52 protein-coding genes, 2 tRNA genes and 1 riboswitch (1 of these 55 running past the window's edge) are annotated in these 57671 nt (G+C 54.6%); of the genes, 15 read left to right on the plus strand and 39 right to left on the minus strand.

Annotated elements, in window-relative coordinates; all coding sequences use genetic code 11:
* From ABJT94_RS01430 to tssJ, 15 genes are all read right to left on the minus strand, one after another.
* On the minus strand, window positions 1-588 hold a 588-nt coding region (locus ABJT94_RS01430), incomplete at its 3' end, for a contractile injection system protein, VgrG/Pvc8 family (RefSeq protein ID WP_348475898.1).
* 61 nt (window positions 589-649) lie between these two features.
* Window positions 650-2701: a type VI secretion system tip protein VgrG gene (gene vgrG, locus ABJT94_RS01435; RefSeq protein WP_348475899.1), complete on the minus strand. Its 2052-nt coding sequence runs from the start codon at window positions 2699-2701 to the stop codon at window positions 650-652.
* Between the two features lie 40 nt (window positions 2702-2741).
* Window positions 2742-5528 carry a type VI secretion system ATPase TssH gene (gene tssH, locus ABJT94_RS01440; protein WP_348475900.1) on the minus strand — a complete coding sequence of 929 codons (2787 nt, stop codon included), beginning with the start codon at window positions 5526-5528 and terminating at the stop codon, window positions 2742-2744.
* A gap of 58 nt (window positions 5529-5586) precedes the next feature.
* Complete coding sequence (gene tssG / locus ABJT94_RS01445) at window positions 5587-6579, minus strand: type VI secretion system baseplate subunit TssG (protein WP_348475901.1); 993 nt, start codon at window positions 6577-6579, stop codon at window positions 5587-5589.
* Complete coding sequence (gene tssF, locus ABJT94_RS01450; protein ID WP_348475902.1) at window positions 6543-8255, minus strand: type VI secretion system baseplate subunit TssF; 1713 nt, start codon at window positions 8253-8255, stop codon at window positions 6543-6545. Before tssF ends, tssG begins: the two co-directional genes overlap by 37 nt.
* 63 nt (window positions 8256-8318) lie before the next feature.
* On the minus strand, window positions 8319-8729 hold the full coding sequence (tssE, locus tag ABJT94_RS01455; protein WP_348475903.1) for a type VI secretion system baseplate subunit TssE: 411 nt from the start codon (window positions 8727-8729) through the stop codon (window positions 8319-8321).
* Window positions 8730-8845: 116 nt separating this feature from the next.
* Window positions 8846-9331: an Hcp family type VI secretion system effector gene (locus ABJT94_RS01460; RefSeq protein WP_127555885.1), complete on the minus strand. Its 486-nt coding sequence runs from the start codon at window positions 9329-9331 to the stop codon at window positions 8846-8848.
* Between the two features lie 320 nt (window positions 9332-9651).
* Entirely contained in the window at window positions 9652-11172 is a 1521-nt protein-coding gene (tssC, locus tag ABJT94_RS01465) for a type VI secretion system contractile sheath large subunit (protein ID WP_127555886.1), read from the minus strand.
* A 10-nt stretch (window positions 11173-11182) separates the two neighbouring features.
* The gene (gene tssB, locus ABJT94_RS01470; RefSeq protein ID WP_348475904.1) at window positions 11183-11713 is read right to left on the minus strand and encodes a type VI secretion system contractile sheath small subunit; all 531 of its coding nucleotides are present in this window, start codon (window positions 11711-11713) and stop codon (window positions 11183-11185) included.
* 69 nt (window positions 11714-11782) lie between these two features.
* A complete protein-coding gene (locus ABJT94_RS01475; protein WP_348475905.1) occupies window positions 11783-13306 on the minus strand; it encodes a TssA family type VI secretion system protein in 1524 nt (507 codons plus the stop codon).
* A complete protein-coding gene (gene tagF, locus ABJT94_RS01480; RefSeq protein WP_348475906.1) occupies window positions 13303-14274 on the minus strand; it encodes a type VI secretion system-associated protein TagF in 972 nt (323 codons plus the stop codon). Before tagF ends, ABJT94_RS01475 begins: the two co-directional genes overlap by 4 nt.
* Window positions 14274-17879, minus strand: coding sequence for a type VI secretion system membrane subunit TssM (gene tssM / locus ABJT94_RS01485; RefSeq protein WP_348475907.1), 3606 nt, complete (start codon window positions 17877-17879; stop codon window positions 14274-14276). Before tssM ends, tagF begins: the two co-directional genes overlap by 1 nt.
* A complete protein-coding gene (gene icmH / locus ABJT94_RS01490) occupies window positions 17872-18600 on the minus strand; it encodes a type IVB secretion system protein IcmH/DotU (RefSeq protein WP_348475908.1) in 729 nt (242 codons plus the stop codon). Before icmH ends, tssM begins: the two co-directional genes overlap by 8 nt.
* Before the next feature lie 3 nt (window positions 18601-18603).
* Window positions 18604-19938, minus strand: a complete 1335-nt coding sequence (tssK, locus tag ABJT94_RS01495) for a type VI secretion system baseplate subunit TssK (protein WP_348475909.1) — start codon at window positions 19936-19938, stop codon at window positions 18604-18606.
* Window positions 19939-20098: 160 nt separating this feature from the next.
* Window positions 20099-20557: a type VI secretion system lipoprotein TssJ gene (gene tssJ, locus ABJT94_RS01500; RefSeq protein ID WP_348475910.1), complete on the minus strand. Its 459-nt coding sequence runs from the start codon at window positions 20555-20557 to the stop codon at window positions 20099-20101.
* 313 nt (window positions 20558-20870) lie between these two features.
* Between tssJ and ABJT94_RS01505 the strand changes: the two genes are divergently transcribed.
* Complete coding sequence (locus ABJT94_RS01505) at window positions 20871-21452, plus strand: hypothetical protein (protein ID WP_348475911.1); 582 nt, start codon at window positions 20871-20873, stop codon at window positions 21450-21452.
* 75 nt (window positions 21453-21527) lie between these two features.
* Window positions 21528-23420: a hypothetical protein gene (locus ABJT94_RS01510; RefSeq protein ID WP_348475912.1), complete on the plus strand. Its 1893-nt coding sequence runs from the start codon at window positions 21528-21530 to the stop codon at window positions 23418-23420.
* Window positions 23421-23479: 59 nt separating this feature from the next.
* On the opposite strand, the gene ABJT94_RS01515 is transcribed toward ABJT94_RS01510, so the two are convergent.
* Both ABJT94_RS01515 and ABJT94_RS01520 read right to left on the minus strand, forming a co-directional pair.
* The gene (locus tag ABJT94_RS01515) at window positions 23480-23710 is read right to left on the minus strand and encodes a hypothetical protein (RefSeq protein WP_348475913.1); all 231 of its coding nucleotides are present in this window, start codon (window positions 23708-23710) and stop codon (window positions 23480-23482) included.
* Window positions 23707-24294 carry a phosphoribosyltransferase family protein gene (locus ABJT94_RS01520; RefSeq protein ID WP_348475914.1) on the minus strand — a complete coding sequence of 196 codons (588 nt, stop codon included), beginning with the start codon at window positions 24292-24294 and terminating at the stop codon, window positions 23707-23709. The genes ABJT94_RS01515 and ABJT94_RS01520 overlap by 4 nt, the downstream gene beginning before the upstream one ends.
* A gap of 62 nt (window positions 24295-24356) precedes the next feature.
* On the opposite strand from ABJT94_RS01520, the gene ABJT94_RS01525 reads away from it, so the two are divergent.
* Entirely contained in the window at window positions 24357-24962 is a 606-nt protein-coding gene (locus tag ABJT94_RS01525) for a phosphoribosyltransferase family protein (RefSeq protein WP_348475915.1), read from the plus strand.
* A gap of 174 nt (window positions 24963-25136) precedes the next feature.
* Here the strand turns inward: ABJT94_RS01525 and ABJT94_RS01530 are convergent, their stop codons facing one another.
* The 4 genes from ABJT94_RS01530 to thiB all read right to left on the minus strand — a co-directional run bounded on the left by ABJT94_RS01530 (window position 25137) and on the right by thiB (window position 28977).
* On the minus strand, window positions 25137-25667 hold the full coding sequence (locus ABJT94_RS01530; protein WP_348475916.1) for a thioesterase family protein: 531 nt from the start codon (window positions 25665-25667) through the stop codon (window positions 25137-25139).
* Between the two features lie 95 nt (window positions 25668-25762).
* The gene (locus ABJT94_RS01535) at window positions 25763-26473 is read right to left on the minus strand and encodes an ATP-binding cassette domain-containing protein (protein WP_348475917.1); all 711 of its coding nucleotides are present in this window, start codon (window positions 26471-26473) and stop codon (window positions 25763-25765) included.
* Window positions 26466-27974, minus strand: a complete 1509-nt coding sequence (locus ABJT94_RS01540; RefSeq protein ID WP_348475918.1) for an ABC transporter permease subunit — start codon at window positions 27972-27974, stop codon at window positions 26466-26468. Before ABJT94_RS01540 ends, ABJT94_RS01535 begins: the two co-directional genes overlap by 8 nt.
* 13 nt (window positions 27975-27987) lie before the next feature.
* Window positions 27988-28977 (minus strand): thiamine ABC transporter substrate binding subunit, encoded by a 990-nt coding sequence (gene thiB / locus ABJT94_RS01545; RefSeq protein WP_348475919.1) that lies wholly within the window; start codon window positions 28975-28977, stop codon window positions 27988-27990.
* Window positions 28978-29097: 120 nt separating this feature from the next.
* Window positions 29098-29217, minus strand: a riboswitch (TPP riboswitch).
* Between the two features lie 143 nt (window positions 29218-29360).
* On the opposite strand from thiB, the gene ABJT94_RS01550 reads away from it, so the two are divergent.
* On the plus strand, window positions 29361-30158 hold the full coding sequence (locus ABJT94_RS01550; RefSeq protein ID WP_348475920.1) for a phosphotransferase: 798 nt from the start codon (window positions 29361-29363) through the stop codon (window positions 30156-30158).
* Here ABJT94_RS01550 and ltaE read toward each other — a convergent pair.
* On the minus strand, window positions 30155-31159 hold the full coding sequence (gene ltaE, locus ABJT94_RS01555; protein ID WP_348476037.1) for a low-specificity L-threonine aldolase: 1005 nt from the start codon (window positions 31157-31159) through the stop codon (window positions 30155-30157). The two genes, ABJT94_RS01550 and ltaE, sit on opposite strands and share 4 nt — an antisense overlap.
* Before the next feature lie 211 nt (window positions 31160-31370).
* On the opposite strand from ltaE, the gene tpx reads away from it, so the two are divergent.
* Window positions 31371-31868, plus strand: a complete 498-nt coding sequence (tpx, locus tag ABJT94_RS01560) for a thiol peroxidase (RefSeq protein WP_348475921.1) — start codon at window positions 31371-31373, stop codon at window positions 31866-31868.
* Between the two features lie 74 nt (window positions 31869-31942).
* Here tpx and ABJT94_RS01565 read toward each other — a convergent pair whose 3' ends face one another.
* Complete coding sequence (locus ABJT94_RS01565; protein WP_348475922.1) at window positions 31943-32425, minus strand: peptidylprolyl isomerase; 483 nt, start codon at window positions 32423-32425, stop codon at window positions 31943-31945.
* 164 nt (window positions 32426-32589) lie between these two features.
* Here ABJT94_RS01565 and zigA point away from each other — a divergent pair, with 164 nt between their 5' ends.
* On the plus strand, window positions 32590-33792 hold the full coding sequence (zigA, locus tag ABJT94_RS01570; RefSeq protein ID WP_348475923.1) for a zinc metallochaperone GTPase ZigA: 1203 nt from the start codon (window positions 32590-32592) through the stop codon (window positions 33790-33792).
* A gap of 70 nt (window positions 33793-33862) precedes the next feature.
* Here zigA and ABJT94_RS01575 read toward each other — a convergent pair whose 3' ends face one another.
* The 6 genes from ABJT94_RS01575 to ABJT94_RS01600 form a co-directional block, all read right to left on the minus strand.
* Window positions 33863-34753, minus strand: coding sequence for a DMT family transporter (locus tag ABJT94_RS01575; protein WP_348475924.1), 891 nt, complete (start codon window positions 34751-34753; stop codon window positions 33863-33865).
* Window positions 34754-34990: 237 nt separating this feature from the next.
* Window positions 34991-36598, minus strand: coding sequence for an ABC transporter ATP-binding protein (locus ABJT94_RS01580; protein ID WP_348475925.1), 1608 nt, complete (start codon window positions 36596-36598; stop codon window positions 34991-34993).
* Between the two features lie 3 nt (window positions 36599-36601).
* On the minus strand, window positions 36602-37642 hold the full coding sequence (locus tag ABJT94_RS01585) for an ABC transporter permease (RefSeq protein WP_348475926.1): 1041 nt from the start codon (window positions 37640-37642) through the stop codon (window positions 36602-36604).
* A complete protein-coding gene (locus ABJT94_RS01590) occupies window positions 37642-38760 on the minus strand; it encodes a microcin C ABC transporter permease YejB (protein ID WP_348475927.1) in 1119 nt (372 codons plus the stop codon). Before ABJT94_RS01590 ends, ABJT94_RS01585 begins: the two co-directional genes overlap by 1 nt.
* A 9-nt stretch (window positions 38761-38769) precedes the next feature.
* Complete coding sequence (locus ABJT94_RS01595) at window positions 38770-40581, minus strand: extracellular solute-binding protein (RefSeq protein ID WP_348475928.1); 1812 nt, start codon at window positions 40579-40581, stop codon at window positions 38770-38772.
* Window positions 40582-40811: 230 nt separating this feature from the next.
* Entirely contained in the window at window positions 40812-41222 is a 411-nt protein-coding gene (locus ABJT94_RS01600; RefSeq protein WP_348475929.1) for a YbaN family protein, read from the minus strand.
* Between the two features lie 299 nt (window positions 41223-41521).
* On the opposite strand from ABJT94_RS01600, the gene ABJT94_RS01605 reads away from it, so the two are divergent.
* The 3 genes from ABJT94_RS01605 (at window position 41522) to ABJT94_RS01615 (ending at window position 43128) form a co-directional block, all read left to right on the plus strand.
* Window positions 41522-41597 (plus strand) — tRNA-Glu (locus ABJT94_RS01605).
* 146 nt (window positions 41598-41743) lie between these two features.
* A tRNA-Gly gene (locus ABJT94_RS01610) sits at window positions 41744-41818 on the plus strand.
* 620 nt (window positions 41819-42438) lie between these two features.
* Entirely contained in the window at window positions 42439-43128 is a 690-nt protein-coding gene (locus ABJT94_RS01615) for a GntR family transcriptional regulator (protein ID WP_348475930.1), read from the plus strand.
* A 67-nt stretch (window positions 43129-43195) separates the two neighbouring features.
* Here ABJT94_RS01615 and ABJT94_RS01620 read toward each other — a convergent pair whose 3' ends face one another.
* The 3 genes from ABJT94_RS01620 to ABJT94_RS01630 all read right to left on the minus strand — a co-directional run bounded on the left by ABJT94_RS01620 (window position 43196) and on the right by ABJT94_RS01630 (window position 45115).
* Window positions 43196-43501, minus strand: a complete 306-nt coding sequence (locus ABJT94_RS01620) for a hypothetical protein (RefSeq protein WP_348475931.1) — start codon at window positions 43499-43501, stop codon at window positions 43196-43198.
* Window positions 43502-43516: 15 nt separating this feature from the next.
* The gene (locus tag ABJT94_RS01625) at window positions 43517-44269 is read right to left on the minus strand and encodes a creatininase family protein (RefSeq protein WP_348475932.1); all 753 of its coding nucleotides are present in this window, start codon (window positions 44267-44269) and stop codon (window positions 43517-43519) included.
* Window positions 44270-44452: 183 nt separating this feature from the next.
* Entirely contained in the window at window positions 44453-45115 is a 663-nt protein-coding gene (locus tag ABJT94_RS01630) for a GntR family transcriptional regulator (RefSeq protein WP_348475933.1), read from the minus strand.
* 181 nt (window positions 45116-45296) lie between these two features.
* Between ABJT94_RS01630 and ABJT94_RS01635 the strand changes: the two genes are divergently transcribed.
* The 5 genes from ABJT94_RS01635 to ABJT94_RS01655 all read left to right on the plus strand — a co-directional run bounded on the left by ABJT94_RS01635 (window position 45297) and on the right by ABJT94_RS01655 (window position 49166).
* Window positions 45297-45872: a chromate transporter gene (locus ABJT94_RS01635; RefSeq protein ID WP_348475934.1), complete on the plus strand. Its 576-nt coding sequence runs from the start codon at window positions 45297-45299 to the stop codon at window positions 45870-45872.
* Window positions 45869-46399 (plus strand): chromate transporter, encoded by a 531-nt coding sequence (locus tag ABJT94_RS01640; RefSeq protein ID WP_348475935.1) that lies wholly within the window; start codon window positions 45869-45871, stop codon window positions 46397-46399. Before ABJT94_RS01635 ends, ABJT94_RS01640 begins: the two co-directional genes overlap by 4 nt.
* A gap of 68 nt (window positions 46400-46467) precedes the next feature.
* Window positions 46468-46758: a 2Fe-2S iron-sulfur cluster-binding protein gene (locus tag ABJT94_RS01645; protein WP_348475936.1), complete on the plus strand. Its 291-nt coding sequence runs from the start codon at window positions 46468-46470 to the stop codon at window positions 46756-46758.
* 366 nt (window positions 46759-47124) lie between these two features.
* On the plus strand, window positions 47125-47598 hold the full coding sequence (locus ABJT94_RS01650) for a RidA family protein (protein ID WP_348475937.1): 474 nt from the start codon (window positions 47125-47127) through the stop codon (window positions 47596-47598).
* 26 nt (window positions 47599-47624) lie between these two features.
* Window positions 47625-49166 (plus strand): hypothetical protein, encoded by a 1542-nt coding sequence (locus tag ABJT94_RS01655; protein WP_348475938.1) that lies wholly within the window; start codon window positions 47625-47627, stop codon window positions 49164-49166.
* Window positions 49167-49987: 821 nt separating this feature from the next.
* On the opposite strand, the gene nadX is transcribed toward ABJT94_RS01655, so the two are convergent.
* From nadX to ABJT94_RS01685, 6 genes are all read right to left on the minus strand, one after another.
* On the minus strand, window positions 49988-50794 hold the full coding sequence (gene nadX / locus ABJT94_RS01660; protein WP_348475939.1) for an aspartate dehydrogenase: 807 nt from the start codon (window positions 50792-50794) through the stop codon (window positions 49988-49990).
* 13 nt (window positions 50795-50807) lie between these two features.
* Window positions 50808-51098 carry a 2Fe-2S iron-sulfur cluster-binding protein gene (locus tag ABJT94_RS01665; protein ID WP_348475940.1) on the minus strand — a complete coding sequence of 97 codons (291 nt, stop codon included), beginning with the start codon at window positions 51096-51098 and terminating at the stop codon, window positions 50808-50810.
* Between the two features lie 25 nt (window positions 51099-51123).
* Window positions 51124-52134 carry a 2Fe-2S iron-sulfur cluster-binding protein gene (locus ABJT94_RS01670; RefSeq protein WP_348475941.1) on the minus strand — a complete coding sequence of 337 codons (1011 nt, stop codon included), beginning with the start codon at window positions 52132-52134 and terminating at the stop codon, window positions 51124-51126.
* Between the two features lie 72 nt (window positions 52135-52206).
* Window positions 52207-52686 (minus strand): heme-binding protein, encoded by a 480-nt coding sequence (locus ABJT94_RS01675; protein ID WP_348475942.1) that lies wholly within the window; start codon window positions 52684-52686, stop codon window positions 52207-52209.
* A 21-nt stretch (window positions 52687-52707) separates the two neighbouring features.
* On the minus strand, window positions 52708-54153 hold the full coding sequence (locus ABJT94_RS01680; RefSeq protein WP_348475943.1) for an aldehyde dehydrogenase family protein: 1446 nt from the start codon (window positions 54151-54153) through the stop codon (window positions 52708-52710).
* A 124-nt stretch (window positions 54154-54277) separates the two neighbouring features.
* Entirely contained in the window at window positions 54278-55015 is a 738-nt protein-coding gene (locus tag ABJT94_RS01685; protein ID WP_348475944.1) for an iron-containing redox enzyme family protein, read from the minus strand.
* A gap of 365 nt (window positions 55016-55380) precedes the next feature.
* Between ABJT94_RS01685 and ABJT94_RS01690 the strand changes: the two genes are divergently transcribed.
* Complete coding sequence (locus ABJT94_RS01690) at window positions 55381-56877, plus strand: MFS transporter (protein ID WP_348475945.1); 1497 nt, start codon at window positions 55381-55383, stop codon at window positions 56875-56877.
* Between the two features lie 47 nt (window positions 56878-56924).
* Here the strand turns inward: ABJT94_RS01690 and ABJT94_RS01695 are convergent, their stop codons facing one another.
* A protein-coding gene (locus ABJT94_RS01695) for a calcium/sodium antiporter (RefSeq protein WP_348475946.1) crosses the window boundary here: on the minus strand, window positions 56925-57671 show its 3' portion. The gene runs 225 nt beyond the window's last position; 747 of the gene's 972 nt are visible here — the last part of the coding sequence; its start codon lies off the right edge, out of view — the gene reads right to left on this strand; its stop codon occupies window positions 56925-56927.

Here is a 57671-nt window from a genome sequence, read left to right on the forward strand (position 1 = left end):
GCTGGCCCATTCGATGTGGGGCAGATAGGGGGTGATGTCCGGGTTGTTGCGGATCACCAGGGTCTCGTGGTCTTGCCCCGGTGGGTGCTCAAACCAGTAGTTAGCACCGATCTCGGCCAGCAGCCGTTGCAGACACTGTAGGTTGGTCTCCTGGGCTTGCAGGAAGGGGCCATCGGGGGCCGGACCGGGCTCAAGGATTAGGTCGAGCTCCTGGGGCTGATAGCCCATGCTGGCGAGCAGGTGTTTCAGCACCTGTTCCCGGGTCTGGTCCATCATCAGGCGGGTGCGCGGTTGCAGGGTGCCCTGGTGCAGTTTGCTGGCCAGGCGGAGTTCGGCGCGGTCGTTGCCATCTGAAATCAGTTCCAGTTGCTGCACTTGCAGATGAAACCAGCGGCTGCGCCCGTCGATCAATTGCAGTTCGACCGAAGCGGGCAGATTCAACAGCTCGGTCCCCGGCAGTGGCAGCGGTGTTGGGCAGGTGACTGTGAGGTAACAGGGCCGGTTGAGCGCTTCGCGCCCGGTCAGGGCCAGGATGGGCAAGCGGTACCCGGCCAGGTGCAAATGGCCTGTCGTCTGTTGTGTTGCCATGTTCAGTATCCTTCTAAATTCAGCGTTTTGTACGAGTCACCCGCCACCTCCTTTGGTCACGTTAATTGTTGCTGACCGTACCGCCTTTAATCGCAATGGCGTCTGCTGTTATTTCTACCGCTGGTCCCGCCAGTGTCAGGTTACCGCTGCTGTCTATTTGCAGCGTGCCGTCGCTTTGCTTCAGGGTAATCGCCCCGGAACCCACGCCGTTCAGGGTAATATCCCGGGCGGCTTCTACAGTCAAACTGCCGTCCTGGACCTGAATCTGGTAATTACCGGCATCGACTTGCTCCGACAGGCCATCCCCTACTTGCCAGTGCATGCCAGCACCACTGGTGAGATTGATGTCGCCCTCACTGGACTGCCAGCGAATCGAGCCCGTTGCGCTGTACTCAATGTCTTTAGCCGATTCAACCCGGATACTGCCTTCCTGGGTTTGTAAGGACTGGTCGCCTTTCACATGAACATTGTGGTTGGCGCCAACGGTTGTGATTTGATCGGTACCGGACTCCAGCGTCATCGATTTGCCCGCGAACAGATAGGCATCACCTTCAAGGGTTTCAAATGTAACCTTGTGGTTATCTTTCTCGGCGTTCAATGTCAGGTGGTTTTTGGCTTCCGGCGTAGCCAGTTCGATGCGTTCCTGTTGCGGCGTGTCATCCAGCAGAAAACGATGCCCGGAGCGCGTTTGAATCAGGTTCTGTCGGGCGTTGGCATCGGTAACCGGATTGACCGCATTTCGGTTATAGAGCGCACCGACAATGAGGGGCCGATCCAAATCTCCGTTTTCAAAGTTGATATTAACTTCGGTACCCCTGGCTAACGGAAAATGCATACCGTGATCTTCGCCGCCCAAGGTTTGCATTAACCGGGTAGGAGGGCTGGCTGGACCGTCAGCTTCGCCGCGCTGGTCGAACGGTAAACGCACCCGGTACATGCCACGGTCATCCACTTCTTCTTCGATGCAACCGGTGAAGCTGGTAAATACCGGTGCGCGACGCTGATAGTCAGGTACGTAGGGAATGGCCACCGGAATGACCGTCAGCTTGCAGAGGTAGCCGTTGTCTTTACCGCCCAGTCCATTACCGGCGGCCGCACGCTGTGACCCGCTCTGATCAACACCCAGTATGCGGTAGCGCCCACTGTCGGTGGCGTGGTCTACCAGCTCCAGCAACATGCCTGGCTGCACCGCTCTCACCGTGGTATGCAGGCACAGTGTTTCCGCCTGCCAGGTATGCACGGCGGCCATGCGTTCGGCCAGCGCCTGTAACCGTTCAGCGTCCATTTCATTGGGTGCCCAGTGGTGGGCCTCTCCCTGCGCTGTGGCGACCGGCACTGTTACCGCTGCACTCAGGTCTGTGGTGCCCCAGGGGTCGGTGTCCGACAGTACGACATTGGCGGGTGACTGACGGAAGATCCGGCTCACCGCGCTGACGTGCTCGTCATCCTTGGCGGCACCGGCATTGGCGGCGAAACGCAGGGTGATGTCGGTCTCGGCATGCGGCAAGCGGGTAATGTCATCCGCCAGCTGAATGGTGGTTTCATTGTCGCCAGGCGACAGATGAATAAAGATCCCTTCCCGGGCCAGAATGCGAGTAACGAAGTCGAAATCGGATTCTTCGTACTGAATCATCATCGCCCGGGGCTCATCACGCTCACTCAAAACATCAACGGTAGACCAGGCACCCAGGCGCTCTTCCAGAATGTCACGCGCTACGCTGAGCGCACTGCGATCAACAAAAACCCGGTTATGCTGAGACCGTTTCAGTGGGGAAAGTACTGACGCCAGAGTGATGTTCAACCCGCTGTAGTCGCCGTTGCCATCGGCATTGGCGGTATCGATGATCAGGCCGTGCAAGGGAATCAGGCCGCTGGCCGACATGATCGACAGCGTTGCATGCTCACCCACCAGCTCATCGCTTGCGATGCGGTGTCGCAACAGCACCTTAACCTGAATGCGGTAGTCCTGGTGCAGGCTCCAATGCTCTATCTGCATCGACTCTACCAGACAGGTATCGTCGGGCAGGTCGGCCAGCTTGAAGAAGAACTGGCTTTCATCGGCCAGCCCAACTGATCGCATGGCCCGATTGATTCCGGCAATGGACAATGTCATGTGTCTCTCCTTGGTAATATCCAGGCGCTGACAAATAAGCTCAGGCGCTCTTCAATTCAGCATCGGGTTGGCGATCGAGAAAGATGAAGCTAAGCTGTTGCTGCTCATCCAAATCCAGTTGCAGGATGTCGGGCAAATCACCCTCAGCAAGGTAGTGCAGCAACTGGTTGGCAATGCCCGGCATCAGTTGCTGGTCTATAACGCGGTTGACCAGCCGTGCGCCGGAGTCACTGACGCGACACATGGAAACCAGCCGGTCCATGGCTTGCCGGTCACATCTGAGTTCAATGCGGTATTCAGTTTGCAAGCGCTCGGCCAGTTGGTCGAGCCGTTGCTGAATAATGCCCGCCAGTGCGGCTTCATCGAGCGCGGCAAAGGGCACAATTTGCATTCGGGCCACCAAGGCTGGGGCAAAGTGTGCGGTGATGGCTGGTTGCACCAGTGTGGCCAGCTCCTGAACGGTTGGGGGTGGCATCACCACCGGCTCTGCTGATTCTGGTTGAACAGAAGCTGCATCTGGCTCCTGCTCTTCTGCCATTTCCCCGGCAGAGCGTTCCTCGCTGTTAGCGGGCGGTTCTTCCGGGCTTTCCAGTGCGGCCGTACAACGCCATTGAATGTCGTCGGCCCCAAGGTTGGAGGTCATCAGTACAATGGTATTTTTAAAGTCGATTTCCCGGCCTTCGCCATCGCGCATGAAACCGCGGTCAAACACCTGGTAAAACAGGTTCATTACATCGACGTGAGCTTTTTCGACTTCATCCAGCAGCACAACGGAATACGGCTTCTGTCGGACGGCTTCGCTCAACACACCGCCCTTGCCATAGCCAACATAACCCGGAGGTGAGCCCTTCAACTGGGATACGGTGTGGGCTTCCTGGTATTCGCTCATGTTGATGGTGATCAGTGAGCGGTCACTACCGAACAAGTGGGCCGCGATTTGCCGGGCAGTTTCGGTTTTACCGACACCACTGGGGCCCGCCAGCAGGAATACACCCTGAGGCCCCTGCCCTGAACTCAGGCCTGCCTTGCTGGATCGCAGGGCCTGACCGATGACGGCCAGTGCACCGTCCTGTCCGACAAGGTGCTGGCCCAGTGCTCTTTCAAAGTTCAACAACGCATGCAGCTCATCGTTCACCATGCTGCCCACCGGTATGCCGGTCCAGTCAGCGATGACATCGGCAATGGCGGTGCCATTCACTTCGGGTTGAACCAGCGGCCGGCCCTGTTGCAGTTGGGCCAGGGTTTCGCGATGCACCCGGCTCTGTTCAAGCAAGACACCGACATCATCTTCTTTTTCAGCACCGCGCAAGGCATGACCGGCCGACTGAATATGCCGGACCAGCTCGGACTGAACGGCCCAGTCCTGTTCTGCCTCGCTTGCCTGTTCCAGGGAATTGGCAAGCTCGGATTTCAATTGCTCCAGCACGTCTGAGTTCACGACTAGCCCCTGGCGTTGCTCTGCATCCAGTGCGCGAAGCCGATCTTCAAGATACCCGATGCGCGACTGCAACCCTTCCAGCTGCTGGGGTTTCAGGCTTTGGCTCATGGTGACGCGAGCGCTCGCCGTGTCGATCAGGTCGATGGCTTTATCGGGCAGGAACCGCCCTGTGATATAGCGGTCTGAAAGAGTAACGGCAGCAGCAATGGCTTCGTCGGTAATCTGAACGCCATGATGGTCCTGATAGCGCTGCTTCAAGCCAGACAGCATGTGCATGGCAGCTTCCAGTGTCGGCTCTTCTACTTTTACCATCTGAAAGCGACGCTCCAGTGCCGGGTCGCGCTCGAAGTACTGTTTGTACTCACTCCAGGTCGTTGCCGCTATGGTGCGCAGTTCACCTCTGGCCAGCGCCGGTTTCAACAGGTTGGCTGCGTCGCTCATGCCGGCTTCGCCACCCGCGCCAATCAGCGTATGGGCTTCATCAATAAACAGCATGACCGGTGATTCGGCATCTCTTACTTCTTCAATAACGGCTTTCAGTCTTCGTTCAAACTCGCCTTTTACACCCGCCCCGGCTTGAAGCAAGCCCAGGTCGAGCACACAAATACGAATACCGATCAGGTGCTCGGGCACCTCACCGGCGACAACGCGTTGCGCCAGCCCTTCAACGATGGCGGTTTTACCAACGCCCGGCTCACCCACCAGGATAGGGTTGTTCTTACGGCGACGGCACAGAATATCGATCGCCATGCGAATTTCTTCGTGGCGGCCGCTGATCGGGTCCATCCCCCCTGCCCGTGCTTTCTCGGTCAGGTCTTCGGTGAATTGATCGAGCGCTGAAGGTCCGCCTGCACTGCCCGGTGCTGTGGCTCGGCTGGCCCCGGTTGCGCCAGCACCAAACCCCGTTGACGATTCACTGGACTCACGCGCCAGCTCAGCAAAATTCTGATGCACGGCATCAAACGAAATGGACTCCAGCGGCGCATAGCACTGATCGTGCTCCCACAGCCCGGACAGTTGGGCAAAGGCTTCCAATATGCCAGCCGAGTCGATGGATTCCGGCGTGTAATGTAAACTGCTCAGTACGAAGGCTTTCTCGAGCACTTCAAACAAGGCCAACGACAAGGCTGGCTTGCCTTCGTGATGCGTGCGCAGGCTATTGAGATGTTCAATGACGTTATGCCAGAGCGTATCCTGATCAACATTGAAAACCGACAGGATAACATCGAGGTGTCCCCGCTGACCTTCCTCAAGTAACTTGAGCAAAAAATGCTCGGGGCGAATTTCCCGGTGACCCCGACTGGCGGCAAAGCCTGCGGCGGCTTCCAGCGCCAGGCCACAATGAGGGGTTAGCTTGTCGACCAGTACTCGTAGTGTTCGATTGTCCATGCGATGTTCTCCCTACCTGCATTCGATCTCGAAGATTCAATTAATGACTAACGGGCCATTAGGCCACTTTTGATAATGGGTTGGATGGTTCCACACTGGCTTGCTTGTATTGCTGGCTGGTGAATACCAGCGTGCAATCGGTACTGACGGCCTCTCCCATTACCAGGGCTTGACCAAGCCGCACGGTAGAAGTCCCCAGCTGCATGGGTAACCGCTCACTGGCAGGAAGCCGAATGTGCACATCGTAACCAACGCCTGAGGGCAAATATTGATCGAGCAGATCATTCAGGCGTTGGCCGAGCTCACCGCCCGGGTTTAGGGCAGCGCCTTGCTCGGCATTGACTTCACCGGTCTGTACCCGAACATGCCGGCCCATAACACTCATGGTTTGCCCAAGCAGAGTGTCCCGACCCAGAGCCTGACTGCCATCGAGCGACATCACCTGGTCAACGCGTACTTGCGTCAGTACCTGGGTATCGATATCGAGTTCCGGCAGCGACAAAGCCGCTTGCAATACCGACTCAACCCCGGCGGCACTGCGGCACTTGGCCGCTAGCGCACCCGGCAGCCCGGAAGACAGTTGATGCCGGCGATGATAACCACCCAACAGAGCACTACTGGTGCGCTGCAAGAGATTCTGATCGCCGACTTGCTGTAGCAATTCAAACTTGCGCCACCCCTGATGCAGCAGCCAGTAAGCCTGGTTATTGAACACATCCAGAAACGCCTGAATTCTCTGCCCTGCATCATCCTGATGGGTCACATCTTCCAGGAAGTACTGGGGCAACGGCGCATCGACGCCGTAAAAACCAAAAAAGGTTGTTTCAATCTCTACACCATTGCCGGGCAGACGGCTGACGCGGCGCACATCCGAAGCGGGGAAGGAAAGCCAGTCTGACGGACGCAACCGCAACCAATCCGGACGGGCAACTGCGGCCGACTCGCCCCGGGCCGCCAATACTGCCTCCACCAACTGATGGAAGTGGAAGCGGGTAGCCTGCTCTACGAGCGTATTTACAGCGTTGCCCGTTGGCCCATGGTTGGGTTCCATGCCCACTCCTTATAGGTTGGCAAAGACACCAGTCGCGTCTCTACGTACTCGGTCATATTGGCAAAATTCGCAAAGAACTGGTGCAGCACGGTTCCAAACATGTACAGATCCGAACGCGAGCTGAATCCGGACTCATGCACCTCCAGCTGAATCGTCAGCCCCTGAAACAGAATACCCTGACGAATACGGTGCTCGACCCGGGTTGATACGCCTTCTATCGCGAGAATGCGGTTCTGGTTTTCTACCTGGTCGCTCCAGTCAAAGAGGCTCAATAAGGTTTTCAGATGCTCGGCATCACTGAGCTTCGACAGGTTCAGCGACATCATCGAAATCAGCTGCCACTGGAAATCGTGCATAGACGGTGGCGTAAGCATTGTTGAAGGCCGGCTGATGTTGGTTACCTTCAAGTCTTTCGAGGCCTCATGATGAAGACCATTGAGTTTGTGCAGGTCAAGGTACTGGCGCGGGTAGTTTTCATTGCTGGCGAGCACATCCACTGACAGCACCTCTTCAGCACCCGGCTTCACTCCAGTAACAGATACAAACGTACGCCGTCTTCCAGCGCCCGACTTTCGCGTGTGAGTGGCGTAAGTAGGTTCATCCCGATGTCGGTACCGCAACTCCTGAAGGGGCCGGAAATTACGAACCTGACCGGTTCTCGGGTTACGACCGGATACCGATTGAATGCAGTAAATATTTGCGCAATCGCGAAAACTGTGGTCAACCTTGAGTGGGTAGTCGGGCACGAGACCCGTCAACCGCACCGGTTCTGCTTCGCTGGCAAACAAGCTAATAGCCGGAACCGAGTTCAGTGCAAAGGTTTCGCGCTGTACATGGTGACCTGCCGGTAAGGTGACAGGCGAGTCTATCAACACAGTCAGCAGGCGCCCTTCTGCTGGCCAGTCAGCACTGTTGAAACCACCCAGATTGAGAAAGAGGTATTTTTCCCGGGCATTGAAATAGTCGTGCAGAATACTGAAGGCCACATGGCCTTTACCAAACGAGGGCAACAGACAGTCTTCAGGGTCCATCATGCCCGGGGTCATGACACTGTTGGACGCTACTGGCTGCGTATCCAGAGACAGCTGAACCCGGGTATCGGCATGCAGGCATACTTCATACAGTGCGTAGGCCAATGCGCGATCGCAATGCAGGTGCAACGGCAGGTTGGTAAAATTCAGATCAGCCCAGTCGAACACGCTTTGCTTGCGCAGGGTTAGTCGTAATTGGGTGCCCCCACCTACCCGGTCTAGAACCGAGACGCTCTCTATTTCTATTGGCTGCACAGTCACCGGCGCGGTGGTGGTGTATTCGCAGGTTACCGACTCCGGGCCAATGTTTCGGGCAAACACCCGAGTACCCCGGCCCAGTGTATGGGTTTGCTTGCATTGTGGTTCGGGCGTGACTTGCACCAGAGTATGAGAGGGAAAAGGGCGGCACAGCGACGGGTTCAACTGGTCGAGCAGGTTCTCGCTCAGTTCCGGTACGCCATCGTCAATGCGCTCACGGATCTGTGCGGTCAGAAACGCCATACCCTCCAGCAACCGCTCAACATAGGGGTCGCGGTCTTTTACGGCTTTCAGATTGAGCATGGCCGCTTGCTCCGGGTATGCTTCCGCAAACTCCTGGGCTGCGTCCTGAAGCAATCGCATTTCTGCTTCGAAGTACTCTTTCATGACATCCTACTCATATGCTGGCTTCCCTTGCGTTCTTCACAACCGAAACGTTCTGGCTTATGTTCAGCCGATGGCTTGCAGCACCTCGGCTTCTCCGGTGCTCTTGAAATAGGTTTTGAACCGTACCCGGTTACCACCCACGACCCAGCCGCTGATCTCCATTCTGACGACTGCAAACTGAATATCCCGAGGTAAGGGAGAAACCTGAACCTGACGCAAACGAGGCTCGTATTTTTCAATGATGCTTTTTACTGAAACAGCCATGTCGGCTTCTGAATAGGGAAGATCCTGATAGAACAAATTCAGATCTGGCAACCCATAGTCGGGTAGATGACTGAGAACACCCTGGCGCGCATTCAATAAACGCACAAGATGGTCGTGAATGCTCGCCAGCCGCTCGTCTTTACCCGGGTACTCAGCCAAAGGCTGACCGTTCAGGTGTTTGCCGTGCAGTGTTTCGTAGAGGGTGAACATTCAATACCACCTGCTTATTTCTTAAAACGGACAAAATCAGGGCATGCCTGGCATGCCCTGTTGCTAATTCGTCGCCTGGCATCTAGTTGCCAGGCAAGCGCATTGAGAGGTCGGTATTACCGGCCTTCAACCCACGAATCAGAGAATTCGATGTTACCATCGAGGTACGTCCAGGTGATTTTCTGGTAGCGAATCGCAACCTGTTCCAGGTGCGGGTAACGCTCTTTGTCCAGATCCTTGACGTTAGCCATGGTAGGACTGACGGACGTCATTTTTACACCTTCCAGCGTATGACGGAAATACTCAACTTCAGTACCGGTCTCGTCAATCTTGTACCAGCTCAGCGTCAGGCTTTGCAGGGTCTGACCGTTGCTGCACGCTTTGTACAGGTAGGGAGTGGCCGCATCATAAGCCTTAGTAATGACAAAAGGCTCGTGCTTGCGCGTTCCTGTCAGTTCACCGGTGTCGTCATCCGTTGGGATGCGCAACTGGTGATCGAAGGCCAGTACTTCAATGGACCCTTCACGGCCAGAAACATTAACCGAACCCTGAATGTCGTTACCCTGATCGTCTTTCAGCCACATGTAGGCAGGAATTGCCATGCATAATCTCCTTTTAACTAAAAATCCTATCAATATAGGGATGTACGGACATTGCGCGACGCGCAACGATTCTCCCACACCGACCAAAGCCGGTGCCCGCTGCTGGAGAATTCAGGGGGACGGTGCCTAAACACCTTGCAGGCAAAAGCCTCCATCCCTGTGCTCTTTGAAAACCATTCTTCAGAGCGGCCCCGGGGAATCGATAAGCCGCTAGCTGAAGAATGACAGCCTGGCAAGACAACCTTGTCTTGACCGACTGTTTTTACTGATTGACACGCTTCGAATTGTACCGGGTTCACAGTTTCAACCCGTTAGGTTCATCACAATTCAGGCATCTGCGAAACCAGTGATAATCGAACATCGACACCTTCAACCTGAAAGTGGGGTTGAACATACATGTTGACGGTGTAGTAACCGGGATTATCGGCCGCTTCTTTAACCGTCACCATGCCGTCTTTCAGTGGGTGAGTGGCCGCAAGTTCCGGTTCTGGGTTGTTCATCTTGGTCACCATCTTCTGCAACCAGGCGTTCAGTTCGTTCTCAAGGTCCTGGCGGGACTTGAGTGAGCCAATGCTTTCCCGCTGCAGCACCTTGAGGTACTGGGCAATACGCGACACCAGGAAGATGTAAGGCAACCGGGAGTTAATCCGCGAGTTCGCCGTCGCCTCCGGTGTATCGTACTCAACCGGTTTTTGGGTCGAGTTTGCCGAGAAGAAACAGGCGTAATCGCTGTTTTTGTAGTAGCTGAGTGGAATGAAACCATGGTCGGCGAATTCCAGCTCTTTGGTTTCAGAAATCAGCACTTCGGTCGGAATCTTCGATTCGGTACCGCGACCGGACTCATAGAAGTGGATGGGCAGCCCTTCCAGCTTGCCACCCGCTTCGGGGCCACGGATGTTGACAGTCCAGCCGTGCTTCTTAAAGCTGCGCACCATGTTGGAAGCGAACGCAAAAGCCGAGTTGCCCCAGCAGTACCGGTCATGCTGTTCACCCGAAACACCTTCGTTGTAATTAAAGGTACGGACCGGGTTTTCCTCGCCATAAGGCAGGCGCAGCAGGAAGCGGGGGAAAACCATACCGACATAACGCGAGTCTTCAGTTTCCCGGAACCCTTTCCAGCGAATGTATTCTGCCCTGTCCATGTAGCTGGAAACATCCTGGATTTTAGGTATTTCCTCGACGCTGTCTTTGCCGAAAAACTGCGGACCAATGGCGCTGATAAACGGGCAATGTGCCGCACTGGCCACTTTGGAAACTTCGGTCAGAAGCTCGACATCCGGTGCTGAACGGTCAAACTCGAAGTTGGCCACGACGGCTGAAATGGGCTCACCCCCGGGCGTATCGTACTCCTGGGTGTAGATATGATTGAAGAAGCCGGACTGGGTTGTATCCGGTGCCTCTTCGAAATCTTCGCGCAGGGTTTCCTTGTCGCAATCGAGCAGCTCGATGCGGGTGTTGCTTTTGAAATCGGTTCTATCTGTCAGGAACTTGAGGCCGCGCCAGGTTGACTCTACCTTTTGGAAGGTGGCGTGGTGCAGCACTTCATCGAGCTGACTGGAGATGGTTTCATCGATCTTTGCGATGTACTGATCAAGCAGGTTCTTGTCAATGCGCTCAATCTGTTCGCCCGCTTCCAGCGCTATTTCAAAAAACACTTTGAGTGCGGCGGTAATGCGCTGATTCGAGGCAACGTCGGCCATGCCTTTCGAATCCTGAAACAGATTGATATCAATCGGCTGGTCGACGGGTTTCATGTCAACCAGACTGCAAAGCCGGCTGTAGATGCTGCCGTCTTCCTGAACCGTTTCTGCGGTTTGAGTGGTGCTGTCCTGTACAGTCATGTGCTGCTCCTTATTCCTTGGCGTCGTCCGCGTCAGCGGTCTCTGCCTGTTGCTCGGCAATCAGGGACTTCAATTCATCTTTCAGGGAGGTCAAATCCGGCTGTGAGTTCAGAATGCGCTCAACTTCCTTGCGGAAAGAACTGTTGTCGAGCAAGTTGGACTTGAGGTCCTTCAACAAATTGCGCATCGACATCAACTGGCTCAGCTCGGGAATCTCAGCGGCAACCGTTTCCGGGTGGAACGACTTGAACGATTTTGCGGTGAGGGATACGTTGATTTCACTGCCGTCGTCCTTAATGCGGTTCGGCACCGAGTACTTCATCTCCGGCGCCAGATCAGACATCACTTGCTCCAGGTTAGACGAAGTAATGTTGACGCGTTCGCGCTCGCTCACATCACCTTCACCCTTGCCATTGCTGAAGTCGCCCATTACCAGCAGCTTCATTGGCAATTCTTTTTTGACACTGGCGCCTCCGGTCTCGAGGTCCAGCGCTATATTGACCCGCGCACGGGGTACTTCATTTTGAAAACTATCAGCCATGCTGTGTACTCCTTAGTCGTGAGGCGGGTCTGTCCCTTACCTCCTTGTTGAACATCCAATGGGTCTTCATTAGAACCACTCTGCCGCCTGAGCCAGATCAGTGGCGCACATTCTGGCGTGCAGCCTGTCGAGGGTCTCGTTCAGTTCTGTCTGCCGCTCACCCCCGGCACTGGCAAGCAGGTCTTTGGTAACCAGCCAGGCCTGACGCCAGATGGCCATGGCCAAATCTGGCATCAGCTTTGCCAAATGAAAGTCGTCGACGGCTTCAACCAGGGTGTCGAGTTGCGAACTGGCCAGAGCTGGTTCGGCGGATTCATGGCAAAGTTGTGCCTGGGCAAGGCGAATGCGCAAGCTAACAAGGTTCTCCCCCGTCAGTTGAGATCTGAGCCAGGCAAGGGCTGTCGCCAGCGAGCCTTCATCACGCTGTTTTCGCGCCTCGCCAAGAAAGTCCACGTCTGACGACCCACCCTGGCTATTCGAACTTGCTGCTGTGATCTGCTCAATCCAGGCCAGCGCTGCGCCCCCGGCAAAGGGCTCGCCATTTTCGTAGCTCAATTGTCTGAGCTTGGGCAAGCGTTCCATTAATTCGCGAACCTGAAACTCAATAACCGAGCGAGCGCTGCGAAACCCGGCTTTTTGCGCAGCCAGCGCAGACAAGCGCTGCAGCTCCATGCAAAAAAGGCCGCCGGGTTCCAGAAAGGCATCTTCTGCAGCTTCAAATGCCATGGCCCAATTTTCGCTGTCAATGGCGTGGGTAACTTTGTTTAAGCTGGCCTCACGCGGTGGCGGAATGCGAGTTTTGCCATTCTCGTTTGGGGGCAACGACAAGTCGGCCCATTTCACACTGCGCGCAAAAGCGGCCCGGCTGCCGTGTTTGGATTTTTCCCTGAAATAGCCCAACATCTGCTTTTGGAGTTGCAACAACTGAGCTTCCGATTGAACCGACCCGGCAGTATCGGGCGATTGCATTTCAGTGAAGGTTTGACTGGCCTCAGCCGACCCGGAACTTGTGCCTGCCGCAGGCACGGTTGCGGCCGTTGTCGTTGCCGCAGGTTTAGGCTGATTCTTACGCAACCAGTCGAACAGGTCGGGCCACCCGAACCCCTCGATGCCAGCCTCACCGGCCGCCGTGGCAAAAGATTCCCAGCTCTCTTTAGCCTCGACAAACAACGTTTCAGATGCCTTGCTGTCGTGCTTTTGCACAAAATGCAGAATACGGGGCTGCTGTAACCAGCCTATGGCAGACAGTCGTGCTTTCGGCTTTTGCGGGTAGCACTGCTCAGCATCCATCGCCAGCAACCCGGTTAACAGACGCACCCCCCATACCAGCCCTTCCAGGCCATACACTCGTCCGGCTCCCAAGATGAAGTATGAGGCAACGCGCAGGTCCTTGGCTTCACGGCTGAGGATGTCGGTAGACAGCGTCAGGATGCGCTCGTAATCAACATCCTGTTTCTTTTCAACTTCGGCCTTGAGCGAACTGAAACGTTCGCCATAGCGCGGGTCTGAACCCTCGGCTTCAGCTGGCAACGGAGCCAGACATTGGGTGAGCCAGGCATCCCAACTGTTCAGTCCTGAAATTACTATTGTCATTCCATCTGACTCCACCGTATTGCCACATCCAACAAACGTACATCGGCTTGGCCAACCAATTGCTCGGCCCAGTGCCTATGCAGTTGCCCGGTCGTCGACCAATCCGAGCCCGGCGCTGGTTTTATGGCCTGTTGCCAGTGTGAGCCTGCCAGCGGGCGGGCCAGTATCCACACTTTCCCGCCAGCGGGGTTCAGAGACCACAACACATCAGGCCGCCATAAACTGTCGCTACCCACTGGCGTGAGCACGTGCAACCAGAACACCAGGCTGACCGGGGCCATATCTTTCGGGCCCAACGGCAACTCCAGGTCCGTCATCGGCCGGTGCCGCCGGCTTCGATAGTTGTCTATCAGGTCTCGGCATCCAGCCAGCAGGCGTATTTGCAACACCGGGTCACCACCGACCAGGTGACTGAGCCAGCGTTGCAGGCTGATCTCCGACAAGTACGCCAGCGATGCCTTCATCAACTGTTTTCCGGCCGACATGTCGGCGCTGGCTGAAGCGTTCCTGAACCGGTCGAAGACACTCAGGTCTGGCAGTTGATCCGGCCAGGCGAGGTCCGCGTTGATCTTGCCAAACTGCATCCAGCTGCCAAAAAATAACGGCGCCGGCTTAAAGTACAATTCAGTATCCGACCACCGGCTAAAATACAAAAACGGATAACGCCGGCCATGGCTGTCCTCGCTGGGAAACACATAACCACTCATGCCCTGGCGGTCGTGCCCTCCTACCTGTAAAAAGCCAACCCCGGAACTGCTCTCCGTTTGAACAGTGGTGGCGTCTGCAGCCTGCTGTGCGGCCTGCAAAGACAACCAATCCTTCAAACTGGCATCGAGCGTTTGAACTTCTCTTGAGCCCGATGCCGAATGAACGTAGTCCGCCCGGTCTGGCAACTTACCCAGAAAACCCAGCGTCACCGGATCCGGGCGGACGGTTTCCGCTGGTTTTTCTGGCTTGAACCCAAACATCAGCCGGCCCGAAACAGCGAACGGGGCAGTGCCATCTGCCGGAACAGACTCGGGTTCAGCACACTGCCTTCGCGGTCGGCCCGCATCCGAAACCGAACCGATGTCGACCGGCTACCCTGGCCAAATTCCCAGTGCAATTCGAACTCGGTACCACGCAGGTGAGTCACCTCCGCTTCCTGAATTAACCGAACAAAGGCCCACTGACCATTAGCTTCAAAGCTGACCGGTGCAGAGCCATTGCCTGCCCGGGCAAGCACCCGGGCCTGGCTGTTGTTCTGCGACAGCGTCCAGTTGAACTCGCGCCATTCCTGCGGTTCATTCCGATACCGGTAGCCCGCCCCATTCACTTCTATCAAGGCTTCGGTAACCCCGGGTACCGGCATCGGATACAAGGCATAGCCCATACCCATTTCCGGCGACCCGGGCTTGAACAGGCCGCGCGACAAACGGTCGGCACCTACCAGTGCGTCAAAAAACTGTGGGTTAAACGTCAGGCCGCGATCCAGCCAGGTACGGCTGCGCCATTGGCCGTTGCTGCGTTGCAAATAGGACTCGAGTTCCTCGCTGACAAACAACCACAATTCACCCTGGCCCGGCTGAAGCAACAGCTGGACATCGTGCGGGGTGGCTTCTACTTCAGCCGAGGAAAACGGGAATCGCCCCTGCAGGTTATTGGCATACACCGAGTACACCCGGCTATCCCATTGCTGCTGAAGTGAGCGTGTTGCACTGGCTAACAGTGCCGACCAGGTCTGTTCGATGGGTGCGGTAAAGGAAGACTCGACCCAGGAGCGACTGCTGTCGGGCATCGCATCCAACAAGGCGTTAATTTCAATCCAGGCGGCGTAAAGCTGCTTGCCACTGGCGTTGCCAGACAGTAAATCGCTCGAATAAAGTTTGGCCTCACGGTCGATGTCGGCCGCTGCCAGCATGAACTCCATTTCCTCAGCCAGTGCCAGCATCTGTTCCCGGTAGGCGGGCCAGGCCGGGTTTGTCGACTTGCCGTTCTCGGCCATTACTACCGCCAGCAAGGGTTCTGCAGCCGACTTGAACGCAGGCAATAGAGGCACTGGTACCGGTTCTGCTGCTTCGCCATCACCGGTCAAGTCAGACACCAGTGCACTGGCAGCCTGGCCATTGCTGACCGCCGGGTCGGTAATTTGTAACTCCAGGGCAACCCGGTCGAACAACGCTGTCCAGGGTGCTTCATCACTGCCGAGCGCCTTGATCGCTTGCACCGCATCGGCCATAGACGCAGGCCTGGGCACCGTAACCGACTGAACAAACTGGGACCATTGCTCGGTATAGTCGGCAAAATAATGCGCACGGACGTCCGCACGCAGTTGACGCCACTGGCTGCTATCGGCGGTTTCCTCGTCGGTACCACTGTCCAGCCCCAGTACCCAGTCGCCCCGGGTAGCTGTCTCTGCCAGAGCGTCGATTTCATCGGCAATATAGGTTTCCCAGGCCGTACGGGAAAAGGCGCCCGGCACGCGATACTCTCCTTTTAAAACCCCCTGTACCGAAGGGTCCAGAACATCATTCAGGCCGGTAGACGCAAACCGGCTGTTGCCGGAAGCAACCAGACGGTCGTATATCACCTGGGCGTCGGCGTCGGTCACCAGGCGATCCTGTGCCTGGGCCACCCAGTCTTGAGAGCCAGACCAGGGATTAACGTGGCTCTCATCCATCTGGCTGAAGACGTCGACGAGGTATAGCTCGATCAGACTCTGCATGCTGCTTTGGCGTTGCTGGTAGCTCAACAGCAGCTCATGGTCGGCATAGCTTTCGTACCACAGCTTGCTCAGGTACGTTTTCAGAATGTCGAGGTCCTGACGATCGGTATGGCTGGTTAGCATCAGGTAACTGCGCAATGCTTCATAGTAACTTGGCTGCTCGGCAATTCGCGTTACCTGATCCAACTCTGGCCATGATGCTGAATAGGTTTCCAGTTGAGTGTGCAGCTCCGGGACGATACGGTCTTCAACGGTCTCAGTCAGTGTTGTCAGCAACAACTGCTGCATGGGTTCAGCGTGAGATTCCACCAGCGAGTAACGGCGCACGACCTGCAACGGGGAATAGGTCTGCATCTTTTCCAGTTGCTGATAATGCTCGTGCAAACCCACGAGTGCATCGAGCCGTTCATGGTCTGATGTGCTGGCATCGTGATAGCGTTCCAGTAACCGCTCTGCTTTGGATGCGTAGCCGGAAATCAGCATTTGGTTGCTGGTGTAGGTCCCAAACAGGCCAATACCCGTTAACGCAACAACGCCACTAATGACCATAAAGCAAACCGCCTTGACCGCCCGACTCCACCGTTGCCGCTTGCGATTCCCGCGCACCGCGTTCTGTAACGGGAAAATAACTTCGGTAAACAAATGGTCTATGAAGTAGCTTCGAGTCAGCTCTGACTGGCGTTTGACGGCAAAAGCCACCTTGGCAAACACGCTTTTGAAGGCGTTGGAGCGGCGCTCCAGCGCAACGCCTTCCTGGGTGCTGGAGGTAAAGTAGACGCCTGCGAACCAGGGAGATTCGTGATAGGGGTTGTCTTTAAACAGCAGAGACAACAGCTCCATCAGTTTTTCAGTCGCGCCAGAAAACTGATTCGGAAACTGATAAATGGCAACCTTGTCTTCGGGCTTTTGAGCCAGGTTAACTTTTTGCGTTCGTTGCTCCAGCAACCGGTGATACAACTGCGTTAGCCGGTCATGCAGTACCGCCAGGCCATTGGATGATTTGTCCTCGGTTTCATCCAGCAGGTAAACACCCCAGGGCTGTTTAATTTCCTGTTCACTGAGATCACTGAAAAAGGCCTCGAAGCCCTTTAACAAGTCGGACTTGGTGATGACGATGTAAATTGGAAAGGTGACACCCAGTTCGGAAATCAGTTCATGCAGGCGATTCTTAAGGTGTTTGACGTGCAGTTCGAGATCGGCTTTTTCAGACGTCAATATCTGATCCAGGGGCAGCGCCAGCATCAAGCCGTTAATGGGCATCTTGGAACGGTTTGCTTTAAGCACCCGCAGGAAAGACAGCCAATCGTCGTTGTCTTCATCGCTGGTGTAGCGGCCTGCGGTATCGATCAGAATCGCCTGGTCAGAGAACCACCAGTCACAATCGCGGGTGCCGCCAATACCCTGAACATGAAACCGCTGGTCGTCCTTCAACGGGAATTCCAGCCCGGACTGCGAAAACAGAGTGCTCTTGCCCGCCGCAGAAGGCCCAATCACCATATACCAAGGCAGCGCATAAAGTGCGCTGTTACCGCGGTATTTGGTCCCCAGATGAGAGCCTTTTAGCGCATCCAGAACATCGGAAATTTTACTTTGAATGGCGTCTGATGAACCACCGCTCATGGCGTCTAGCTGCTTTCTCAGCTTCCTGCCGCGCCGCCATTTGTACAAGGCTGTTACCAGCCAGATCAGCAGAAAAACCACCACCACAACGCCCATGGCGATGAATTTCAGGCGAGAGGAAGTCAGCCCAACGTGGTGCCCGGCGAACCAGATGATGACCAGTACCGCAACAAGACCCACAACCGCGCCGGAAGCCCGCGACAACAATACATCCTTGAATCGGAACAGAAGTCCCATTGCGCTAGCCATCGACCTGACCTCCATTCACAACCTGGGTGCTTGTCTGATACTGCAAGAGTCGGTCGGCGCTGCCTGACAATGCTGACTTCATCAATCCGCCATAGGTAAGAAAGAGAGCCACCAGCAATGCACCGCCTACCGCTGCCATGACCCAGTAAGGCTGATTCCCACCAATTCGGTAAACCAACTGACGCTCCGGTACCGCCTGATCGGCCAGTTCACGGTTTACCGGGCCGCGCAAATCATCCAGCTGAGCGCGAAATGTGGATATGTAGGCCTGCAACTGGTCGAACCCCTTAAGCGTGTAGCTGCCCTGATACCCAAACTGAAGGCAACTGAAATACAGCTCGGCGACGGCACGGTGTTCAGGTAACCCCCGACGCAGCTCATCAAGCCGGGCAAAAAAGCCTTCACCGGCATTGCTGTCGCCGAAATATTCCACGCAGAGGGGTTTGACCATCCAGTCGAACTTATGTGGCCAGCGGGAAGACATGACCCGTTCATCAACATAGGCGGCCATGCAATAACGCACATCACGGGTAACCGCACTTGGCCACTGATGTTCAAACGCTCGACGCTCCAGCTCGACAAACGCCTGCTCCAGATCTGCGCGCAAAGAGCTTTCGACCAGGTCGGCTTGTTCCGGCTGACGCAAGGGTTCAACAAGATTGAAAATGGGGGAACAGCTTTCTACCAGAACCGCTTCCATGTCGTGAGACCGGGTATCCATGATTTATTCCTCAATGACCAGCAGTTCGACGTCCGCCGACACAAAGTCACCCAGGCCAAAGGCAGCAAATTGCCCGGCCCGGCGAATGTCGGCCCATACGGGACTGGATTTATCGAGCAGGAAATACTCGCATTCAGACTTGATGCGAATTTTTTGTGGCAACCGCTGAGTGTGCTGCAATGGCAAGCCAGGCAGGGCATTGGACACCATTGTCTCGATCTGATCGGGTGCTCCGAGCTTGAAATACTGCGGAAACCGGGTGAACCAGGTGGGGTCTGAACCGGAGTGGCGAACTGAAAGATAGAAAGTACAACGATCGGCCGTCGCTTCCGACAAGGCCGATGATTCGTAACGACCCGGAGCAATACTGGTAAAAACCAGGCCATCGGCTGAGCGTTGACGATCCACACCCAGCACTTGCCGCATGGCCGTATTCAGCGATGCAAAGGTATCGGTTAGTTGATCGTGCTGATACCTGACACTCAAAGGCAGTTCATCCGGCATCAGTTGCAGCGCAAGCCGGTCGTGACTGCGCACCAGTAGCTTGTATAACTCAAAGGGGGTTTGCTGGGGATGCTGTTCAAAGGTTCTCAGTTCAGCCAATGCCGATACCAGCTCGGCCTGGAGCAAATAGTCAGCCATTTCAGTGGCGGTCATGCTGCTCAGGTCGCCAAGCTTCAGTCGACGCTCCTGCAGGCTACGAAACTGGGATTGCAGCAGATCGACCAGGTTGGTGACCAGCTGCTTCAGTCGGGCCGCCGAACCCACTTGCAGTAACGGCGGCAGAAAGGATTCGTCGAGTTGGTACTCGGCATCATAGCGCCGGGTTACCCGGGCTAATGGCATCGAGACCATATTGTCCTGGGCCTGGAAGTCGGGCTGAAGTTTCAAGTTGGGGCGGGCCAGCAGCACTTCCCGGCGACGCCCCGCATCGTACTCATCTTCCAGATCGGTATAGTCGGACTTCCAGCCTGTCAGCCGACCATTTACTTCATAGCCGGTAATGGTATCGGCCAGTTCATTGCGTGGCAGCATCAGGCACAAGGTTAGCGTTTCGTGGTCAAACTGTGTCAGGTCCAGAAATACCGGGCCGTCAGTTTCGCGACGATAATCGACGACCCGCCCGTCTGGCAGGAGGGCCTGGCAACGGACCAGGTCGAGACGACCATTCAGCAGTGCGGCCTCATCCCAGATCAATTCACCCACACCCCAACTGTAGGGTTGCTGCCAGCGTGAACGTAAATGCTGAGTGCGGAACTGATACTGATCCCAGGCTTGAAAATGCTGCTGACCCAAGAAGACGCCTTCAGCCCACACTACTTTCCTTAACCCTTTCATACTTCTCCCTTATCACACAACACAGCGCATCTCGATTTCCGGTACACCGAAATCAGCACAGTGGGAAGCAAGCCTTCCCGGCTCGTTTTAAATTCGTTAACGCAACGGACCAGGTTGGCCGCTCGCTCAAGTAGATCTGGCCCAACCTGCCCGGTTGTGTTTAGCGGTACTCCAACTCAACACGGTTGCCATCGAGTTTGAGAGTCATATTCGTCGACGCGCGGATAAAGCCATGATTCACCTTCTTATGGGCGCGCCAATGCCCCTCGTCGTTTCGGAAATAGGCAACGACACCGGCGTAGCGGGCACGCTCCGCTTTTTCAATGGATACAGTTCGGGACAGGGATGGTTCGACCGTTATTTCATGCAGAGAAACCAGTGTATCAGCCAGAATCTGCTCATCGGCTTTCCACATGTCGTCGAATTCAGAGCGCTCGAACAAGACGGGATCGGTCAGTTGATAAACACGCACGACGACGGCATAGGCATCGCCGGTTTCATCGAGATTAATAGCGCGCGAAGCATCGACCGAAAAGTTCAGTTGAGGTGTAGCGCAACCGCTGAGTACGGCACATGACAATACCGCAATCAACCATGCACCGAGTGACTTGTTGAGCATCCTGGCTCTCCCTTAAGTCGTCAGTTGCTGTCCTTCAATGGGATGCACCCAGACTGGTGCATCACCTACTACATAGGCGGATTCAGAACAGAACGACCGCCTGACAGATGCGCACCCTATTATTCTGAACGCAACCTTGCACTCATTTTTTTACTCAATTCTTTTTTTTGTGATCGAGGTCTACTTTGAAATTTGCGCTGGCAATGGGTTCAGTGGCATTCTCGCTCGCCATGAGAAAGGGCAGACAGTAAGCCTGCAAGTGCTCTGGGCCCTATGGATGCCCGAGAAGGAACCGCTACAACAAGGATGCATCATGCTGAACCGAATTCAGGCGCTGTTGTGCCTAGTGTTTTTCTCCGTCCCCGCCTGGTCTGTTGAATGGGACCACGCTTTTTTTTCCGCTGGCGGTTCTGCTCTGCTAGCAGCCCAGCCCGACGAAAACGACTACCCTCTGGCTGCAGGGCTGGCCATACATGCCGATTATCAGGTGCCGGTGTTTGTTGAAGGGCATACCCGGGCTTACCTTATGGCGGCGCTCGACTGGGCTCGTTTCCGCCCCGATGTCGACGACGCCGTGCACGGTTCTTCTTCCTATGGCATTACCGCTACTGCCGGCCTGCTGCAAGACATTCAGGCGGGCGACCGATTGCTCTGGCTTGGCGGCGGCCTGGGGTTACAAAGCCTGCACCGTTTCAACCATTATTCCTGGGAGAAGAACGGGACGATCTGGAGTCAGGCTCGCTATGGTGATGAACAGGATTTTGCGCTGATGCTTCAAGGGCAACTGCAAATTCCGGTCACTCCCAATCTTCGTATTGATACCCACGTCAACTGGCCTGTCAGCCAGCCTGGTCTGGCAACGTTCCGGCTGGGTGCCAGCCTGGAATTCAAGTAACACACCCATGCATTGCCTGGACGGTACCTTGCAAGTGACTGTTCAGAACCCTTGTTTCATGTTTAAGGAAGAGCCATGAAATCCTCACCTTTACTTATATCGCTGCTCACTGCACTTCCAATGCTGGCAGCTTGCGTTGGTGACTATCCGGACCTGCCGGAGAAATACCAGAACAAAGCACCCTCTATTAAAGGCCTAGACACCGTGAGCCTGACCGAGGGGACCATCAACCGGGTCGCGCTGACCATAACTGACGATCGCAACGCCGTCTCGGAACTCGACATTGAATGGTCGATAACCACCGAACCCGAGATCGACGTTACGCTGTCGCCAGACAGCAGCTCTGCCAGTGTGGACATTCCCTGGCTGGCGGACGACACGCTCAAAGCCACACTTACGGTCACGGCGACTGATGTGGAAGGTGAGTCGTCTCAGGCCAGTGTCGAACTCGATGTTCTCAAGCAACGGTTGCTGGTCGTGCAAGCGGAAAAGGAGCGGCAAGGCGATGGTGATCTATACCGGGTCGGTTATCCGGAAGCCAATCCACAACGGCTGACCGATCCGATTGCCGTTAATGAATCAATTGAGCAGGTAAAACTTTCGCCTAATGGTCAGCGCCTGGCCTTTGTTCGTCGGCATACCAGCGAAGCCGATACACTCATGCTTGCTGAAACCAACAGCGGCAGCAAAGCGAGCATCGACATCGCTTTGGACGCAACCGAATCCATACGCCAGCTTCGCTGGAGCACCAGTGGCCAGTGGCTGGCGATGGTTACGGCAACCAGTGGTACCAGTCCGGTCTTTCGCCTGCACTTGCTCGATACGAACGAAGGCCAGACACCGCGCGAGACGGTGCTACCTCTGTTGAACGAAAACGCCTATGACTGGAGCAAGGATGAAAGCCAACTGGCCTATCACGACCGCCAGAGCCGACTGGTCTGGCTGAATCTGGCCGATGACACCAGCCATACCGTATACGACCCCGCGGATACCGGTGTTGCCGGTGCCCCGCCCTTTGTCTGGCACCCGGATGACTCGGTCATTGCCTACCTGGGCGCCGCCGCGGCCAACGGCAGCAAAGCGGTTTTCATTGCGCAGCCGGGTGAAGCCACGATAACAGAGGTCCCGGTTTCCACCCGCTATGGCACCCATGTCGCCTCACTGTCTAAGCTGACCTGGTCGCCTGAGGGAAACTTCTTAACTTACCTGGGTGACTTGCAAACCAGTGGCGTTGTAGAACTGTTCAATTTCTACTGGACCGATTACCAAAATGGCACTGAAGCGGTAAATGCACAGGTTAAAGTTAGCGGGAATCTGGTCAGCGCCGGTGACGTGAACGATTATATCTGGAACCCGAATGAAAGCCGACTGGCCTACAAGGCTGACCAACTGGAAGACGGTAACATTCAACTGTTCGCGTCAGACGTTGACGGTGGCAGCAATCGACAACTGACTGACCTCTCAGGCACCCTGACGGATCTGTTCTGGGGATGGACGGAAACGGGGCAACTGCTCTACGGCTACAGCCGGTTTGAAGGCGCTCTGCCCTATCGCATCACCTTGCTGGCTATCGATGCACAGGCCCAACTGAGCAACCGGGTTATCACCGATGCCCTAAGTAGCGACAGCGCTACACAGGCCCTGGGCAACATTTTGCTGTCACCGGATCGGCAATGGCTGGCCATTCCCTCCTTTACGGCAGCAACACAACAAACCGATGTCTACGTTTTGAACATCGCCGCAGAACGCCTTAGCCAACTGTCTGCATTGAACAACCACGAGACGGATACCACCTTCGCCTGGTCACCCAACAGTGACGGCATGTTGTACCTGACACTCGATGACGAGGATATTGGCCAACGACTGGTTTTCCAGCCATTGGCAACACTGCCGGAACAACAAGACAATTCCCTGATGGGTGAGCTGGCGCCAAACGGAACCATTCAACAGTTTCAAATCGCGAGGTAGGCAGGGGGTATCAGGCAGGCGGGTGAAGCCGACTGCCTGTCGACTGGTTGAAACAAGGCTTAGCTCATACTGAAGAACGGCATAGCAAACAATATAAACACAAGCGGTACAATTAACAGAGCCGTTGCCACAGGTTGCTGTCGGGTTCGCCAAACGGCATAAACAACAGCCAGCGGTGGGATCAGTGTCGCCAGGCCCCAGGCGGCTGAATATCGCATAGCCTCAACAACTGTCAGGGTATAGCCAATCAGCATCAGGCTAACGGCCAATAAAAAAACCGTGACCATCATGACAGGTCACCCTTCTTGGTAGTTTCCAGATGCGGGCTCAGAATGCGATACAACTCGGGCCGATGCTCTGCGATCTCTTCATTACTCAGACCTTCAAGTGAATGCGGGTACTTGAGCCAGGCATCGGTGGCGTGCAAAAAATACTCCGGTTCACGCCCCACTTCGTTACGGCTGGGTTTGTAGTAAGGCACGGCGACTCGAATGTCGGCCGGGGTATTTAACCGGGCGCGCTGTTGCAACTGATCAATAATGGCTTCAATGGAGCGGCCGGTATCAAACACATCGTCGACGATCAGCAGTGAGTCTTCCCGGGTGACGTGTTTAACCAGGTAATCGAGACCGTGCACCCGCACCGAGCGGCTTTGCTGGTCGATACCGCTGTAGGATGACGTGCGAATGGCGATGTTGTCGGTCGACACGCCGTGATACTCCAGAAACTCCTGCACGGCTATGCCCATGGGCACCCCACCCCGCCAAACGGCGATCATAAAGGTCGGCCGAAAACCGGAATTCAGAATCTGCGCCCCCAATCGAAAGGCGTCTTCTAGCAGGCCCTGGGCACTGAGGTATTGTTTTTTGGCCATAAAATCATTAGCTTCACTGGGTGAGCCCCTATAATCCCATCGACCCGAGCCCCCGGCAAGCCATGACCGATACGGACACCCATCGCAACAAACGTTTTCTGAATGAAGCCCAACTGATCGAGGATGCCTTTCGACTGGGCGTTCAGGTGTATGAAAGCGGCTTCCGCCCCAACTTTATCGTCGGTCTGTGGCGCGGTGGCAGCACCATCGGCATTTACGTTCAAGAATGCCTGCAAACGCTTGGTAACAAGACCGACCACATTGCGCTGCGCACGTCCTACCGGGGCATGGACCACTATTCCGACATGATTGCCTCGCCAGAAACACACATCCGCGTGCATGGCACCCAATACCTGCTCGATAACCTCAATGCTGATGACCGCCTGTTGATCGTCGACGATGTCTTCGGTACCGGACACAGCGTGCAAGCCGTGCTGGACCGCCTGAACAAACACCTGAAACGGAACATGCCCGCCGACACCCGCATCGCCACCCTCTACCAGCGCCCGGCGACGCATCAAACCGAACGCAGACCCGACTTCTGCCTGTACGATACCGACGACTGGCTGGTGTTCCCTTATGAAATGACGGGTCTGACACGCGCCGACATTGACCAGCACAAGGGTTACCTGTCGGATATTCTGGATTCAGTGGACAAGACCCGTTAACTCAAGTTTCGGAGGGAGGCATTGGTCCGCATCGGTTACCGGGGATGCCCCTGTGGGGTCGGCGTAGATCTATCCATGGAGCCTAGGCCGCAGCATCCATGCTGCGGACTACCCCACAGGAGCATCCCCGGCAACCGATGCTCGCATTCTCAGCAAACTACGAAACTTGAATGGTTAACCGAACTGAGCCCGTTTCGCCGCCAGGGTTTCCTTCCAGTCGATTATGGCTTCGGTTTCCGGTGGTGATTCAACGCTGAGGCCTTCTCGCGCCAGTACCTCGCCCATGCTCATCACCTTGCCTTTATGCAGCATGGCCATGCGGGCATGACCGACCGAATGCAGTGTTTTTCCGTGGTAAAAACGCTGCTCGAAGTAGGCGTATTTCTCATCCCAGCAGCGCAATTGAACTTCCAGAGTAACCTGACTGAGCGGCGCAAACTCTCGGATATAAGTCAGCTCCTGGGCATTAAGCACGGCCCGGTAACGACCCTTTAGAAAGGCGCGCCCCAGCCCGGTATCGATCAGCCATTGAATGCGGCACAGGTCACCAAAAGAGAAGTAACGAGCCGCCGTCAGGTGAAAATTGAGATCCATATCGTGCAACCAGACCCGATACCGGTGCTGAACCGGTGCCAGGGGGTCGCCGCTGGGACGACGCATCAGCGCCCGCAGGAGTAACAGGAGAAAACGACCCACGAGATTCATTGGCAATCCTTCAACAGTGCGTTATTCAAACGATCGTTTGAAACCAACCCACATGCTGCCTGCCAGAGGCGAAAAGATCAATCGGGCTGGCAGTATTATCGCCCTTCAATGCTGCCCAGCAGGGATTCAAAACGACCTTCCTGCCGTTTTTTCCTGAATTCCGACACCGACAGGTCGAGCCACTGCTGACCGGTCAGTCCCAACAGTATTCGATCGGTCACTGGCAACATCTCTTCGAGGTGGTGCGTGACTAGCAATACCGTGCAACCCAACTCCGACTGCATGTCCCGAACCCAGTCGAGCCCTTCCTGACGCAAGGCCGGGTCCAGTGACGAAAAGGGTTCGTCCAGCAACAGTACCGGCTTGCGTTGCAGAAACACCCGCGCCAGCGCCGCCCGCTGTTGCTGGCCGCCACTGAGCTGGCCCGGCGTGCGGTCTAGCATAGACTGCAATTCGAAGCGGCGTGCAGCTACTTCGACCTGGTGCTGCTGCTCATCGGTCAGCCGCCCGGAGCGTGAGAGCCCCAGTGCCAGATTCAACCTAACGCTCAAATGATCAAACAGGTTGTGGCTCTGGAACAGTATGCCGAACGGCCGTTCATGCACGGGCACCTGCATAACCGAGCGCCCTTGCCAGTTCAATTCGCCCTGCACCGGGGCTTGCAGCCCCATCAGGACGTTCAGCAATGTCGACTTGCCCAGGCCACTGGCCCCGACAATGGACATGAGCTCACCGGCATTCAGTTGAAACTGCCAGTGAAACGTCTGATCGCCCAGGCGAGCCGACAGGTTAGTCACGTCAAGCATGGCCTCGCCCTCTTGCCCATTCCGCCAGCCCCAGCAGCAGGGCACACAATGCCAGCAACCCGACCATAAGCTGGGCCGCCAGAGTCATTTGATAACTGCCCATGGCCCTGAAAATCATCAGCGGCAGGGTTACAAAATCCAATTGGCCAACCAGCGCCGCCACGCCCATGTCACCCAGGCTAAGCACCGCACTGAGCGCCAGCGCCCAAGTCAGCACCGGCCACAGCACCGGCCAATAAACAAAGCGCACAGCCCCCCAGCGAGAGAGCCCCAGAACCCGGGTCAGTCGCTGATACTGGTTACGCGCCGCTGCGGTACGTGCCTTGATCGGCTGTAAAATCAGCGGCATGGCCATCAGGGCATTGATCCAGATGATCAGCGGCCAGGTCGACTGGCGTGCCCAGCCCAGCCGCAAGCACAATAAAAACAGGCCGGTGGTCAGCACCATGGCCGGCATCACCAATACCCCAAAATCGAGCCAGAGACTGCGCCGGCGTGCCGACTGAACCGAAACACAGCGACTGAGCGCCAGCAGCACAGCCACCAGCGCACTGAAGCTGGCAATGCCCAGACTGGTTAACAGCGCTTCATTCAACTGGCCCGGCCACTGCCAGTCTGCTCGCAGCGCTCGCTGGATCAGCGCCAGGTAAGGCGCCAGCAAGGTCAGCAGCAAGGTGATGATGGCCACCCGTTGCAGTGCACTGGCGCGCTTCATGCCGGACCGGGCCGGCTGGGCTACAGTCTCCATTGACCAGACTTTGTTGTGCCCCAGCAAGGCCATCAACCCCAGTGCCAGGGCACCGTGAAAAGCCGCATAAAGCGCCGCACCCCGGGCGTCGAAATCGTATTTCAGTGCCTGATAGACCGCCACTTCCAAATTGGTGTTGGCCGGGCCACCGCCCAAAGTAAGCACCACCGTGAAGCTGCTGAAACACAGCAGCGCAATCAAAACAAACACGGGCCCGGTGGCGGTCTTGAGAATCGGCCATTCGATCCGGTGTAACCGTTGCAGGGTCGATAACCCGAGCACAGTCGCCAACCGGCGATGATGCAGCGGCACCTGGCTCAGCCGGTCCCACAGCAACCGAACGGCAAAAGGCCAGTTCAACGCCACATGCGCCAGCAGAATACCGGGCAAGCCATACACTGTCGTTTCCAGTGGCCACCAACCCTGGCGACCGAACAGCGCGACGATGCCCAGCACCACTGCCAGCACCGGCAACACAAACGCCAGATTCAGAAACCCGGCCAGCAACCACTGACCGCGAAAGGGCCGTTGAGCCAAGGCCCAGGCAAAGGGCAACGCCAGCACCACCGACAACAGCGCCGACAGCGCTGCCTGGAGTACCGAAAAACGGATAATCTGCCACAGCCAGGCGTCGAAGTAGCTCGACCACCCATACCCCTGACCCGGGTGCAACGCCATACCGGCAAGGGCCAGCAGCAGCGTCAACAACAGGGCGCCGGTACCGAGCCGGGCCAGAACAAGTGACAGATTCACAGCCTGGCTATCCTTACTGGCTGGCCGCTGTGCGCCATTCGCGAATCCAGTTACGGCGGTTTTCGGCGACGGTTTCACTGTCGAAGTAAAGGGTTTCAGGTCTGGCCATGCTGTCGTAAGCTTCAGGCGTCTCGGCGCCATCCAGCACTGGCCACATCCAGTTGGTACCGGCCATCACATCCTGAGCGGTTTTGCTGATCAGAAAGGCCAGAAACTCACGCGCCCGTTCGGGCTGATCAGACGATGCCAGAGCCGCCGCCACTTCAATCTGCGCATAATGGCCTTCGCTGAATTCGGCCGCCTGATACTGATCGGTGTCTTCAAAGGTCATGTGGTAGGCCGGAGACGTTGTATAGCTGAGTACGACATCGCTCTCGCCTTCCTGAAACAGGGCATAGGCCTCGCTCCAGCCCGGAGTAACAGTGACCACGCGCTCCTGCAGGGTTGTCCAGGCATCATCGGCATCGTCGCCAAATACCGATTTCATCCACAACATCAGCCCCTGACCGGGGGTGCTTACGCGTGGGTCCTGATAAATCACACTGAGGTCGGAGTCGTAGACCAGCTCTTCGAGCGAGGTAGGCATGTTATCGACGCGTGTCTGGTCGTAAACAAAGGCAAAATGACCGTAGTCGTAGGGGACAAATTCGGCGTCCTGCCAGTCGTAGGGCAAGCTCAGGTGGCTGGTGTCCAGTCCGTGGGGAAGCGTCAGGTTCAAGGCGCGAGCTTCAGCTATCAAGGCATCGTCGATGCCGAGCAGAATATCTGCCTGGCTGGATGACCCTTCAAGGCGCAGGCGGTTAAGCAGGGCCACACCGTCCTCAAGGCCGATAAACTCAACATCACAGCCGCATTCCGCTTCGAAGCCCGCTTCAATCTGGGGCCCCGGGCCCCACTCGGAGACAAAGGATTCGTAGGTATAGACTGTCAGGGGCTCGGCATGGGCCGCCAGTGCCAGTGTCATCAGGGAGGCCGTCGCTGCGGCAGGTTTTACAATCATCATAAGCATTCCGGTTCAATGTTTAACATCACAATGACCGGCGCACGAGTCGTGGGCTAAATTGCCAACGTACTCATAGGGGAAAGGTTGATCGGTGCGGACCCAGCCCGGGAGCGCCCGGGTCCCACCTGTCGTCTCAACTCCCTACGCCAGCATTAACTGGTTCAGGTTCGGCGGGTGAGTCTCAGCCCTGTGGCTTGCCTGGTTCGGCAAGCACCGCAGTAGGCACCCCGGCGAGAACGCTGCGAGCCGTCAAAGAGTCAATTAGCCTCTCTGACGTGCTCTGGCCGGGCACCAACAGCGCCCGACTGGCGTGCATTCTACTGAAGTCGCCAGGGAAACCCAACTTCTGACACAATGGGAACAGGTATTTTCGGTATCCGCTTATGACTATTGCGCTGTTTGCAGCCCTGAATGAGATCAAAGACACGCTGCCCGGGCCATTGACGATAACGGCCTGGCCCGGTGGTGAGTGCAACCGTCTGTTTCAGGTCAAAAGTCCGTCACAGCAAGTGGCATTGCGGCTGAATCACCCCGAGGTACCATCTCTCGGGGTCGACAGGCGCCGTGAAATCAACATTTTGCTAAACCTCAGCAACGAACTCTGGTCACCCAAGCTCATTGCCGCGTGTCCGCGCTGGCAGCTGTGTCACTGGGCCCAGGGCGATGCTGCGCTCAGCGGTGATGCCGCCGACCTGGCGTTTCTGACACTGGCGTTAAAGCAAGTGCACCATCACCGGCCCCAGGGCGAGCCCTTGAACGTGGCCATTCAGATCCAGCATTTGCTCACCCATGCCAAACCCCTGCCGGCTCATATTCATACGTTCCTTCTCGATCAGTGCCGGGACTACCGTTTTGTTAAGCAGCCAGTTTTGTGTCACCACGACTGGCACCCGGGGAATTTACGGGTAAAGGGGCCGGAATGGACACTGCTGGACTGGGAATTTGCCGCTGCAGGCGACCCCGCGATGGATCTGGCAGGCCTGTGCCTGGGGTTCGAGCTCTGCGAACCTCAGGCACAGACACTGGCCGAGAACCTGGGCATCAGTGCGCCCAGGCTGCGCGAGGCACAATGTCTGATGAGTGCGCTGGCCATGGTCTGGTACCGGGCCAACCCCAGGCTTGCCAGTGCCACCTCGACCAGTGCCGAACAGTGGTACGAGAGCTGGAGCCGGGTTAGCTAGCTCAGGACCTCAGCCACCGTTGCGACAAAACGGTCGATCATGCTGGCGGTTATATCCAGGTGGGTCACCAGTCGTATCTTCTGACCGCCCGCTGTTAAAATACCGCGCTCTTTCAGTGCGGCCTGCAACGCCAGCCCCTTTTCGTGCGATTCGAGCTCGATGTACACCATGTTGGTGTTGACCGTGGCACTGATGATGCCCGGCAATACACTCAGTTCAGCGTGCAACCGTTCCGCATTGGCATGATCGTCGGCCAAACGGTCGACGTGATGGTCCAGCGCGTATTCGATAGCGGCAGCGACAATGCCTGCCTGACGCATACCGCCGCCGACCATCTTGCGCCAGCGCCGAGCCTGTTTGATCAACTCAGTCGATCCAACCAGAACTGACCCCATGGGCGCGCCCAGCCCTTTCGAACAGCAGATACTGACCGAATCGGCCGCTTGCGAGAGTTCGGCAACCGATTGGCCGCTGGCGACCGCTGCATTAAACAACCGGGCACCGTCCAAATGGACGTTAAGCCCGTGCTGGTCAGCCAGCTGCCGCACACGCCCGATAAAGTCGCGAGGCATTACTCGCCCACCATGGGTGTTTTCCAGGGCAATCAGCCGGCTACGCGCAAAATGACTGTCATCGGGTTTGATCATCTGCGCCAGGGTGTCCAGCGACAGCGTTCCGTCGGCCTGTACAGGCATTGGCTGAGGCTGAATACTGCCCAGCACAGCGGCGCCTCCGGCCTCGTAGTAATAGGTGTGGTAATTCTGACCAACCAGATATTCGTCACCGCGGTGGCAATGGCTAAGCAGCGCCACCAGGTTGCTCTGCGTGCCGGTCGGCAGCAGCAACGCGGCTTCTTTGCCAGTCAGGTCGGCCATGCGGGCCTCCAGCCGGTTAATGCTGGGGTCGTCGCCAAATACATCGTCGCCGACCTCGGCGCGGGCCATGGCGGCGCGCATGGCATCCGTCGGTCGGGTAACGGTATCACTGCGCAAATCGATCAGCGCTTCTTGCTTTGAATGACTCATAGGGTGTCCTGTCTGCGGCGTGCTTAAAACGTGTGTCCGGGTTTCTCTGGCATTGCATTCAACCAAAAACACCCCACTTCCGTACAGTGATAATACCGTGTAGCCCGCTTTTCGCTGTATAGACTACACTGCCGGGCTCACATCTTCGTTTAATACAGACTGTTTTCATTTAGGGAGACTCTCCGCTATGGCTAAAATTACCCTGCAAGGCAACCCGGTTAACACCGTTGGCGATCTGCCCGCTGTTGGCACCAACGCACCCGACTTCACGCTGACCAAAACCGATTTGTCGGACCTGAAACTCAGCGACCTGGCCGGAAAAACCGTGGTACTGAACATTTTCCCCAGCGTTGACACCCCCACTTGTGCGGCCTCGGTTCGCAAATTCAATGAAGAACTGAGCAAACTGGATGGCGTTGACGTCGTCTGCATCTCAGCCGACCTGCCGTTTGCGATGCAACGCTTTTGTGGCGCTGAGGGCCTGGAGCGTGTTACCAACGCCTCTGTCTTTCGCAGCGAATCCTTCGGTAAGGACTACGGCGTGACCATTGCCGACAGCCCGCTGAAAGGCCTGATGGCGCGTTCTGTTGTGGTCATCAAAGACGGCAAGGTGGTCCACACCGAACTGGTCGCCGAGACCGCCGACGAACCGAACTACGATGCGGCACTGAAGGCCGTCGGCTGAACCAGCCAGCTTTAACAAAAAAAGGGCCTCTTGGCCCTTTTTTTTGTTAAACGAAGCAAAATCTAGCAAAGAGCTCAGTGGTGATGACCACCCGCGCCATGCACGTGACCGTGGGCTATTTCTTCAGGTTCCGCCTCCCGCAAGCTGACCACTTCCACATCAAAGGTCAGGGTTTTACCGGCCAGCGGGTGGTTGGTGTCGACATCAATGAACTTATGCCCGACTTTGGCTACCAGAACATGGCGGGGGCCCTGCTCGGTGTTCACCTGAGCGATCATCCCTGGCTTCCATTTTTTGGCACCCATCAGGTGCTTGGCGGGTACACGCTGAATCGCGTCCGGCTTACGCGGACCGTATGCCTGATCGGGTGCCAGGGTAACGCTGACCGAATCGCCCGCCTCCTTTCCGGTCAGTGCTTCGGCCAGGCCGGGCAAAATGCCACCATGCCCGTGAAGGTACACGCTGGGCTCGCCACTGCGGCTGGACTCCACCGTCTCACCGGATTCATCACTCAGGATATAGTGAAACGTCACTACGGTATTTTTCTCGATCGGCATAGCTCACCTGTTATTTGCATCGGCACCGGAACGTTCCGGGCTCATTAAAGCCGCATTATACCTGTCCGCAAGAACCGAGTCAGCGTTCCTTCAGGCTTACCTGTCGAGTGAATTTGCGCACCCATAATGTTATGTTGTAACATAACTTGAATAGGAGGAAGACTATGAAACCACTGAATGTTACTGTCTTATCGGGTTTTTTGGGGGCGGGTAAAACAACGCTGCTGCAACACCTGCTGCAAAACCGACAAGGGCTTAAGATTGCCGTGATCGTCAACGACATGAGCGATGTCAATGTCGATGCGGCTCTGGTACGCCAGGACGTATCGCTTAACTATACCCAGGAAAAGCTGGTCGAAATGACCAATGGATGCATCTGCTGCACGTTGCGCGAAGACCTGTTGCAAGCGGTCAGTGCTCTGGCACAGGAACAGCGATTTGATTATCTGGTCATCGAATCATCCGGTATTTCAGAGCCGCTGCCCGTTGCCGAAACCTTTACCTTTACCGATGAAAACGGTTATTCACTTAGCGAGCTGGCCAGGCTAGATACACTGGTCACAGTGGTAGACGCCAGCACCTTTCTCGACGAATTGAATCGGGCTGCATCGGTTCAGGAATCAGCTGTGAATCTGGGTGAGGATGATCACCGCAACATTGCCGACTTGCTGGTCGACCAGGTTGAGTTCGCCAATGTTATTGTCATGAACAAAATAGACCTGCTCACTGCTGAAGACCGGGATCGTCTGAAGGCGACGTTGACTACCCTTAACCCGGAAGCCCGCCTGCTAGAAACCAACCACGGCCAGATAGACCCCGGTGCAGTTCTGGGAACCGGACTGTTCGACTTCGAAAAAGCGCAACAGGCACCCGGTTGGTTAAAAGAACTCAGAGGTGAGCACACTCCGGAAACCGAAACCTATGGCATCGGCGCCTTTACCTACCGTGCGCGCCGGCCCTTTCACCCTGACCGATTCCACTCCTTCATACACCAGCCCTGGCCGGATGGCCGGCTGATTCGCTCCAAGGGGTATTTCTGGCTGGCAAGCAGACCGGAGTGTGCCGGCCAATGGAGTCAGGCTGGCGGCATCGCCCACTATGACATGGCCGGTTTCTTCTGGCGCGCCGTCCCGCGAGACCAGTGGCCGGATGATCCCGATTACCTGAAGGCCATTGCCGCAAACTGGGTTGAACCACATGGCGATGCCCGGCAGGAGCTGGTCTTTATCGGCCACGAGCTGGCACCCGACCAGATCACCGAGCAGTTGGAACAATGCCTGTTAACCGACGAAGAATACGAACAGGGCCCCGCCGCCTGGAAGGCCCTGACCGACCCGTTCCCGGCATGGTTTCAAGAGGGGCACTGATCACGGGGCATCGCAGCTTTCAGCCGACCCGGTACTTCAAAACCAGGAGGGACCGGGTATCAGTAACCAGCTAGAGGTTGGCACCGGCGACCCTGGGACGTTCACGCTTGAGCGACAACCACGAATGCACCGCCACCGCACCCAGAATGGCACTGCCGCCAACCAGCGTCAGCGGAGGAACGGCTTCATTCAGTACCCACAGTACCCAGACCGGGCCCAGAACCGTCTCAATCAGCAGGAACAGGCTGACCTCCGGTGACGGTAAATACCGCGTCGCCATCATCAGCAACACCGAGGCAACTGGCATTTGCACCAGCCCCATTACCGCCAGCCAACCGTATTGGCCGGGCTCAAGACCCAACGGTGACGCCAATGGCCAGGTCAAAATAGCCAGTACAATGCCACTACCCGCGACGACCGGCATCTTGGGCAAGTCCGGCATACGCCTTAACAGCGTCAATGTCAGCCCCATCGACAGAGCCAGAACAATCGCCAGCAAATCACCCAGGCTGCCGGGTTTGCCCAGCGACCCTGAAAACACCACCAAAACGCCTGCCACAGACACCGCAATGGCAATCCAGGTACGTAACGCCACCCGCTCTCGCAACAACAACCAGGAGAAAAAAGCCGCAAAGAAGGCCGAGCTGCTCAGAATAACCACCGTATTGGCAGCCGAAGTATGGCTCACACTGAAGACAAACAATCCGGAATTAATCCCGTAAATTACGGTAACCAGCAAAGCCGCACCACCATGAGCGCGATACTGACGCCATTGGTCGCGATTACCGCTCAATTGAATAAACAGGGTCACTGATACAAAAATCAGCGCGCCCCGCCAGAAGGCGATGTTCATCGGATCGGTGGCGGCCAGTCGCACCAGCAACGCATCGAAACTGAGCACCAGCACACCCAGTGCGGCGATCCAGATTCCCTGGCGGTGATCCAGTTTGGGTAGGGACATCAGGTTTCCTTTTAGAACGCTTTAGCTTTATTAGTCAAACGACAAGAAACGCGCAACTGGCTAGCCCTCGGTGCTGGTCATGTCACTGCAGGGACGTCTGCAGTTGGATCGGTCCGACGCCTCGGCTGCAGCCGAGCCCCCATGGATGGGTCTACGGCGACCCTGCAGAGACGCGACCAGCGTCGAGGGCGGGTTAGCAGAACCGAACCAGACAGCGCGGACCCAGCCACTGAATAGTCAAACCGCAAAAGCGGTTTCGAGCAAGGCTTGAGTGTAGGGGTTTTGCGGTGAATTAAACACCTGATCGGCGGGGCCCTGCTCTACTACTTTACCGTCTTTCATCACCATCACCGAATGGCACAGGGCTTTAACGACTTTCAGATCGTGGCTGATGAACAAGTACGACAAGCCATACTCGGCCTGCAATCGCTTGAGCAATTCGATCACCTGGAACTGCACCGTCCGGTCGAGGGCTGAGGTGGGCTCGTCCAGAATAATAAAGCGTGGCCGCATGATCAGCGCCCGGGCAATGGCAATGCGCTGACGTTGCCCTCCGGAAAACTCGTTCGGGTAGCGAAAGCGCATCTCCGGATCCAGCTCCACCGCTTTCAGGGCTTCAATGACCGCGGTATCTCGCTCTTCCGGTTTGCCAATCTTGTGAATATCCAGCCCTTCGCGAACAATCTGCTCCACCGATAGCCTCGGGCTCAGGCTGCCATACGGATCCTGAAACACAATTTGCATCCGCTTGCGCACTGGACGCAACGCTTTGCGATCCAGACTCTGCAGAGACTGGCCCTCAAAATCAAGCACCCCTTCACTCGCTTCCAGCCGCAAGATAGCGCGTGCCAGCGTGGATTTTCCCGAACCGCTTTCGCCGACAACGCCCAGCGACTCGCCTTCGTGCAAGGTAAAATCAATGCCATCGACCGCCTTCACATGGCCGACGGTGCGCCGCAGAATCCCCCTCTGAATCGGGAACCAAACCCGGACATCACGTCCACTCAGCAAGGGGCGAAGCTCACCTTGTAAGGGCTTAGGTGGGTTTCCCGGTTCTGCCGCCAACAACGCCTGGGTATAGGGGTTTTGCGGTGCGTTGAAGACCCGGTCGGTTGGACCGGCCTCCACAAGTCTGCCCTGCTCCATCACCGCCACTTGCTGGCAAAAACGACGCACCAGTGTCAGATCGTGCGTAATAAACAGAACGGCCATGCCAAACTCGCGCTGGAGATCGGCAATTAATTCCAGAATCTGCGCTTGAATGGTCACATCGAGCGCCGTGGTAGGTTCATCGGCAATCAGCATTTCCGGCTCGTTGACCAGCGCCAGTGCAATCATCACCCGCTGCCGTTCGCCTCCGGACAGCTGATGCGGGTAGGCCTTAAGCTTGGTTGTTGGATCTTTCAATCCGACCCGCTCCAGCATGCTCAACGCCTTGGCCGAGGCATGGCGAGCCGACACTGGATGGTGCAACTGCACCATTTCGACGATTTGTTTTTCAATGGTGTGCAGGGGGTTCAGCGATGTCATCGGCTCCTGAAAAATCACCCCAACCTTGCGGCCACGCCAGGCCTGAAGATCCCGGTCCGATTTATTATCAATCCGCTCGCCCTGCCATTGAATTTCACCACCCAGCCAGACCAGAGGCGGGCTTGGCACCAGGCGCAGAATCGACATGGCAGTCACGCTTTTGCCGGAACCACTTTCCCCGACCAAGGCAACAACATCCCCCGCATGAATGTCCAGGGATACATTTTGCACCACGGGCGTTACTGCATCGCCGAAACCAAAACCCAATGACACATCGACCAAACTGACCAGTGGTTTCTTGTTAACCGTACTCATCACTTAATACGCCTTGCGCGGATCGAAGGCATCGCGCACCCCCTCGCCCACGAAAATCAGGGTGGTCAGCATAAAGCCGACAATGAAAAACGCGGTAAAGCCCAGCCAGGGGGCCTGAATGTTTGCCTTGCCCTGCGCCAGCAACAAACCCAGCGACGGCGATCCGGGCGGCATACCGAAACCCAGAAAATCGAGCGAGGTTAAAATGGTGATGGAGCCCGATAAGGTAAACGGCATAAAGGTCAGCGTGGCGACCATGGCGTTTGGCAAAATATGCCGGAACATCAACCGCCGGTCACTCATGCCCATCGCCCGGGCCGACAGTACGTATTCGAAATTGCGGGTGCGCAGAAACTCGGCTCGCACCACCCCCACAAAGCCCATCCATCCGAACAGTAGAACCACCAGCAACAACCACCAGAAACTCGGCGTGACGATGCTCATCAGAATGATCAGGATAAACAGTGTCGGCATACTGCCCCAGATTTCCATGAACCGCTGCATGAACAAGTCCAGCTTGCCGCCGTAATACCCCTGCACGGCGCCTGCTGCCACGCCAATAACCGCGGAAATGATCGTCGTCAGAAACCCGAACAACACCGAAATCCGGAAGCCGTACAACACATTGGCTAGCACGTCCCGGCCTTTATCGTCGGTACCCAGCCAGTTTTCAGTGGTCGGAGGGCTCGGTGCCGGGCTTGGCAGGTCGTAATTAATGGTGTTGTAGGCGTAGGGAATCGGCGGCCAAATAATCCAGCCGTTTGACTCGATCAACTCCTGTATATACGGGTCTCGATAATCGGCCATCAGGTCGAAATCACCACCGAAGTCGAGTTCGGTGTAGTCCTGTATCAAGGGAGCATAGGGTTTCCCGTCAAACCAGATCAACAGAGGCTTTTCATTGGCCACAAGCTCCGAAACCATCGACAATGCGAAGACGACGGTAAAGATCCACAGGCTCCACCAAGCTCGTCGGTTCGCTTTGAAACGCAGCCAGCGAGCCCGGTTCACCGGAGATAGAAATCCTGTCGGGTGACTGGCCATCAGCGCGCCTCGAAATCAATGCGGGGGTCGATCAGGGTGTACATCAGGTCGCTGATGATGCCCATAATCAACCCCATTAACGTGAAGACATAGAGTGTCGAAAACATAACCGGATAATCACGTTGCAAGGTGGATTCAAACCCGAGCAATCCCAGGCCGTCGAGTGAGAAAATCGTCTCGATCAGCAACGAACTGCTGAACAGAATGCCCAGAAAGGCAGCCGGAAACCCGGCAATAATAATCAGCATGCCATTGCGGAAGACATGGCCGTAAAGAATCCGCCGCTCGGTACAGCCCTTGGCACGAGCCGTCATCACATATTGTTTGTGTATTTCATCCAGAAAGGAATTCTTGGTCAGCATTGTCAGGCTGGCAAAGCCGCCTATCACCATCGCCAGCACCGGCAAGGCCATGTGCCAGAAGTAATCCAGAATTTTCCCGCCGAGGCTCAGCTCATCCCAGTTGGTGGAAACCAGTCCACGCAGCGGGAACCAGTCAAAATAACTGCCGCCGGAAAACAAGATAATCAGCAAAATGGCAAACAGAAAGGAGGGAATGGCGTTGGCGGCGAAAATAACCCCCGAGGTCCAGACATCAAATTTGGTGCTGTGTTTAATGGCTTTGCGGATGCCCAGCGGAATCGACACCAGATAGACAATCAGCGTCGTCCACAACCCCAGCGATATGGAAACCGGCAAGCGCTCCACAATCAAATCAACGACTGACCCTCCCCGGAACAGGCTGTCGCCAAAATCAAACCTCAGATAATCCCACAGCATGGTGAAGTAACGTTCGTGCAGGGGTTTATCGAACCCGAACCGGGCTTCAATGGCGGCGATGTCCTCCTCGGTAAGACCCCGTGCACCGCGGTAACTGGAATCCCCAGACCGGTTACCACTGCCAGACTCACGATCCGACGAGGAGGGAGTTTGCAGCACATCGGACTGATTGTTACCCGTCATCCGATCCAGCATGGAGGCGGTATTGCCCTCCATGTTGGCGATCATCTGATCCACCGGGCCACCCGGGGCAACCTGGATAATGACAAAATTGATGGTGACAATGGCCCACAGCGTGGGGATAACCAGCAGCAGGCGCCGTATCAGGTAGGCCGTCATCCCCTGTCCTCAGCGAGCATTGCGGTCTGGCAAGGCAGCCTCGGCGTCGGTATCCAGCCACCAGGATGAACTGCCCAGGGCGTATCGGGGCCGCGTATCCGGCCGGGCGAATTTGTTCCAGTATGCCACCCGGTAGGCACCGATGTGCCAGTGCGGAATCACGTAATGATTCCACAACAACACCCGGTCCAGTGCGCGGCCGTAGGCCAGCAATGCTGCATCATTTTGCTGGTTGTCTCGAATGCCCTCTGCCAGGGCATCGATGACCGGATCCTGAACGCCGATTGAATTGTAGGTTGAATCCAGAAAATCACTGTGGAACTGAATCATCAGGTCGGCATCCGGATAGGCGCCGCCACCCAGACTGCCAACCAGCATGTCGTAGTCCCGCTCGCGCATCCGGTTGGTGTACTGGGTGACATCAACGGTGCGAATGTTCATGGTAATGCCGGCTCGTGCCAGGTTCTCGCGGAACGGAATGGCTATGCGTTCGAACGTAGGTGAATACAGCAGCATCTCGAATTCCAGCGGCTCACCGGTTTCGGCATAGATCAATCGGCCGTCTTGAGTCTCATAACCAGCCTCGCGCAACAGTGTTAATGCCTGTCGCAGTTGGGGCCGCACATTGCCACTGCCATCGGTACTAAAGTTCTCGAACACCTCCGTGAAGACTTCGGCGGGCAACTGGTCGCGAAATTCGTTGAGAATGTCTAGTTCACGCCCTTCCGGAAGACTGTCCGCCATGTAATCGGTGTTTTGGAAATAACTGCGGGTGCGGTTATAAGCGTCATAAAAGAGGTTTTTGTTGGTCCACTCGAAATCGAACAGCATATTAATGGCCATTCGTACCCGACGATCCTGAAACTGGGGGTTTTCGATGTTGAACACAAAGGATTGCATGGACTGGGGCAGCTCATGGGGAATTTCTTCCTTGATGATGTAGCCGGCGTCGAAGTTATCCCCGGTGTAAGCGGTAGCCCAGTCTTTAGCGACATTTTCCTGACGGAAGTCGTACTCGCCTTTTTTAAAGGCTTCTAGCAAAACGGTATCGTCGAGGTAGTAATCGTATCGTTCAAAATCAAAATTCAGTTGCCCAACCCGGGCCGGGTGATCTATTGCCCAATAGTCATCGAGTCGTTCGTATACAACGTATTGCCCCGTGCGATAGTCCGAGATAGTGTAGGGGCCACTGCCAAGCGGCACTTCCTCAAAGGGTTCGCTGAAATCCAGATCCGCAAAGGTGTGCTCCGGAAACACGGTGAGAGTCGCGAGGCTGACCAGCAAGCTTTTACTGGGCGTTTCCAGATTAAACCGCACCCTGCGCTCATCCAACGCTTCAACGGTTACGCCCTCGTAGTAAGTTTTAAATTGAGGAACGCCATCTTCCATAAAAAGATTGAAGGTGAAGACCACATCTGCGGCTTCGATCGGCTCGCCGTCTTGAAACGTCGCTTCCGGGTTCAGATGAAAAATGATCCAGCTATGGTCGGCCGCGTACTCGACCTGCTCGGCAATCAGCCCGTAGTAAACGCCCACTTCGTCGCCATTACCGATCATCAAGGTATCGAAGAGGTAATCCCGAATGCCGGAAGGTGTGGTTCCACGCTGTGCAAATCGATTAAAGTTATCAAAGGTGCCACGCACCCCATAGGTAACATAGCCCTGGCGAGGGGCATCCGGGTTCACGTAATCCCAGTGGGGGTAGTCGGCCGGGTACTGCGGCTCACCGCGTTCGGCAATGGCATGGGAAACGATGACATCCTCGGCCAGGGCCGCGACCGACACACTCAAGCCCAACAGCAGACTCAACAAGACTCTCATAGCGATACTCTCCAGGTTCCAACCCGTAAGGTTTGCACCTTACGAGGCAGCACTCTTATGCCAACCGGCAATGCCGATGATACTGATACGCCACCGGAACCAGTCCGGTTTCGTTTGCATACTTCAAGATCCCTGTTCATGCCAGGCCAGCCAGACTTATCCACCCTGTCCGGGCACTTTAGCATCGCTGAGAGCCACTGGCTCTCCCATAAAATCCTTTCTAATGGTGTTCAACCCGCACTAACCCCTTCCCGCAACCGTCTTTGCGACAACGGTATTGTCGGCAACCGCCCAATGAAAAAAGTACAGGTCGCCCAAAAACCGACCAGCATCCATTTCAACGCCACGGGTTCAACAATCAGGATCGAGCTGCTGAACGTCACCGCCACCACAATCAGGGCGACGCGCTTGGAGCGCTTTTCGATGTACCGCTCCCGGTGCCAGTTTTCGATCAGAGGTCCAAATAGCTTAGTGGATAACAGCCAGCGGTGGAAGCGGGGCGAAGAGCGGTCGAAACACGCCGCCGCCAGCAGCAGAAATGGCGTCGTCGGCAGCACGGGCAATACCACTCCGATGCCGCCCAGCACTACACAAAGCCAGCCAACGATAAACAATACCCAGCGCAGCACTGCCCGGTGCATCAGACCACCGCCTGCATTCGCGGGCCTACCGAACTCGCCGAAGCCATCCCATTAGCGGCCATCTTGACGCCTTCCTTTTACCGGATTCATTGGAATGTACGATAGCAGAGACCCATGAGTGACGGTATGCCCCGGCCCATCAGAACACCCTACACACAGCGCTAACACACTGATTTTGATAATTTTTTCAGGAAAAGTGTTGCATTGGTAAATTCCAATGGTAATATGCGCCCCGCTTTCGACGGAAACGGCCAGACGAGGTTGCTTCAAAGCAGCACCGTCCTATCGAAAGTTTGTGTGTCCCGTTCGTCTAGTGGCCTAGGACACCGCCCTTTCACGGCGGTAACAGGGGTTCGAGTCCCCTACGGGATACCATCTTTGTTCTGAAAACCTTTAGTGTTCTTGGGATAAAGTGCGCGGGAATAGCTCAGTGGTAGAGCACAACCTTGACGAGGTTGGGGCTGGGCGGGAAGCCTCGCGAGTTTAGGCTTCGAAGAAGCCTCAAAAAGTATGACCAAATTGCGGGAATAGCTCAGTGGTAGAGCACAACCTTGCCAAGGTTGGGGTCGCGAGTTCGAATCTCGTTTCCCGCTCCAAATTTTGAAGAAGCAGCCCAAGGGCTGCTTTTTCTGTTTATGGGAACCAAGATTTCATCTCGTTATGATCCATCACTTCCCTGTGATGGCCCCTTCGGGCGCTAACGCGTCGTTAAACACTCCTGGCGTATAAGCCCGCTTCAAATTCGATGAAGCAGCCTAAGGGCTGTTTTTTTGTGCCTAGCCCTTTTGCTGCAGGGGTTTCAACGCAAAACGATCACATGCGCCCCATACCCTTTTCTGCCTCTGAATCACTCCTTCGCAGATGCTTTAATTCCACGTGATGACCGAACGGTGACAATGCTCGAATTGCTATAAACGATTTTCTCCCACTACTGACCCCAACCTGCTGATGGAAGCAATACCTGCGGTTCCACCAAACCTCGAAACAGCTCAGTCAGGAGCTGCTCGAATCAGTGCCTTATTTCAGGGTGCCACAGTTGGGGCGTTCACAACTGGCATCTACCCTTTAATGACAGGTGGACCCGGGATTGGTCGTGCAAGGATACAGGCAGCGTGCTAATGCGACCAAACTAGTAAATCGGTTACATCCACAGGTTTGCCGGTGTGATTTGTGCTATTCTGGGCCACACAACAATCCCATATATTTGCAGGACCGTATGACGAACACCGAACCCCAAAACCAGCCCTGGACTGACCAAGAGCTGGCCCCTATCCGGGATAAAGTCTATTCCTACATAAAAGATGCCATCTTAGGTGGAGAGTATAAAGCTGGCGATAGGCTAGTGGAACGTAACCTGGCGGAAAAGTTGAAGATCAGCCGAACACCGATACGTGAAGCGCTGTTCAAGCTAGAGTCCCAGCGCTTCGTCTCCACCATCCCAAGAAAAGGCGTTGTCGTGAACGAGATTTCGCGTGACGAGATATTGGAGGTGTTTCTAATCCTTTCATCACTCGAAACGCTGGCAGTGCGGCTGGCAGCGCAAAAAATAAACGAAGAAACCATTGCTGAATTTGACCGTGAAATCGATACCCTGCAGCGAATTCAAGAAAACCCGGCTGAACTTGACGGCGAAGAATTGCATATGGAGGTCAACCTTAGGTATAACGACCTTATCGGCAAAGCCTCAAAGAACATCCGGCTACACGAAATGCTGACCGAACTAAAGGACTACGTCCGAGCATTTTCCAATCTGAGTAAACACACTCCAGGCCGGACAATGGAGGCACTGGGTGAGCACCTCGATATTTTAGTAGCCGTCCGCAATGGTCAAGCCGATCTGGCTGAAAGCTATGCACGTGTTCATATCGAAAAAGCAAAGCGGACCTACATGAAATCCAGCTTATAAAAGCCGCCTTAAGCGCGTAGGGTGCTGTTATGCAATAGTGGACCTCACAGCCCGTAGCTTACTCAGGTTAATCTATTGCAACCGGTCGCAAGTCCACTTCCATAACGCTCGATTGGGTCAGGTGTGCAAGCTCCTTTTCCGCGGCTTCCAGGCTATCGAAGGTTTCGAAGAACTTGATTGGTATGGAATTGTTACTACCTTTTTCATCAATTTCTACAATATTGACCCGCGCCTTGTCAGAGTCTACCCGGGCAATGCTGAAGACTGCTTTTTTCTTATTATAAAAATAATAATCGAAGGTCTTAACGACGGTCAGCCCGCCTTCCGGCCGGGCACAGTACTCTTCTACTTTGCTCGTCAATACCACATACATACAGACACCCTCCGGTTATTGTTCCAATATTTGTCGTACAGCGCCGGCCAAGCCTTCGAGTGCCTCCTCGACGATATCTTCACCCGCTTGCAGACTCGCCTTGGTGGCGTCACCAATACAACCGTTACGTGTCATTTCATCGTAAGTGTAATAGCCCTGTATCGGCTGACCTGGCCTTAAGCCTTCCCAGCGGCCGCCTTCGATAATGTCACCTTTTTCCAACAGATCTTCTCGTACAATGTGCGGTGCCAGGTAAAGCGCTTCTGAAACTTCCCGCTCGCAACTGTGACCATAGAGCTTGGAAGTCACATGTTTTTTGAAGGCCTCCTTCGCCGACGCCGTGGTCTTAGCGTGGTAGCATTCAACACCCAGCTCCTGAGTCAACATGGTGGATGCGACACTGAGTGTCGGTTGATTACCACCATGGCCATTAATGAACAGAAATTTGTCAATACCATGCTGCTTCAAAGACGTCACCATATCGCGCAAGAGACTGATTAAGGTTTCCGGGCGCAACGTAATGGTACCTGGGAAGTTCATATGATGCGGAGAGATCCCCATCGAAATGGTAGGAGCGACGATAACGTCTGGATAGAGGCGCTCAGCAAGCTTTTTTGACATTGCCTCTGCCAAGACACCATCACAGCTCTCTGCCATGTGCGGTCCGTGTTGCTCATGGGCGCCCACGGGGATAATGGCTATTTTCACAGTCTCCAGCGCCGTTTTAACTTCCGGCCAGGTCATGTCCGCTAGGATGAATGCACTCATTGTTATTACCTATCATAGATGTGTTTTTAATAGCCCTGAGCTTTTTGACCAGAGTTATCAATGCCTACTTGGTATACCATATACCAACAATAGGCACAATCTCCACCATCTATTTTAAATTGAACAATCGGTCGCCAGAATCGGCATGGAGGCTTTCGATCCCATTATTGGACGAACGACAGGTCAGGCACAGCTCTGCAGCGCGACTTCGTGCGACAGACGGATATGATCTTCCAACAGCTGCCGAATCTCTGCTTCTTTTCGCGCCAGCGCCAGCTCAACCAACTGCTCGTGCTGCGCATCCAACGTCCCTCGAATAGCCGGGTTACGTGGAGCCTTGCGGCGATAACGATCAAATTGCTCGTGCAGCTGTCGAATGAACTTCAGCATCCAGACTGACTGGCAGCTCGACAGCAGAACGGCATGAAACTGAGTATGCAACTGCTCCCATTCTGCCTGGGGAACCCCCTTATTGCTGGCGTTCTTGAGCCGGTGGCCAGCAGCGAGCACTTCTGATTCCCAGTTAGCGTCACCGTACCTGAGGGCCCGGCTTATCGCCATTCCTTCAAGCTCGACTCTGAGCTCGACGATATCCTGTAACTCATCACTGGTTAGTTTTGGCACCCGAAACCCGCGTTGACTTTCCTGCTCCAACAAACCAACAGCCGCCAGACGACTCAAGGCCTCTCTCAGCGGGCTCAACCCGATCTGGTAAGTCGCTCGCAAAGAAGCAATAGCCAGCTTCTCACCGGCCTGGTACTGGCCGTTCAACAGGTCTTCTCGCAGTACCTCAAAAACCCTCCCCGACATCGAGCCCGATTCCTTATGAACAGCGTTCTTGGTCATAAAACTCCATATTTCTGATATTTTGGTATACCAAATGCCAAAAAATGCTTGACGGCACTTCTTAGATTGCCCTATGGTCTTAAAAATCGATTTTTTCAATATTATCGAACTTAATGCTAATGGTCGACGGTAATATGGCGACCTGGGTGAATCGACAGGTACAAACACGCAGGACAGCAGTATGAAATGGCAAGTACAACGAAACCTTCTGGTCTCTTTCCTTAGAACCGGACTGCTCGGATTCGGAGGAGGCCCTTCAATGATTCCTTTGATTCACGATGAGGTCGTCAAACGTCGCAGCTGGATGAGCGACGAAGAGTTCTCAGATGTACTTGCCATCGCCAACACTCTGCCGGGCCCGATTGCCACCAAGCTGCCAGGCTATGTTGGCTACAGAGTAGCGGGGGCTCCCGGCTGCCTGGTATCGGTACTGGCTATCACCATACCCATGATCATTGCCATGGTCCTGCTGCTTGGGGTGTTTTCGATGTACCGTGACATTGCCTGGATACAGGGTATGGCGATGGGCGTGATACCCGTCGTCATGGTTATGATGGCGCAACTGACTTGGGACTTTTTCCAAAAGTCCTACGGTTCTCTTGGCTGGATACCCAGCCTATTGTTGATCGCTATCTCGACTGTATTGATTTATGGCCTGTCCATCCATCCGGCGTTTCTGATTCTTGCCTTGCTTTGTGCTGCTGTCGCTGTACCCAGTAGAGGGTTTACATCATTATTCGGGAGGAAGAAGTTATGATCTATCTCAGCATCTTCTTTGCCTTTTTTGTCCCCAACATAATTGGTTATGGCGGCGGCCCGGCCATCATTCCGTTGATTGAAGCCGAGGTTGTGGGTCGATTCGGCTGGATGACAGCTTCCGAATTCGCAGAAACCCTGGCGATCGGTAATGCACTGCCTAGCCCCATAGCGACGAAAATGGCCGGGCAAATTGGATATGACATCGGTGGGATTACAGGTGCATTCGTCGCGTTATTCGCCACAGTTGCGCCTTCACTGATTTTAATGTTGGCTGCACTGGGGTTGATATACAAATTCAAGGATTCGCCTCGTGTCAAACGGATGAGTAGCTGGGTGCGCCCCGTGATTACAGTGTTGATGGGCCTACTGGTGATGTCCTTTCTCGGTGAAAGCATCGACGCGGCAGGTGTCTATCACACTGGCATTCTCGCGGTTATTGCGGCTGTTGCCCTATTGTATTTCAAGGTCCATCCAGCTCTGGTAGTCGTCTCCTCACTGGCTTACGGAGCCTTGCTTCTAGGATAGATATTATACCGGGTAACAAATAACGTTTATTAAGCTTTAACGCTTTCGAAGATACTTTCAGGTGATATATGCCATTAATCAAGATACATAAGAACGGTGAAGCCCACGAAGGGGAAATCCCGGACAACTCAAACATGGTGGTAAGAGCGGGTATTCGCCAATTTCCTTACCCACACCTGAGCTATGGCTGTGGAATGGGGAAATGCGCCAAATGCATGTGCAAGATAATTAAAGGTGACACTGGCCTTCCAGAACCAAACTGGAAAGAAAAAAAGATGCTCGGATCAAAAATCGAGCAGGGTTACAGACTGGCATGTCAGCTATGGGTCAGTGACGACCTTGAGCTTTCTCAGCCGTAAAATCAGCTTCATTTACGTTAAACAAGGGCGTTGTACGAGTTACTCACAAGAATTGTCGTAACTAACGAGACATGGAAGTATCAGAAGTATAAAAACAATACTGATTATAAATAAGTGGGCACATAAATAGCCCTCGCTCTATCCGATACGCAGTTACTTTGATCCATAAGGAACCGTCTGCTGAATCACACGGTATAGGCACTCCTACGCCTGTTAAATGTGAAAGGATTTGAGCATCGGCTTACAAAAAACTACCCATAGATCGACAGAGGAGGAAAGCGACCCAAAATGACAAAAAATGACCATTTATCTGATTTTCTAACCGGTAAAAAGAATAGAATTAGCCAATAATGAAGGAAAGACCGAATGCATGACGTCGATTCAAAGTTAAAAGCCATGGGTTTCGACCTTAGCCGAACCAATTCACCAGCCGGTAGTTATGTCCCACACCTGGCCCAAGACGGCCTGGTATTCATTTCAGGACAGACCTGCAAAAAGGATGGCCAGCTTATCTATCGCGGTAAGATTGGACGTGATCTGGATCTGAATCAGGGGATTGAGGCGGCAAGACTTTGCGGCCTTAACCTGGTTGCTCAGCTTTTCGACGCTTGCAACGGTGATTGGAGTAATCTCGCACAATGCATGAAGCTAACTGTTTTCATAAATTGTGCCGCTGACTTCGAACAAATGCCTAGAGTTGCAGACGGCGCGTCGAATTTATTACTGGACCTTTTCGAGGATAAAGGTAGACACACACGGTCAGCCGTGGGTGCTTATGCTTTGCCTGGCGGATCTTCAGTTGAAATCGAAGGTATATTCGCGTTGCTGCGGCAACAATAATGCAAAGAGTTTAAACAGGTGACATTATGACTGAAGCTATACCTCTAACTCTGGCCCACTGGCTATATCTGGCGGGCATGTTAGCGATTTTCGTGACCATGATCTTTCGTACTACGGTAGTAGTACCTGCTATCGCTGCAACCTTCCTGGTTGCCTTGGCATATACTGGTAGTCTGACCACCGCATTTACTGCACTGTTCAATGCCAGTATTACTGCAGCCGGAGAGCTGTTTAATATTTTCCTGATCATCGCTATGATGACCGCCCTGTTAGGCTCTCTTAGGCATCTAGGTTCTGATCTGAAAATGATCATGCCCTTTCAGAAGGTTATGTCAAATGGTCACATCGCCTACATTGTGCTAGCGGGTGTCACTTATGTAATCTCGCTGTTTTTTTGGCCAACCCCGGCTGTACCGCTTGTAGGCGCCATTTTGATTCCAGCCGCGATCGCTGCTGGCCTGCCAGCCATGGGTGCTGCCGTAGCGATTGCCATTGCCGGCCAGGGCATGGCGCTCTCTTCCGACTATATCATCCAGGTCGCACCTGGCATAAGCGCCGGTGCCGCAGGCGTAGATGTCGGTCTCGTAGCCGATCGCGCCTTTGTGCTCTCCCTCATTACAGGCGCTATTGCAATGTTGATCGCCTACCTGGGCTTTCGCAAGAACATCATGCAGCCAGACCAGGCACGTGTTCAAATATGGGAAAAAGGTGAGTCTCTGGAATGCCCAGAGACACTGGAAAAGCAAAAAGCGAGCAATAGAAACCGGCATATGGGCTCTTTCTCAAACAAAGCTCAACTTGCTCAGGCTGGATCGAAAATTGAGCACGAAAACGACCCGAACATCGATGTCTCAACCCTTCCAGCACTGGAACGCTGGTCCAATGTCTTCGCGATACTAGTACCAGTAGCGTTCCTGGCCATCATCACCTATATGGTGATTGCAAAATACACCGACGCATTACCAACGCTACAAGGCGGTGATGGAGCGGCCCTGGTAGGTGGTGTAGCGGCATTTATACTATTGTTCGCCACATTCGCCGGAACTGGTCGAAAGTGTCTGACCGTCGCGGCTGATCATGTCACCGATGGTCTTGTGTTCGCATTCAAAGCAATGGGCGCAGTACTGCCAATCGCCGGCTTCTTCTTTATGGGCAACAGCGAAACCGCCAGTGCAATATTGGGGGTCAGCGATGCACCAGGGTTCCTGTTCGACCTGGTGCAGTCCGTACAACACCTGATTCCTCAAAACGCTCTGTTCATGGGCATCGGGCTATTGCTGATCGGTATGGTCACTGGCGCTGACGGCTCCGGCTTCTCCGGTCTCCCGCTGACTGGTGCACTTGCCGGTGCTCTGGGACAAACCGTCAATACAGATGTAGCTACCCTTGCCTCAATCGGCCAGATGGGTGCCATCTGGACGGGCGGTGGCACCTTGGTCGCCTGGTCATCCTTAATCGCTGTAGCGGGCTTCGCCCGAGTTCCCGTACTCGATGCAGTACGAGCACTTTTTATCCCCGTGGTGTGCGGCTTGCTGATCTCCACGGTAATCGGTGTCACCATCTGGTAAACTAACAAAAGACGTCGTGAAACGGTTCAGAGGTCACCCCCGCCTGGCGTTATGTCAGCTGGGGGTGGCCTTTTTTATCTTAGGTATCTGCAACAACACCTTGTTTTTGCAAACCCAAGCAGCGAATGGCAAAAGCTGAGTTAAAGATCAGGATGCTATGAAGACCCACGGCACTTCGACTCAATAACTAAAACAATGTACGAGTCACCAGGCACACTCTATTACTCAGGTGGACTATGTTATTTATAGATGATGATGTCTCACTGGCTTTTGTCACTAGCGGGGACGACACGCCCCTGACTCGGCAAACTAAAACTGGGATGTTTACAGCTGGAGTCACTGTATTCGACAGCCGGTGCCGGAAGTCACCACGCTGTCTATTTGAAGCGATAAAGAGCAGCAATTAGCCATCAGTACCGGTGCGGTCGAGACCGGTTCAGGGCTGCCTGAAAGAGGTGGAAAAACTTTTACTGTACTGTGAGCAAGCCTGGGGATCGCTGGCTTCAATGGATCATGCTTAAACGACTAAACCTGCCGAACCGGGAGTTGTTATGGCCTATTTTAATATTGCCAGTCCTACGGAACCCTTAAAGGAGCAAGCACAGTAGTGTTGGAGGTTGAAAAGCTGCCTAAACCTCAGCAGGGTCACAAGAGTTCCAGACACAAAAGAATCCCGGGCTTTGCCGAGATAACAGAATTCTACCGTTAACGGGTGTAATATTGAATGGCATGCTAATCTTCGATTGACAAACCCATCGATAAAGAACAGGCCTGACAATCAAAGATTAATCTGGTAGTAAGACACCAGTTGCGTCCCAACTTCAGATTCCAATCTGCAACGGGTCAGCGATGCCCTTAAGCACCTTACAAACACTCATGGCTACGATGTACCCTGTTTTGGGGTTAGAAGGCGAAGGGGTATTTTCGACCTCTATTCGAACCGAGCCAAAGTGACCCGCCGCTGTAATTTCATGGATATTTCTATTGATGGTCGGGTCGGCGATTACACGAACTTCCGTCCTCTCGAATCCAACTCCGGCCAGGCTAAGCGCAGCCGAAACATTGACGCTTTCGGGAAACAGGCGCGACGATTCCCGTGCGTTGCCTTCGTAGATCACCACGGGCTCTGTGACTTCGTCCAGGTTCACTACTTTCTCAGCATAAGTTCCCCGCCACGCTTTAAGCGGTTTACGGGTCGTAAGCCGAACAAAATCCAGTTGTCCCTGTGACGCGGCCGCAATACGATCCAGTCCTGCTACAGCCGCAGATGGGACATAGACACGGCGGCCGGACTCACGAGCCGCAGAGATTAGCTTATCGTACAACTCCTGTTCGTTTAATGCTCCCACAGATACTATTACGAGGTCTCGTCCGCACTCCAGTGTACGCTTTCCGTATTTCGAGACAGATGCATGACCAGCCACCTCTACCACTACATCCATAGACTCTCTGAAGAATGCCTCTTCACTGTTTGTCAGTAGACTAGCATCGTCTATACTATCTATATATTTTTTTCGGTCGCGAACGAGTATCGCTACCGTCCGGCACGATCCCGCCGCACCCGACTGAATCTTCTTATAGATGTCCTGGCCGGCCGTTCCAAAGCCAATAATTCCTATTCGAGTCATACGCCCCTCGGTTTTACTTTTTCACTTCCCAGGAAACTTCCACGTCACCAAGAATGAAGGTTTGACAACCCAGCCGATAACCGTTCTCAATGTCTTCATCGCTGAGGATGTTACGCTCTTTCTTTTTTACCGGGTCAGTATTTTCCAAACCTTTGTCAATATGACACTTACAGGTCCCACAATTACCGCCTCCGCATTTGAACGGCAAACCACACTGCTCCCGCAGAGATACGCGCAAGAGGTTCGAATTTTCAGCCACAGAGACCGTCTTTCTATCGTTTGTTACGAATACAATATCAACCATAAACCACCAGCCTGAACAGCGCGACCTAGGCCGCGGCTATTTCATGAGTAAAGTTGAAGCTGTCCGAGTAGATTCGATCTACCGGCAAACCTCGTTTGATGAATGCATCCTTGGCTGAATCGATCATCGGGGGGGGACCGCACAAATAGGCATCGAAGTGAGACAGATCGTTGAAGTCTTCACAGACTGCAAGATGCACGTATCCATTGCGACCGGCCCAATCGGGTTCTGGCTGGGATAGAACCGGCACATAGTGGAAATTCTGAAAGTCTTTCTTCAAATCTCTCAGTGCATTGTCCATATACAGATCAGCGTGACCACGAACTCCCCAGTATAAAACGATCTGAGGCGTATCCTCACGCTCTCGCAACGACTCAACAATTGCCTTAATCGGTGCCAGACCAGTACCGCCGGCTACCAGCAATATCGGACGCTGGTCTTCAGAGCGGTATTTGAATTCTCCCAATGGCAGCTCAACATCGAGCGTGTCACCTATCTGGTATTGCTCATAGAGCCGCTCAGTGAAACGCCCGCCTGGAACGCGGCGAATATGCAAGTCGAATAGACCGCCGCTCGGTGGTGATGCCATGGAAAAGCTACGCGGCGTACCGTCCTCCAGCATGATATTCAGGTATTGTCCCGGGTGAAAGCGAACGTCCTGTGCAGAGGGAATGCGCAGAACCAGGTGAGTCACATCATGAGACAATCGCTCTAAACCCTTGATTGTCGCCGTGTGGTAATCCGGAGCAATGTAGTCCTCGGCCCTAACCGTTGCGCTGATCGTCAGGTCCGATGTCGGATGCGCTTGACAGGCGAGTGCATAGCCCTGCCCAGCCTCTTCCTCGCTTAGCCCAAAAGGCATTTCTTCATATTCTACACCGCCTTCCAGCAACTTGATTCTGCAGGTTCCGCAACCACCGAAGCGGCAATCGTGTGCCAAGGCGACTCCAGCCCGTTCAGCCGCATCCAATAAAGCTTCACCCGGATTTACTTCAAAGGAATCCGATGTCTCCTTGATTGTTATTTTATAGGTCATAACTACCTCCGGTGATGTCTCACCTTACCGTCTTCGACATGGTCGGCCGGTATGGCACAGACCAATACGAAATTATTTCTTGATATCTGCTTCCACAATGACCTCGTGACCCTGCTCACTGAGGGCGTCGCTCAATGCCTGCAGGGCGGCCAGACCTGCTTTGGTGTCTTGTTCGCCATTACCACCACTCAGGCCGACGCCTCCGACGACATTTCCGTCCACAACGACCGGAAAGCCACCAACAAATACGGCAAACTTACCTTCAAAGCTCCACTGGATACCAAAGGCTTCGTTTCCGGGCAATGCCGGACCGTTAGGTGCGGTGTTGAAAAGATGGGTGGAGCGCTTGTGACCTGCAGCAGTGAATGCTTTATTCCAGGCGATCTGCGGGCCGGTAATGCGGGCACCGTCCATGCGTTCCATGGCTACTGGATAGCCACCTTCATCGCAGATGCAGATGGTTTCCAAAACGCCAATCTCTTCTGACTTTTTCTTGGCAGCTTCTAACATCAACTTCGCTTCAGACAATTCAAGACGGAAAAAGGACTTCATAATTGACTCCTGGGCCGATGACTACCGGCCGATGTATACGGTTTTAATCTGGGTATAGAATTCCAGACCGGCTCGGCCTGATTCACGAAAGGTTGAGGTGCTGGATTGCTTGAGGCCTCCAAACGGCGCATTGACAAGGTTACCGGTAGTCGTTCGGTTTACCTTAACGGTACCGGCCTCGATTTCGAGCGGAAAACGCTGAATGTATCGAATATCATTGGTTACCAGAGCAGCACTCAGGCCAAATTCAGTGTCATTCGCCTTTTCAACCGCGTCGTCGTAGTCATCTACGTCGATAACAGCAATCACCGGGCCAAATATCTCTTCACGAGCGATGCGCATTTGTTGAGTCACGTCTGAAAACACCGCAGGCTGTACGAAGTAACCGTGATCAAATCCTGGCCCGGAGAGGTGGTCGCCGCCGTATACATGCGTGGCTTCCGACTTTCCGATGTTGATGTAGTTCAGCACGGAATCCAGTTGCTGTTTATTGGCAAGCGGTCCGATTTTGACATCCGCTTCCATGCCATTGCCGATTTTGATGCCTTTAATACGTTCGACCAAAGCCTCAAGGTAGAGTTCTTTAACAGCTGGCGTTATCAGCACCCGACTGGTTCCAGTACAAGCCTGGCCGGTAAGGGAAAGACCACCCTGAACAGTCAAATCAACAGCGGTGTCGATGTCGGCATCATCCAGAACGATCATCGGGTTTTTACCACCCAACTCCATTTGCGTGCGCGTGGTGAGGCTGGCAGAGCTATGAATACGCTTACCTGCACCTGTTGATCCGGTAAAAGTTATTGCACGGACTACGTCGTTGGTCGTGAGTTCTGCACCGATATCACCTGCACTACCGGTGATAAAATTAAACACACCTTTGGGAATGCCAGCGTGATGCAACGCTTCTGCGAGCCTATAGGCAATAAGCGGTGTATCCGAAGACGGTTTGAAAACAACGGTATTGCCGGTAATCAACGCCGGGGCGATTTTTCGCGCTGGAATCGAAATGGGAAAGTTCCAGGGAGTAATCACGCTGACCACACCCAGGGGTTCGCGCTGGGTATATACCAGCATACGCGAGTCGTCCGACGGGTACGTTTCACCGGTAAAGGTCGTACCTTCTACAGCGTAAAAGCGAAACGTTTGAGCGGAACGCATGATTTCCATCTTGCTGTTTGAAAGTAGCTTGCCTTCTTCCCGGGTCAGTTCTTCTGCAAACTGATCTACGTTCTTTTCCAGGTAGTCAGCCGCAGCGTTCAGGATTTTCGCGCGCTGACCCATAGGCGTCTTCTTCCACTCAGGAAAGGCACGATGCGCTGCTTCCAGTGCTTGGCGAGCATCCGCTTCGGTAGAAGCCTGAAACTGACCTAAAGACTCTTCATAGTTAGCCGGGTTTCGGCTTTCGAAGACTTCCCCGGAGGATGCCTTCGTCCATTGTGCATCGATGTAGTTTAAGTATTCAGTCACGTTTGGACCTCTCGGGTGCATTGGACAATAGGGCCCCGGCCCAGTTACCGCCGATATCGATCGGCGGGTTTACACTAAGCGGGATCTAGGGTATCGCGTTAAATTCTGAGACGGTCAGAGAAAGTTAAGCAGCTTCGCTCATGTCCAGCTCTTCCAGCGGGAGCTCACTGACGACATAGTCATAGTACAACGCTGTGGTGTAGAGCAAACGCATCTGAGCACCAATCTCACAAATCTTCAGGCACCGCTGTTGCAATTCAACAGTATTGGCTTGTTCCAAAACGATTTGGTAGCCACGCTCACCGTGAATTTCGTCAGAAACAATATGCAGATCGAAAAACTCAACCTCTTCATCGGTAAAGCCGTATTGCTCGCGCAGGATCGGCGTCTGCTTGCGGTAGATAGAAGGTACCTGCGATTCCAGACCCACTACCAGAGCAGCAACGGCGACGACCGGGTGCTCCCGCATGGCGATCGCATAGCACCAGCTTTGCAAACCACGAGTGGTGGGCGACATGTTATCGGAATTCTCGACGCGTTCGCGAGTGGTGCCGCAGGCTTCTGCAAAGCGGATCAGCAGATCAGTGTGGCGGTCACCACCAATCTCTTCTTCGTACATATTCTGCAGCAGGAAATCTTTGGATTCGGTCTGACTGTCCGGAGTATTCGCATAGATGTATGCCAGGTAATCAGCGAAAGGGCCTACATAGTGAAAGTGGTTCTCTGCCCAACGAGCCAAGTGGTCGCGGCTCAGTTTACCGCTGGCCCAGGCTACGCTAAAGGGCGCCCTGTTTGCGCTTTTGCCTTTAATCGCCTGTTCCAGAGCGGTCCGAAAGTCGTCACGATTCATAAGTTCAGCCATTTTTACCACCTCATCTATTGTGTCTATGTACCCTGCTGAGAGATCGGCCGCAGTGCGGTCAACCATCACCCCAGACGGGGTAACCTTGTTGTTTGAGTTATTCATTGCCGTTCATGATTACGTTTTGATCTCTTCTATTGGCACTTGGTATACCAAAAGACAAGTAACAAGCTAGCGGGACACGCCAAGGATGTCAACAGAGAAAATCGATTTTCCCTCTTTGAAAAGGCTGATTTGACACCACCAGGCAACTCTCTAATACGGATTTTTTCTATATATATCAAAACTTTAAGTGATCTTGATACACTGTTCCATTTTGACTGGAAACTGCGGGTAACATTGCCCGTTTCAGTGGGGAGCTATCTTTGATTGAGCTCTACTCTTGGTATACCAAGACTGTTATTATGGCTTTATACTTCGTCTATCGGACAACCAGAGAGTTCTTTTACGTGACTACCTCACCTGTACCCTCATACTCAACTGCTGATCCTCGTGCCAGCCTGGCCGTTGTACTGGGTACGCTTCTAGCGGTTTTGGACCTGGGTCTGATTAACATTTCACTGCCAACACTGGCGGTCGGTCTGGATATCGCAGAATCCCAGGCGGTCTGGATCTCCACGGTCTACCAATTGGTGTGCGCCGCTACGCTGATGGTTGCATCCGCCCTGAGCTATATTCTGGGTAAGCAACGCGTCTACCTGAGTGGCCTGTTGTTGTTTACACTGGGGTCACTCGGTTCAGCTCTTGCGCCTGATTTCACGGTGTTGATGTGTTTCCGAGTGGTGCAAGGCATAGGCGCTGCTGCGCTGCTGGCGCTCGGCCCTGCTTTGTTGCGGGACATTTACCCGCCGACACGACTAGGCCGGGCAGTGGCACTGAACGCCCTTGTTGTCGCGGGCGGACTGGCAGCGGGTCCAAGTTTGGGCGGGGTTATACTTTTTTTTACGGACTGGCGCTGGATCTTTGCGCTTAACCTGCCATTAGGTCTGGTTGCGGCCTGGCTCACGATAACTTCATTTACAACTGAATCGGTAAGTCGACGACAGTTCGACTGGCAGGGAGCTGTGTATTCAGCAGCAGTGATGGCCACGTTAATGCTGACCCTGGAACGCCTGGGGCACGGAACGAGTCCGCTAACGCCCGTCTTTTTGGGCGCTCTTTCAATTGCCTTCGGGATAGTGTTCATACGACGCCAACAACAAGCGCCCTACCCTCTACTACCGCTGAGGATATTCAATCAGACCCGGTTCTCGTTATCTCTTATTACCACGTTGCTGGCATTTACTGCTCAGGGGCTGGCATTTGTGGCGTTATCCTTCTTATACCAATCTGTGTTCGACTATTCCCCACTTAAAGCAGCTATGCTTTTTGCACCCTGGCCAATTTCACTGTTGCTGTCGGGTCCCTGGTCGGGACGCCTGTCAGATCGATATAATCCGGCATTGCTGTCGTCGGCCGGGCTATTGGCTTTTCTAGGAGGCCTGGTGACTCTGGCCTGGGGAAGTTACGAGCAAAATATTCCGGTTTTGGTCCTAGGGTCCTTCTGGTGTGGCTTGGGATATGGCTTTTTCCAGGCACCGAACAACCACGAAATTATGGCCAATGCCCCCTTTTTACTCAGCTCTACCGCCTCAGGTGTGCTTGCTACCGTTAGAACCCTTGGTCAAAGCCTTGGTTCAGCAGCATTCGCGCTGGCCTGGTCTTTTCAGGGTGGTCGTGTTGATCTCACACTCTGGGTTGCATTCGCAGCCACACTGGTCGCACTTGTCAGCAGCGCTGCCCGCCTTACCCAGGTTCGTGGTATGCCGTTGGAACCAGTTGCTTCAGCAACCAAAAAACATACTCCCGAGAGGCCAAACTGATTCCGACATCAGCCACATCAATTGACTGCAGAGGCATTGTGAGTGGATCAGCTTAGGATCAGCGAAACCAGGTATCCGGTATAGCTCGCATAGGCCAGCAACAAGAAGCTCCCTTCGAAGCGATTAATTCGGCCCTGGCGCCCGCGCAAACCGATACCCATAATCAGCAGCACCACCGTTAACAGCGCCATCACCACCCAGTCGCGATACAAAACTTCAGGGTCGACGGCAAGAGGTTGAATGCCTGCTGCAATCCCGACAACGGCCAGAGTATTAAACAAACCGGAGCCCAGCACATTACCCAATGCCAGTTCATGTTCATTTTTACGAATGGCCGCCAGTGCAGAGGCCAGTTCAGGTAGCGAGGTGCCAATTGCTACCACTGTCAAACCGATAACCAGGTCGCTGACCCCAAAGCTCTGCGCAATAATTACAGCACCCCAAACCAGCAAGCGTGAACTGATCACCAACACAATCAGGCCTACTGCCAACCAGGTTAGAGCTCGGGAAAGACTCATAGGGTGCGAGTCGATCTCTTTCTGGTATTCTGCCTCGATAGAGTCAGATGGCTGCTTTCGTCCCTGCATAATCATCCAACCCATAATGCCAAAAAAGACCAGCAACAGCAGGTAGGCATCTAACCGGCTAAGTTCACCATCCAGCAACTGAAATCCAGCTAATACAGTGACGGCCAGCAACAATGGCAGTTCTTTTGTGAGAACACGAGACTGCACACGGATAGGAGAAATAACCGCCACGAGGCCGACAACAAGTCCGATATTTGTGATGTTAGA

This window comes from Saccharospirillum sp. (assembly GCF_039982735.1).
GTDB lineage: Bacteria > Pseudomonadota > Gammaproteobacteria > Pseudomonadales > Natronospirillaceae > Saccharospirillum.

What these genes read in the sequence shown, in the direction of transcription:
- vgrG (WP_348475899.1), bottom strand. Translation starts at nt 2,701, where the DNA reads ATGACATTGTCCATTGCCGGAATCAATCGGGCCATGCGATCAGTTGGG.
- tssH (WP_348475900.1), bottom strand. Translation starts at nt 5,528, where the DNA reads ATGGACAATCGAACACTACGAGTACTGGTCGACAAGCTAACCCCTCAT.
- tssG (WP_348475901.1), bottom strand. Translation starts at nt 6,579, where the DNA reads ATGGAACCCAACCATGGGCCAACGGGCAACGCTGTAAATACGCTCGTA.
- tssF (WP_348475902.1), bottom strand. Translation starts at nt 8,255, where the DNA reads ATGAAAGAGTACTTCGAAGCAGAAATGCGATTGCTTCAGGACGCAGCC.
- tssE (WP_348475903.1), bottom strand. Translation starts at nt 8,729, where the DNA reads ATGTTCACCCTCTACGAAACACTGCACGGCAAACACCTGAACGGTCAG.
- ABJT94_RS01460 (WP_127555885.1), bottom strand. Translation starts at nt 9,331, where the DNA reads ATGGCAATTCCTGCCTACATGTGGCTGAAAGACGATCAGGGTAACGAC.
- tssC (WP_127555886.1), bottom strand. Translation starts at nt 11,172, where the DNA reads ATGACTGTACAGGACAGCACCACTCAAACCGCAGAAACGGTTCAGGAA.
- tssB (WP_348475904.1), bottom strand. Translation starts at nt 11,713, where the DNA reads ATGGCTGATAGTTTTCAAAATGAAGTACCCCGTGCGCGGGTCAATATA.
- ABJT94_RS01475 (WP_348475905.1), bottom strand. Translation starts at nt 13,306, where the DNA reads ATGACAATAGTAATTTCAGGACTGAACAGTTGGGATGCCTGGCTCACC.
- tagF (WP_348475906.1), bottom strand. Translation starts at nt 14,274, where the DNA reads ATGTTTGGGTTCAAGCCAGAAAAACCAGCGGAAACCGTCCGCCCGGAT.
- tssM (WP_348475907.1), bottom strand. Translation starts at nt 17,879, where the DNA reads ATGGCTAGCGCAATGGGACTTCTGTTCCGATTCAAGGATGTATTGTTG.
- icmH (WP_348475908.1), bottom strand. Translation starts at nt 18,600, where the DNA reads ATGGATACCCGGTCTCACGACATGGAAGCGGTTCTGGTAGAAAGCTGT.
- tssK (WP_348475909.1), bottom strand. Translation starts at nt 19,938, where the DNA reads ATGAAAGGGTTAAGGAAAGTAGTGTGGGCTGAAGGCGTCTTCTTGGGT.
- tssJ (WP_348475910.1), bottom strand. Translation starts at nt 20,557, where the DNA reads ATGCTCAACAAGTCACTCGGTGCATGGTTGATTGCGGTATTGTCATGT.
- ABJT94_RS01505 (WP_348475911.1), top strand. Translation starts at nt 20,871, where the DNA reads ATGCTGAACCGAATTCAGGCGCTGTTGTGCCTAGTGTTTTTCTCCGTC.
- ABJT94_RS01510 (WP_348475912.1), top strand. Translation starts at nt 21,528, where the DNA reads ATGAAATCCTCACCTTTACTTATATCGCTGCTCACTGCACTTCCAATG.
- ABJT94_RS01515 (WP_348475913.1), bottom strand. Translation starts at nt 23,710, where the DNA reads ATGATGGTCACGGTTTTTTTATTGGCCGTTAGCCTGATGCTGATTGGC.
- ABJT94_RS01520 (WP_348475914.1), bottom strand. Translation starts at nt 24,294, where the DNA reads ATGGCCAAAAAACAATACCTCAGTGCCCAGGGCCTGCTAGAAGACGCC.
- ABJT94_RS01525 (WP_348475915.1), top strand. Translation starts at nt 24,357, where the DNA reads ATGACCGATACGGACACCCATCGCAACAAACGTTTTCTGAATGAAGCC.
- ABJT94_RS01530 (WP_348475916.1), bottom strand. Translation starts at nt 25,667, where the DNA reads ATGAATCTCGTGGGTCGTTTTCTCCTGTTACTCCTGCGGGCGCTGATG.
- ABJT94_RS01535 (WP_348475917.1), bottom strand. Translation starts at nt 26,473, where the DNA reads ATGCTTGACGTGACTAACCTGTCGGCTCGCCTGGGCGATCAGACGTTT.
- thiB (WP_348475919.1), bottom strand. Translation starts at nt 28,977, where the DNA reads ATGATGATTGTAAAACCTGCCGCAGCGACGGCCTCCCTGATGACACTG.
- ABJT94_RS01550 (WP_348475920.1), top strand. Translation starts at nt 29,361, where the DNA reads ATGACTATTGCGCTGTTTGCAGCCCTGAATGAGATCAAAGACACGCTG.
- tpx (WP_348475921.1), top strand. Translation starts at nt 31,371, where the DNA reads ATGGCTAAAATTACCCTGCAAGGCAACCCGGTTAACACCGTTGGCGAT.
- ABJT94_RS01565 (WP_348475922.1), bottom strand. Translation starts at nt 32,425, where the DNA reads ATGCCGATCGAGAAAAATACCGTAGTGACGTTTCACTATATCCTGAGT.
- zigA (WP_348475923.1), top strand. Translation starts at nt 32,590, where the DNA reads ATGAAACCACTGAATGTTACTGTCTTATCGGGTTTTTTGGGGGCGGGT.
- ABJT94_RS01575 (WP_348475924.1), bottom strand. Translation starts at nt 34,753, where the DNA reads ATGTCCCTACCCAAACTGGATCACCGCCAGGGAATCTGGATCGCCGCA.
- ABJT94_RS01580 (WP_348475925.1), bottom strand. Translation starts at nt 36,598, where the DNA reads ATGAGTACGGTTAACAAGAAACCACTGGTCAGTTTGGTCGATGTGTCA.
- ABJT94_RS01585 (WP_348475926.1), bottom strand. Translation starts at nt 37,642, where the DNA reads ATGGCCAGTCACCCGACAGGATTTCTATCTCCGGTGAACCGGGCTCGC.
- ABJT94_RS01590 (WP_348475927.1), bottom strand. Translation starts at nt 38,760, where the DNA reads ATGACGGCCTACCTGATACGGCGCCTGCTGCTGGTTATCCCCACGCTG.
- ABJT94_RS01595 (WP_348475928.1), bottom strand. Translation starts at nt 40,581, where the DNA reads ATGAGAGTCTTGTTGAGTCTGCTGTTGGGCTTGAGTGTGTCGGTCGCG.
- ABJT94_RS01600 (WP_348475929.1), bottom strand. Translation starts at nt 41,222, where the DNA reads ATGCACCGGGCAGTGCTGCGCTGGGTATTGTTTATCGTTGGCTGGCTT.
- ABJT94_RS01615 (WP_348475930.1), top strand. Translation starts at nt 42,439, where the DNA reads ATGACGAACACCGAACCCCAAAACCAGCCCTGGACTGACCAAGAGCTG.
- ABJT94_RS01620 (WP_348475931.1), bottom strand. Translation starts at nt 43,501, where the DNA reads ATGTATGTGGTATTGACGAGCAAAGTAGAAGAGTACTGTGCCCGGCCG.
- ABJT94_RS01625 (WP_348475932.1), bottom strand. Translation starts at nt 44,269, where the DNA reads ATGAGTGCATTCATCCTAGCGGACATGACCTGGCCGGAAGTTAAAACG.
- ABJT94_RS01630 (WP_348475933.1), bottom strand. Translation starts at nt 45,115, where the DNA reads ATGACCAAGAACGCTGTTCATAAGGAATCGGGCTCGATGTCGGGGAGG.
- ABJT94_RS01635 (WP_348475934.1), top strand. Translation starts at nt 45,297, where the DNA reads ATGAAATGGCAAGTACAACGAAACCTTCTGGTCTCTTTCCTTAGAACC.
- ABJT94_RS01640 (WP_348475935.1), top strand. Translation starts at nt 45,869, where the DNA reads ATGATCTATCTCAGCATCTTCTTTGCCTTTTTTGTCCCCAACATAATT.
- ABJT94_RS01645 (WP_348475936.1), top strand. Translation starts at nt 46,468, where the DNA reads ATGCCATTAATCAAGATACATAAGAACGGTGAAGCCCACGAAGGGGAA.
- ABJT94_RS01650 (WP_348475937.1), top strand. Translation starts at nt 47,125, where the DNA reads ATGCATGACGTCGATTCAAAGTTAAAAGCCATGGGTTTCGACCTTAGC.
- ABJT94_RS01655 (WP_348475938.1), top strand. Translation starts at nt 47,625, where the DNA reads ATGACTGAAGCTATACCTCTAACTCTGGCCCACTGGCTATATCTGGCG.
- nadX (WP_348475939.1), bottom strand. Translation starts at nt 50,794, where the DNA reads ATGACTCGAATAGGAATTATTGGCTTTGGAACGGCCGGCCAGGACATC.
- ABJT94_RS01665 (WP_348475940.1), bottom strand. Translation starts at nt 51,098, where the DNA reads ATGGTTGATATTGTATTCGTAACAAACGATAGAAAGACGGTCTCTGTG.
- ABJT94_RS01670 (WP_348475941.1), bottom strand. Translation starts at nt 52,134, where the DNA reads ATGACCTATAAAATAACAATCAAGGAGACATCGGATTCCTTTGAAGTA.
- ABJT94_RS01675 (WP_348475942.1), bottom strand. Translation starts at nt 52,686, where the DNA reads ATGAAGTCCTTTTTCCGTCTTGAATTGTCTGAAGCGAAGTTGATGTTA.
- ABJT94_RS01685 (WP_348475944.1), bottom strand. Translation starts at nt 55,015, where the DNA reads ATGGCTGAACTTATGAATCGTGACGACTTTCGGACCGCTCTGGAACAG.